The sequence below is a fragment of the Nocardia amikacinitolerans genome (genome assembly GCF_900215415.1).
In the GTDB taxonomy this organism is placed as follows: Bacteria; Actinomycetota; Actinomycetes; order Mycobacteriales; family Mycobacteriaceae; genus Nocardia; species Nocardia amikacinitolerans.
This window is the reverse complement of record NZ_OBEG01000005.1, coordinates 287,746-345,416: the sequence shown is the minus strand read 5'-3', so window position 1 is coordinate 345,416 and position 57,671 is coordinate 287,746. Positions and strand designations below refer to the sequence as shown.

The 57,671-nt window shown below is 68.4% G+C and carries 29 protein-coding genes (1 of these 29 running past the window's edge); 6 read left to right on the top strand and 23 right to left on the bottom strand.

What is annotated here, in order from left to right; genetic code table 11:
• Positions 1 to 42: 42 nt before the first annotated feature.
• The 5 genes from rpsD to infA all read right to left on the bottom strand — a co-directional run bounded on the left by rpsD (position 43) and on the right by infA (position 2,170).
• Positions 43 to 648: a 30S ribosomal protein S4 gene (rpsD, locus tag CRP45_RS23205; protein ID WP_067785061.1), complete on the bottom strand. Its 606-nt coding sequence runs from the start codon at positions 646 to 648 to the stop codon at positions 43 to 45.
• A gap of 22 nt (positions 649 to 670) precedes the next feature.
• Positions 671 to 1,084: a 30S ribosomal protein S11 gene (rpsK, locus tag CRP45_RS23200; RefSeq protein ID WP_011207365.1), complete on the bottom strand. Its 414-nt coding sequence runs from the start codon at positions 1,082 to 1,084 to the stop codon at positions 671 to 673.
• A gap of 9 nt (positions 1,085 to 1,093) precedes the next feature.
• Positions 1,094 to 1,465 (bottom strand): 30S ribosomal protein S13, encoded by a 372-nt coding sequence (gene rpsM, locus CRP45_RS23195; RefSeq protein ID WP_039795645.1) that lies wholly within the window; start codon positions 1,463 to 1,465, stop codon positions 1,094 to 1,096.
• Positions 1,466 to 1,670: 205 nt separating this feature from the next.
• Positions 1,671 to 1,784, bottom strand: coding sequence for a 50S ribosomal protein L36 (rpmJ, locus tag CRP45_RS23190; protein ID WP_011207363.1), 114 nt, complete (start codon positions 1,782 to 1,784; stop codon positions 1,671 to 1,673).
• Positions 1,785 to 1,948: 164 nt separating this feature from the next.
• Entirely contained in the window at positions 1,949 to 2,170 is a 222-nt protein-coding gene (infA, locus tag CRP45_RS23185) for a translation initiation factor IF-1 (protein ID WP_003418601.1), read from the bottom strand.
• A 283-nt stretch (positions 2,171 to 2,453) separates the two neighbouring features.
• On the opposite strand from infA, the gene CRP45_RS34985 reads away from it, so the two are divergent.
• Together CRP45_RS34985 and CRP45_RS35145 are read left to right on the top strand one after the other, a co-directional pair.
• Entirely contained in the window at positions 2,454 to 2,579 is a 126-nt protein-coding gene (locus CRP45_RS34985) for a hypothetical protein (RefSeq protein ID WP_281256211.1), read from the top strand.
• Positions 2,576 to 6,412 (top strand): nucleotide-binding protein, encoded by a 3,837-nt coding sequence (locus tag CRP45_RS35145; RefSeq protein ID WP_342747034.1) that lies wholly within the window; start codon positions 2,576 to 2,578, stop codon positions 6,410 to 6,412. The genes CRP45_RS34985 and CRP45_RS35145 overlap by 4 nt, the downstream gene beginning before the upstream one ends.
• Before the next feature lie 150 nt (positions 6,413 to 6,562).
• Here CRP45_RS35145 and CRP45_RS23170 read toward each other — a convergent pair whose 3' ends face one another.
• Entirely contained in the window at positions 6,563 to 6,940 is a 378-nt protein-coding gene (locus CRP45_RS23170; RefSeq protein ID WP_245910361.1) for a DUF4254 domain-containing protein, read from the bottom strand.
• Between the two features lie 297 nt (positions 6,941 to 7,237).
• Here CRP45_RS23170 and CRP45_RS23165 point away from each other — a divergent pair, with 297 nt between their 5' ends.
• Positions 7,238 to 8,047: a GntR family transcriptional regulator gene (locus CRP45_RS23165; RefSeq protein ID WP_067785067.1), complete on the top strand. Its 810-nt coding sequence runs from the start codon at positions 7,238 to 7,240 to the stop codon at positions 8,045 to 8,047.
• A complete protein-coding gene (locus tag CRP45_RS23160) occupies positions 8,044 to 8,673 on the top strand; it encodes a GNAT family N-acetyltransferase (protein WP_097246921.1) in 630 nt (209 codons plus the stop codon). Before CRP45_RS23165 ends, CRP45_RS23160 begins: the two co-directional genes overlap by 4 nt.
• 24 nt (positions 8,674 to 8,697) lie before the next feature.
• Here the strand turns inward: CRP45_RS23160 and eccCa are convergent, their stop codons facing one another.
• Genes eccCa through eccD form a run of 3 tightly spaced genes read right to left on the bottom strand, consistent with a single transcriptional unit; the run spans position 8,698 to position 15,721 of the window.
• The gene (gene eccCa / locus CRP45_RS23155; protein ID WP_097246919.1) at positions 8,698 to 12,813 is read right to left on the bottom strand and encodes a type VII secretion protein EccCa; all 4,116 of its coding nucleotides are present in this window, start codon (positions 12,811 to 12,813) and stop codon (positions 8,698 to 8,700) included.
• Between the two features lie 3 nt (positions 12,814 to 12,816).
• On the bottom strand, positions 12,817 to 14,241 hold the full coding sequence (mycP, locus tag CRP45_RS23150; protein WP_097246918.1) for a type VII secretion-associated serine protease mycosin: 1,425 nt from the start codon (positions 14,239 to 14,241) through the stop codon (positions 12,817 to 12,819).
• 1 nt (position 14,242) lies between these two features.
• Entirely contained in the window at positions 14,243 to 15,721 is a 1,479-nt protein-coding gene (eccD, locus tag CRP45_RS23145) for a type VII secretion integral membrane protein EccD (protein WP_097246916.1), read from the bottom strand.
• Positions 15,722 to 15,945: 224 nt separating this feature from the next.
• On the opposite strand from eccD, the gene eccA reads away from it, so the two are divergent.
• On the top strand, positions 15,946 to 17,763 hold the full coding sequence (gene eccA / locus CRP45_RS23140; RefSeq protein ID WP_067785078.1) for a type VII secretion AAA-ATPase EccA: 1,818 nt from the start codon (positions 15,946 to 15,948) through the stop codon (positions 17,761 to 17,763).
• 54 nt (positions 17,764 to 17,817) lie between these two features.
• On the opposite strand, the gene eccB is transcribed toward eccA, so the two are convergent.
• The gene (eccB, locus tag CRP45_RS23135; RefSeq protein ID WP_097246915.1) at positions 17,818 to 19,263 is read right to left on the bottom strand and encodes a type VII secretion protein EccB; all 1,446 of its coding nucleotides are present in this window, start codon (positions 19,261 to 19,263) and stop codon (positions 17,818 to 17,820) included.
• A 128-nt stretch (positions 19,264 to 19,391) separates the two neighbouring features.
• Here eccB and eccE point away from each other — a divergent pair, with 128 nt between their 5' ends.
• On the top strand, positions 19,392 to 21,167 hold the full coding sequence (gene eccE, locus CRP45_RS23130) for a type VII secretion protein EccE (protein WP_097246914.1): 1,776 nt from the start codon (positions 19,392 to 19,394) through the stop codon (positions 21,165 to 21,167).
• A gap of 66 nt (positions 21,168 to 21,233) precedes the next feature.
• Here eccE and CRP45_RS23125 read toward each other — a convergent pair whose 3' ends face one another.
• The 13 genes from CRP45_RS23125 to CRP45_RS23065 form a co-directional block, all read right to left on the bottom strand.
• Entirely contained in the window at positions 21,234 to 21,515 is a 282-nt protein-coding gene (locus tag CRP45_RS23125) for a hypothetical protein (RefSeq protein ID WP_067785084.1), read from the bottom strand.
• A 25-nt stretch (positions 21,516 to 21,540) separates the two neighbouring features.
• Positions 21,541 to 21,840, bottom strand: a complete 300-nt coding sequence (locus CRP45_RS23120; protein WP_084482935.1) for a WXG100 family type VII secretion target — start codon at positions 21,838 to 21,840, stop codon at positions 21,541 to 21,543.
• Positions 21,841 to 21,929: 89 nt separating this feature from the next.
• On the bottom strand, positions 21,930 to 22,709 hold the full coding sequence (locus CRP45_RS23115; protein WP_308209501.1) for an ESX secretion-associated protein EspG: 780 nt from the start codon (positions 22,707 to 22,709) through the stop codon (positions 21,930 to 21,932).
• Positions 22,710 to 22,714: 5 nt separating this feature from the next.
• Positions 22,715 to 23,686, bottom strand: coding sequence for a PPE domain-containing protein (locus tag CRP45_RS23110; protein ID WP_097246911.1), 972 nt, complete (start codon positions 23,684 to 23,686; stop codon positions 22,715 to 22,717).
• A 17-nt stretch (positions 23,687 to 23,703) separates the two neighbouring features.
• The gene (locus CRP45_RS23105) at positions 23,704 to 24,000 is read right to left on the bottom strand and encodes a PE domain-containing protein (protein ID WP_067785091.1); all 297 of its coding nucleotides are present in this window, start codon (positions 23,998 to 24,000) and stop codon (positions 23,704 to 23,706) included.
• Positions 24,001 to 24,012: 12 nt separating this feature from the next.
• Positions 24,013 to 25,365 (bottom strand): hypothetical protein, encoded by a 1,353-nt coding sequence (locus tag CRP45_RS23100; protein ID WP_097246909.1) that lies wholly within the window; start codon positions 25,363 to 25,365, stop codon positions 24,013 to 24,015.
• Positions 25,365 to 25,706 (bottom strand): type VII secretion target, encoded by a 342-nt coding sequence (locus CRP45_RS23095; protein ID WP_067785097.1) that lies wholly within the window; start codon positions 25,704 to 25,706, stop codon positions 25,365 to 25,367. Before CRP45_RS23095 ends, CRP45_RS23100 begins: the two co-directional genes overlap by 1 nt.
• A 124-nt stretch (positions 25,707 to 25,830) precedes the next feature.
• Positions 25,831 to 26,139 carry a YbaB/EbfC family nucleoid-associated protein gene (locus CRP45_RS23090; protein ID WP_245910358.1) on the bottom strand — a complete coding sequence of 103 codons (309 nt, stop codon included), beginning with the start codon at positions 26,137 to 26,139 and terminating at the stop codon, positions 25,831 to 25,833.
• A complete protein-coding gene (locus CRP45_RS23085; protein ID WP_067785103.1) occupies positions 26,139 to 26,453 on the bottom strand; it encodes a hypothetical protein in 315 nt (104 codons plus the stop codon). Before CRP45_RS23085 ends, CRP45_RS23090 begins: the two co-directional genes overlap by 1 nt.
• A 60-nt stretch (positions 26,454 to 26,513) precedes the next feature.
• Positions 26,514 to 27,308 (bottom strand): ESX secretion-associated protein EspG, encoded by a 795-nt coding sequence (locus CRP45_RS23080; RefSeq protein WP_097246908.1) that lies wholly within the window; start codon positions 27,306 to 27,308, stop codon positions 26,514 to 26,516.
• Complete coding sequence (locus CRP45_RS33490) at positions 27,305 to 29,371, bottom strand: hypothetical protein (protein ID WP_097246907.1); 2,067 nt, start codon at positions 29,369 to 29,371, stop codon at positions 27,305 to 27,307. The genes CRP45_RS23080 and CRP45_RS33490 overlap by 4 nt, the downstream gene beginning before the upstream one ends.
• A gap of 209 nt (positions 29,372 to 29,580) precedes the next feature.
• Positions 29,581 to 30,243: a hypothetical protein gene (locus CRP45_RS23070; protein WP_097246906.1), complete on the bottom strand. Its 663-nt coding sequence runs from the start codon at positions 30,241 to 30,243 to the stop codon at positions 29,581 to 29,583.
• On the bottom strand, positions 30,243 to 57,671 hold the 3' portion of the coding sequence (locus CRP45_RS23065) for a LuxR C-terminal-related transcriptional regulator (protein ID WP_097246904.1). The gene runs 6,027 nt beyond the window's last position; the window shows 27,429 of its 33,456 coding nt (coding positions 6,028–33,456); its start codon lies beyond the right edge, outside the window; its stop codon occupies positions 30,243 to 30,245. The genes CRP45_RS23070 and CRP45_RS23065 overlap by 1 nt, the downstream gene beginning before the upstream one ends.

Below are 57,671 nucleotides of genomic sequence, written 5' to 3'. Positions count from 1 at the left end.
GGCGGGGGCCGGAGCCTCCGCCGCACCAGCGGCATTCGCTGATTACTTCGAGTAGTACTCGACGATCAGCTGTTCCTGCAGCGGCACATCGATCTGGGCGCGCTCCGGCTCCTGGTGGACCAGGATCCGCAGACGGCCCGGGATCACCTGCAGCCAGCCCGGAACCGGGCGATCGCCGAGGGTCTCCCGCGCGACCTGGAAAGGCAGGGTCGGCAGCGACTTTTCCTTGACATCGATGATGTCGTACTGGCTCACCTTGTAGCTGGGCACGTCGACCTTGACGCCGTTGACCAGGAAGTGGCCGTGGCTGACCAGCTGGCGGGCCTGGCGGCGGGTACGCGCCAGACCGGCGCGGTACACGACGTTGTCGAGACGGGTCTCGAGCAGACGAAGCAGGTTGTCACCGGTCTTGCCCTTGAGGCGGTTGGCCTCTTCGTAGTACCGGCGGAACTGCTTCTCCATGACGCCGTAGGAGAAGCGAGCCTTCTGCTTCTCCTGCAGCTGGAGCAGGTATTCGCTCTCCTTGATCCGCGCGCGGCCGTGCTGGCCGGGCGGGTAAGGACGACGCTCGAACGCCTGATCGCCGCCGACGAGGTCGACGCGCAGACGACGCGACTTGCGGGTGATGGGTCCGGTGTAACGGGCCATTTCGCTCTACCTTCCTTTCCCGCTAGACGCGACGCCGCTTGGGCGGACGGCAGCCGTTGTGCGGCTGCGGGGTGACATCGGAGATCGTGCCCACCTCGAGGCCTGCGGCCTGCAGCGAGCGGATCGCGGTCTCACGGCCCGAACCGGGGCCCTTGACGAACACGTCGACCTTCTTGACGCCGTGCTCCTGCGCCTTGCGGGCAGCGTTCTCGGCGGCCAGCTGCGCGGCGAACGGGGTCGACTTACGCGAACCCTTGAAGCCGACGTGACCCGACGACGCCCAGGAGATGACGTTGCCGTTCGGGTCGGTGATGGACACGATCGTGTTGTTGAACGTGCTCTTGATGTGCGCGTTGCCGTGCGGGACGTTCTTCTTGTCCCTGCGGCGCGACTTCTGGGTCTTCTTGGGGCCGGAGGCCCTGCTCTTAGGAGGCATCCGTATCCCTTACTTCTTCTTGCCTGCGACGGTGCGCTTCGGGCCCTTGCGGGTGCGCGCGTTGGTCTTGGTCCGCTGGCCACGCACGGGCAGGCCACGACGGTGGCGCAGACCCTGGTAGCAGCCGATCTCGATCTTGCGGCGGATGTCGGCCTGCACCTCACGGCGCAGGTCACCCTCGACCTTGAACTCCGAGGCTTCGATGTAGTCGCGGAGCTTGGTCAGGTCGTCGTCGCTGAGGTCCTTCGAACGCAGGTCAGGGCTGACGCCGGTGGCCTCGAGGATCTCCTTGGAGCGGGTACGGCCGATGCCGAAAATGTAGGTCAGCGCGATCTCCATGCGCTTTTCGCGCGGGAGGTCGACGCCCATGAGACGTGCCATGTGGCAGTTTCCTTAATCGTTGCGGAGGTCTGCTCCCTGTCCGTTCCCCCGTCTTGTTTGGGGCACCGGCCTCCGTACCGGTGGTTGGCTCGCACGCCTCGGTCCCTCTCTCGAGAGCCCGAATTTCCACAGCGTGCGGCTGGAGCTGGGAGTTCTTCGCTGTGCCAATCCGAACTGCGTTCGGTGCTTGGCGGTGAAACCTCGATCAGCCCTGGCGCTGCTTGTGGCGCAGGTTGTCGCAGATCACCATGACCCGGCCGTGGCGGCGGATCACCTTGCACTTCTCGCAGATCTTCTTGACGCTCGGCTGAACCTTCACGTCCGTCCAATCTCGTTGCGGTCCACACGGGTGTGAACACAGTTTTTCCCCAGCCTGGCGACTGGGGAAGTCTCTTCATCTCGCATCCTGGCGCGAGTTCCGGATCGCTCCGGCATCCCGGCCCGGACGGTGGTCACGATCACGGCGAGAGCCGGGACCGAGGATCACTTGTAGCGGTAAACGATTCGCCCGCGAGAGAGGTCGTAGGGCGAGAGCTCGACGACCACCCGGTCCTCGGGAAGGATGCGAATGTAGTGCTGCCGCATCTTTCCGCTGATGTGCGCGAGAACCTTGTGCCCGTTCTCGAGCTCGATCCGGAACATCGCATTGGGCAGCGGCTCGACAACTCGACCCTCGACCTCGATGGCCCCGTCCTTCTTCGCCATGTCCTCCGCGATCCCGGTTCGTTGGTCGGCATTGCCGATCGAACCTGGTGTGATTGCCTGGTCTCTGCTTGTATGTACCGGTCGGCGTAAACCGCACCGGCGGCATGCAAACAGGCGGCGCATAGGTGCACCGCCGCTCCAGCTTACCGGGAGGCATCCGATCCGGCAAAAACACCTCGCCGTGCAGTCCCCGGCGTGGCCGCTCCCTGCCCCGCGTCGAGCGACGCCGGTCACGTAAACTGACCGAGTCCAGGAAACGGTCGAGCAGACTTAGGGGGATGCCGTGAGCCAGCGTACCGGGCGTGCCGCAGGCGACGCGCCCCTCGGCCACGGCGGGGCCGAGCGCGAGCGCAGCGGGCGAGCCATCTCGGGCACGATGGAGCCGAGCGACAGTGAGGCGATGCGGTGAGTCGCAACAACGACGGCCTGCCGATGCTGCCGCCGTGGCTGTCCGACAGCGAGGTCAACGGCGGCTACGAGGCACCGGTACAGAATCTTCCGCACGACGACATCATCGACGACGCACTCGACCGCAAACGCACCCGCCGCAAATCGCAGGCGCCGGAGGGCAGGCACGACACGAGCCAGGGCTCCGGCCGCAAGGACAAGAAGCGCAGGTGGCTCGGCCGCGACAAGGATGAGCCGGTCGAGGAACAGCCCGCCCAGCCGCAGCCCCGCGCGGACTCGTGGGGTGTGCCGCAGTCCGGTGACGCCTGGTCGTCCGCTCCCGAGGCCGAGAGTCGCCCGGGGCAGTCGCCGCAGCAGAGCACGCACGGCCAAGGTGACCGCAACGGTTCATGGCAGCCCACCGGTCAGCAGCCGATGGAAGGGCGTGGGCAGGTTCCGCACGGCGGTGGCTACGCGCCCCAGCAGTTCGGGGGCCAGGGCCAGCCGGGCCAAGAGTCGGTCGGCGATGCCGGGCGGTGGAGTGGTCCGGAGCAAGCGCCTCCGGGTGGATTCGGTGGGCCGGGTCAGACCTCCCCGCAGTTCGGCGGACCCGGTCGCGACCCGCAATCGCACGGCGGCCCCCAGCAGGCCTATCAGCCGCCGACCGGCGGGCCTGGATTCCAGCAGCCGGTGGGGCCGGGACAGTCGCCGATCGGCGGCCCCGATCAGCTGCCGCCGCAGCAACACGGCGGGCCCGGGCAGATCCACGGCGCGTCCGCGTACGCGCCGGGTTCGACGGGTGTGCCGGGTTCGACGGGCGTGCCAGGACAGCAACAGCCGACCGGCCACGGGCAGCAGCCGCCGATGGACGGATCGGCCCAGGCCGCGCAACGTCCGGACGCCGGGCCCGAGTCCGCACCGCGGAGCCACTCCGGTCTGCCCACCCGTCAGCCGAGCCAGCCGTCCGCGGCGTTCCAGCCCCTCGGTCAGCGCACGCCCGCGCCGACCACACCGCCGCCCGCACCCGAACCGCCGCCGTCGAACGAGGCGACAACGCGCTACCAGCGCCAACTGCCCGACCTGCCGCCACCGCCGAGCGAGGTCCGGCCGTCCCCGGCCACCGAGGAAAGCTCCGCCCCGCGAGCCCGAGACGACTTCGCTCCGCAAACGGCCGCGGACCAGTTCTCGCCCCAGGGCCACGGCTCCGCTCACGTAGGCGAGGGCAAGGGCGTCACTCCGACGGCCGAACGTCGCACTGCCGCGGAGGCGGGCCAGAGCCACGGCACCGCTCCGTCGGCCGCGGATCACGCTGCGCCGCAAGGGCACAGCTTCAGCCCGTCGATTGCGGATCCCACTCCCGCTCGAGCGGGCGACGGACCCGTCTCCACTCCGCCGGTCGAGAGTCGTACCCCGGCGCAAGCGGGCGAGGGCCACGGCCCCGCTCCGATGACCGCGGATCACACTGCCGCGCAAGCAGGCCAGGGACACGGCTCGACTCCGTCGGCCGAGAGTCGCACCCCCGCGCAGACGGGCCAGAGCCACACTCCCGCGCAGGTCGGCGAGCTCCACGGCTTCACTCCGACGACCCCGGATCACACCGCCGCGCAAGCAGGCCAGGGCCACAGCTCCACCCCTACGACCGCAGGCCACACTCCCGCTCAGGCGAGCCAGGGGCACAGCTCCACCCCGACGCACGCTGCTGAGGGGAGCACCTCGACCGGCTCGGACGCGGATCGGGCGGCGGCCGGATTCGACAGTGCCCCACCGTGGCTCGCGGGCCCGAGCGCGGGTTCGGCGGCTGCGGCGACGGGCTCGGCGGCAACCCCGGGGCCCGTGCAGGAAGGCCGCTCGCCGCACACGCGGGAGGGGTCGACGCCATCGGGCGATGCCCCGCCGTCTTGGCTCGGCGGCCCCGAACAGCGTCAGCCGAGCACGCGCCCCGAGCTGCCGCCGCCCCCGACGGCGTCGGCCGAACAGCCCGGGGTCCAAGCCACTTCGTCGGCCGAACAGCCCGGGGTTCAGACATCGTCGGCCGCGCGGCAGACACCGGCGTCCTCGCCCGAAGCCGGTCGACCGGCCGAGCACTCCCCTGCCACGCACGCTGACGTCCCCGGCGGCACGTCAGCCGCGATCGATCCCGCGACCGGCGCTGAGCGCCCGGCTCCCGCGCCTCGATCGACCGGCGACGAAACGGCTTTCGACGCGACGAGAGGTCCGTCCACCCGCCAGGGTGATCGGACCGAGGGTGAAATCCCGCAGGGCCCCGCCGATTCCACGTATGGTCCGGCAACCGTTGGACGAGGCCAGGGTGGCGAGTTCACGCGCAACGCAGGCGCAGGCGCTGGCACGGCCGAGGACGCCGAGTCCGCGGGCGGCAGGCATCGACTGCCCGCCGAACCCGATACGGGTCAGGGGCAGTGGGGCGCACCGGGTCCGGCGCAGGGCGGGCATCGGGCTCCGGTCAGCGAACCCGCCCCTGGCCAGGTACGTCGCGATCCCGGCGTGTTCGCGCAGCAGGGCGGTCAGGCGCCGGGCGGCGAAATGCCTTGGTCGCAGCCCGGATACGGCCCGCAGGCGCCGAATCCGCAGGACGTTCCCGCGCCCCACGGCTATGCCGACCAGCGCCAGGGCGGTTTCGCGCCGGCTCCCGGTCCCGACGCCTACCACATTCCCGGCGATCGGCGGCCCGGCGAGCCGGGATATCCGCCGTCGCCCGGCCCGGGAACGGTCGCTCCCGCGAACAACGCGCCAGGCTTCGTCCCTCCGCCAGCCGAACAGCAACCACCCGCCCCTCCGGCGTGGAACCAGGCCGCGCAACCTCCCGCGCCCCAGCCGGGTCCCGCTGCCGAGGGTTGGGGGCAGCAGCCGCACCGGCCGACCGCCGGGAGCTGGGGCCACCAGCCACACGGCGGTCCGCACCAGCACGGCCAGCCGTCGCTGGACGATGTGCCGTTGCGCCGCGCCAAGAAGGCGCCGGGAAGCGGGTGGCGAAAAGCCGTGCACCACATGTCCGGTGGCGCGATCAACCCCGGCATGTCCGCCGAGGAACTGCGTCTTCAGGAACTGGTGGCGCGGATCAGGCAGCCGGTCCGCGGCGACTACCGCATCGCGGTGCTCTCGCTGAAGGGCGGCGTGGGCAAGACGACGACCACCATGGGCCTCGGGTCCATCTTCGCCTCCATCCGCGGCGATCGGGTGATCGCCGTCGACGCCAACCCGGACTTCGGCACGCTCTCCCAGCGGGTTCCGTTGCAGACCAGGTCGACGGTGCGCGACCTGCTGCTCGATCCGTCGATCGAGCGCTACTCGGACGTGCGCAGGCACACCTCGCAGGCAACCAGCCGATTGGAAGTGCTCGCCAGCGAACGAGATCCGGCGGCGTCGGAGGCGTTCAACGACGAGGAGTACCGGGCGGTCGCTCGAATCCTGCAGCGCTACTACAACATCATCCTCACCGACTGCGGCACCGGACTGATGCACTCGGCGATGGCGGGCGTGCTGGACCTGGCGCACTCGCTGGTGCTGATCTCCTCGGCGGCGATCGACGGCGCGCGCAGCGCCGCGGCGACGCTGGACTGGCTCTCCCTGCACGGTCACGATCACCTGGTGCGCAACGCCGTCGTGGTGATCAACCTGCCGCGCGAGGGTTCGCCGAACGTGGGCGTGCAGCAGCTGCGCGAGTACTTCCTGTCGCGTTGCCGCGCGGTGCACATCATCCCGTACGACTCGCACCTCTCGGAGGGCGCCGAGATCGACCTGCACCGACTCAGCAAGCAGGCCAAGCGCGCCTACGTGGAACTGGCCGCGACCGTCGCCGACGAGTTCGGCGTCGACCATCGCCGTTTCCACGCCTGAGCGCTGAGTTCACCGAAAACGGGTTCGCCGAAAACGGGTTCGACGACGCCCGCGTTCGCTGGGAACGCGGCGCGACAACCATTGCGCACCAAGAAGGTTCGCCGGTCGGGTGCCGAGGAGGGGGTACGACACCCGACCGAACGAACCACCTCACCACTCGGGCAAGCGCCTCCGACCCGCGAGCACGTCGCGGATCAGGTCGTCGTAGGCGTCCGCCAATTCGGCGAGGTGGTGCCAGGCGCAGTGCAGTAGCTCGTCGTGCGCGTCGAGAGTCATGAGCGCGTGATGTGCACGCACCGAGGACTCCGCGAGCCGATCGATCACCGCGCCTACGGTTTCCGTGTGCAAAGTGGCGCCGAGCCGATGCTGGGGCACGCTGCGCGTCACCCAGTCATCGATGGCAAGCACCAATTCGCTTCGGCGCCGTTCGTTTTCGAGAATATGCGTCGGATCGGTGCTCACCGAGCCGCCGCGGCCGACCAGCCGGCGCTCGTGCAGCACCGCCAAATCACGGGCGAACCAGAGCAACGGGCCACCTACGACCCGATGCCCTCGACACGCCCGAACAAGTAGATCCGAAGTGGGCAGTAGCCCGGTGGTCACGGACTGCACTGCCGTATCGACACACCGGGGTGTGTCGGGGACTGCCATCACAACCGTTGATGAATCCGAACCTGCCACGTTGCCTCGCCGTTCATCGCCGCACAACACCGGATCAGGACGTTCATTACAATAAACCTCTGAAGGCACCTGTCAAGCGTTACCCGCCCGTAGGAATCCACGAAGAGTACACTTCGTTACCTGCACGACCAACCGAGGAGCAAGATGGCGGACGGTCCGACGTATCACCGGATCGCAGACCTCCTCCGCGAGGAGATCCGCTCAGGCAAATGGAATCCGGGCGATCGACTTCCGAGTCACACCGAGCTGGCCGAGCAGATGCAGGTCTCGATCACCACGGCTCGCAATGCCGTTCAGGTTCTCGTCGCCGAAAATCTCGTCTATACAGCTACTTCCCGCGGGACGATCGTTCGAAACCAGGAAGTGCTCGAGTCGGTGATGACCGACCACATCCGTCCGGACCGCCCCAAGACACCGCACGACATCTTCGAGGAGATCGCCCGCCGCGCGGACCGGGTGCCCTCCAAGGAGTTCAGCGCGCGGATGGAGCCCGCGACGGCGCAGGTCGCGCTGTGGCTCGGCGTTCCGGAGGACTCGTGGGTGCTCGCGCGCACCGTCGTGCAGTACCTGGACAACGAGCCGTGGTCGTGGGAGGTCAGCTTCTACCCCCGAGACCTGGCCGAGGCCACCGGAATCGACTCGCCGCACGACATCCCCGAGGGCACCACCCGGAGGATGGCCGACCGCGGGCATCCCGAGACCGCCCACCGCGACACGCTCGTCGCGCGGCCCGCCAGCGCGGAGGAGGCGATCGTGCTCGGCGTCGCGACCGGAACGATCCTGCTAGATCATCTGCGCATCGGCGCGGATCGCACCCGGGTGACCAGGGCGACGCGGCAACGTTCCATCGCCACGCGCAACCGTTTGGCCTACGAACTCGGCGACGCCGAGGGAACCGCCGTCATCCGGCAAACTTTGGGCGATTCGTACCGGCCAGGTATCTCTTTGCTATGACTACCGTTTTCCGCCAGGCCGACCTCGGTGATCTCGGCATGATCTGCCGCCTGCGCGTCCAGCGCACCGCCTGGCTCACCGCCCGCGGTTCCGACCAGTGGACGATCGCCGGTCGCGGACTGCCCATCGAGATCTTCGCCCGCGGGGTCGGCCGTTCGCTGGACGCGGGCGAGACCTGGATCGCCGAGGTCGACGGCGAACCGGCGGCAACCATCACCGTCAACGACCGCGCCGACCCCGGCCTGTGGTCGCAGTGGGAGCTCGCCGACGCGGTCGTCGTGCACTTCATGATCGTCGACCTGCGATTCGCCGGGCAGCGTCTCGGCCACCGCCTGCTCGCGCATGCCGGGCGGCTGGCCAGGGAACGCGACCGCGACTGGGTCCGCCTCGACGCCTGGACGACCAACGCCGACCTGCACGACTACTACCGCAGAGCGGGCTTCCATCTGGCGCGCATCGCGGGACCGATCGCACGCGGGCCCTCTCGCGCCCTCTTCGAACGACGCACGGACAGCTGGGATTTCGAGCAGACGCTCGCCGTCCCCGCCGCGGGTCTGCAATCGGCGTCGCCCAGGCTGGACCCTCCGACGGACACCATCCTCGCTCCCCCGGCGCTGCCCAACTGAGCGGCAGCGCCGGACGAAGACGCCTCACAGCGGCGGCAGGTACGCCACCTGGATCATCTCGTTGCCGCTGCGGGTAACCAGCGTGCCACGACCGGGCGGCAGCTTGGCGGCGCGGATGTCGCCGATGATCTTGCCCTCGTCCTTGGGCGCGCTCATCAGCAGCGCGTCCACACCCATGTCCTTGAGCGTGCCGAGCACCTTGTCGAACATGGCCCGGCTTGCGCCGCCCGCACGGCGGCTGAGCACCACGTGCAGACCGAGGTCGCGTGCCTGCGGCAGGAACTCGATCAGCGGCTCGAGCGGGTTGCGCCCACCGGAGACCACCATCTCGTAATCGTCGACGACGACATAGATCTCGGGCCCGGTCCACCAGCTGCGTTCGCGCAACTGCTGTGGCGTGATGTCATTGCCGGGGATTCGCTTCTGGAGGTAGTTCGCGACTTCCTTGATCATCCCGAAGGACGTCTGCGCGGAGGTCGAGTATCCGGCCAGCTGCGCGCCTTCCAGCACGCCGAGCATGGTGCGCCGGTAGTCGATCAGGATGACGCGGGCTTCCTCGGCGGTGGAGTTCTCGGTGACGCCCGCGACGATATTGCGCAACAGCGTGGTCTTGCCGCACTCCACATCGCAGAAGCTGTAGAAGTGCGGCTGCACCGCGAAATCCATGGCGATCGGTTGCAGGTCGGTCTCGCCGACGCCGATGACGGCCAGCGTCTTGCTCTGCTGGATGCCCTGCCGCGCCGCCTCCGCGACCACGGCCTCGCGCGAGACCTCCATCGGCAGCATCCGGACCTCGGGCGCGTTGCGGCCGGGGTAGAGCTCGTTGAGCTGCTGCTTGGCGATGGTGATTCCCTCGGAAAGGGTGCGTGGATCGGAGTCGGAGTCCAAGCGCGGCAACGCGACGAGCATGTGCAGCTTCTGCGCGGTGAGACCACGGCCAGGACGCCCGGTGGGCACGAGCACCGCGGTACGCCGGTCCATCTCGGAGTCGGACGGGTCACCGAGGCGGAGCTCGATGCGGGTACCGATGAGGTCCTTGATCTGCGAGCGGATCTCCGGCCACCGGGTGGCGGAGACGATCAGGTGGACGCCATACGAAAGACCCTGTGCCGCGATGGCATTGAGCTGCGGTTCCAGCGTGTCGTAATCGGCGCGGATGGTCGGCCAGCCGTCGATGACCAGAAAGACGTCACCGTGCGGATCCTGCGCGAGCGGGTCGGCTTGCCGCTCGGCGGGCGACTTCTCCGCAAGCAGCGCTTTGCGCCTGCGGAATTCGACGATGGAGTCGATACCCAGCTCGCGGAACAGCTCCTCACGGCGGCGCAGGATGCCGGTCACCTCCGCGATGGTGCGGCGGATCCGATCGACTTCCATGCGACCCGCGACGGAACCGACATGCGGTATCCCCGCCAGACCGGACAGCGTGCCACCACCGAAGTCGAGACAGTAGAACTGCACCTGCTCGGGTGTGTGCGTGGCGGCCGCGGCCATGATGATGGTGCGCAGGGTGGTCGACTTACCCGACTGCGGACCACCGACGACCGCGACATTGCCTTGCGCCGCGGACAGATCCACGATCAGCACGTCGCGGCGCTGCTCGTAGGGCTTGTCGATGACGCCGAGCGGCAACCACAGCTGACCGTGCCGGTTGACCGGCGAGCGCCAGTCCGGGTCGGGCAGCAACATATCGACCGAGGGCGACTCGTCCAGCGGCGGCAGCCACACCTCGTGTGCCGGGCGGCCGTGGCCGCGCAGGCGATCGACGACGGTGCTCAGCAGCGTCGCGGGAACGGCCTCGGCAACCGGCACCGGACCCTGCTCCTCGTCCTCGTCGTCCACGAGTTGCCCTGGCGGCGGCGGCAATTCGGGCAGCTCGAGCCGTCCGGGCGGCGGCGGCAGCTCGGGTCTGCCACTCGGCGCGGCTGTCCGCTCGGGCTCGACGATCTCCGGCATCGGCACCGGCGCCGCGGTGAACACCGCGGGCGACTGGCCGCCGACGGTCTTGCCGTCGACCTTCCTGGTACCGCGCGGCGAAACATACGGCCCTGACACGTAACTGGCGTTGAAGCGCAGCGGATCGTCGGCGTCGCTCTTGAGGTAGCCGGAGCCCGGCACGCTGGGCAGATGGTAGGCATCGGTGATGCCGAGCACCGCCCGAGACTCGTTGGCGGAGAAGGTACGCAGGCCGATCCGGTAGGACAGATGCGAGTCCAGACCGCGCAGCTTGTTCTCCTCGAGGCGCTGGGAAGCCAGCAGCAGATGCACGCGCAGCGAGCGGCCGAGGCGGCCGATCATCACGAACAGATCGGCGAAATCCGGTTTCTGCGAGAGCAGTTCGGAGAACTCGTCGACCACCACGAACAGCGCGGGCAGCGGATCCAGGTCGGCGCCCGCGGCGCGAGCCTTCTCGTATTCGGTGACATTGGCGAAGTTGCCCGCCGCGCGCAGCAGCTCCTGGCGGCGGGTCATCTCGCCGGAGAGGGCGTCCTTCATACGGTCGACGAGGGCGAGTTCCTCCTCGAGGTTGGTGATGACCGCGGAGACGTGCGGCAGCGAGTCCAGGCCGAGGAAGGTCGCGCCGCCCTTGAAGTCGACGAGGACCAGGTTCAGCAGATCGGGCGAGTGCGTGGTCACCATGGAAAGCACCAGCGTGCGCAGGAACTCCGACTTACCCGAACCCGTCGCGCCGATGCACAATCCGTGCGGGCCCATGCCGTTCTCGGCGGACTCCTTGATGTCGATCTCGACCGGCGTACCGTCCGGGGTGACACCGATCGGCACCCGCAGGCGTTCCCGGTCGCTGCGCGGGCGCCACACCACCGCGGGATCGATCTGGGCGGCGTCGGGAATCTTCAGCAGCGCCATCAGGCCGGGATCGGCCCTGGTCTCGTCACCCAGGCTCACCATCTGGGCGGCGGTCGCGATGCGGTAGCGCGCCAGATCACGGGCGAGCGCGGTCGCCTCGGCGCGGGTCACCTGGTCCGCGGTGGCGAACTTCTCCACGCCCGCAGCGGATTTCGCGGCCACCATGCCGTCGTCGGTGACGACCAGTTGCAGGCCGCGGCGCACCGCGAGACCGCTCTGCGGTGCCGTCAGGTCGAGCACGGTCACCGAGTCGAGGCCCGCGTCGCTGACGACACGTTCGGAACCGCTGACGTAGCCGTCGTCGATGATCACCAGCAGGTGGATCCGGCCCGCGGTCGGCTGCGCGTTGCGCATGAAGCGACTGCGCTCGACCAGCTCGGCGGTCATGGAGGTCTCCAGTTCGGCCAGCGAGCGGTACATCATCCTGGCCGAGCCCATGCCGTCGCGGTCCACCGGATGTTGCAGGTGCGGTAGCCATTTCGCCCAGGACCAAGCAGGGCCGTCCGGGTCGGCACAGATGATGGCGACCGCGGTGTGGTCGGGGCCGTGGAAGGTGGTGAACTCCATCAACATCGAGCGCACCAGCGTGAGCGCGGCCTCGCGGTCGCCTTCGATATTGATGGCGGGAAACGCACGCAGCGAGATGGCGGTGGGCAGGCCGTGCACCACCGAGTGGGTGCGCACGAATCGGCGCAAGGCGACGGTGGACACCGGTTCCAGGTCTTCCAGCGGACCGGTCTCGGGCCTGGCCAGCTTGGTGGCGAGGCGGTGGCTGCCAACGCCGACCCGCACGTGCCCGAAATCCGGGTCGTTGGGACGGCGTTCCCACATCCGGCGGCTGCCGACCACCGATTGCAGGTCGCTGGGCTCGGGGTGACTCCACCGCAGCGCCGCCAGCTGCTGGATGCCCGTTTTGCGCACATCCTTGCGGACCTGATCGAGGTAGCGGAAGTAGTCCTTGCGTTCCTCGTTGAGCTCGGCGGCCTTCTTCGGCCCGCCGCCGCCGCGCATGCCCGCCATCATGCCGAACATCGACATCAGCATCATGATCGGGAACATCATCATGAACGGGTTTGCCAGCAGGTTGCGGCCGAGCATGACCATCATCGCGATCATGCCGACCACGGCGACCACCATCACCACCGGCATCAGCTTCATCAGCAGATTGCCGACGACGGGACGATCGAGTTCCGGTGGCGCGGACAACGCGACCTCACCACCCGGCGGACGCGGCGGCGCAATCCGCGGGCGGCGCACGAAACCTTCGGTTGCCATGTCCTACAACCCCTCTCGGGTTTGTTGCTCCGCGCCCGGATCCACACTCACCTGCTCACCCCGCCGGAACGGGATCGAGGCGGCATAGCCGAGCCCGAGCAGCGCGAGCAGCGTGATCGAGCCGATCGTGGCGACCAGGCGCGGGGCCGGGTCGACGTAGGGCGGCGGGGACGGCCCGGCGATCTTGCGCGGTATATCGGAGCCGACGGTGACCGGCTTCTGCGGCAGTTGCGCGGTGAGCGCGGCCAGCGGATCGATCAGGCCGTGCCCGACCTTGTCGTTGCGTCCGTTGTCCGGTGCCTGCGCGGTCAGCTTGATCCGATCGATGACCTCGGCTGCGGTCAGCTCCGGGAAGCGCGACCGGACCAGCGCGGCCAGTCCGGAGACGTAGGCGCTGGAGAAGCTGGTGCCGTCGATGGTGGAGTAGCCCTCGTCGGTCTGAGTGGCATTGACCAGGCCCGCGCCACCCGGCTTGCTGTCCAGCGAGACGATCTCGCGCCCCGGCGCTGCGACGCCGACCCACGGGCCGTGCAGCGAGAACGGCGAGACCGCGCCCGTGGGATCCACCGAGGCGACCGACAGCACATAGGGCGTGAACCAGGCGGGGGTGACGACGGTGCCCACCGCCGACCAGCCCGAGCGCTCGTTCTGCTTCTCACAGGCGGTGCCCTGCATGGTGTTTCCCGCCGCGGTGACCACCACAACATTGCGGTCGTAGGCGTATTTGACGGCGGCGCCCAAAGCGCCGTCGGCGGCGGCGGTGCCCGCGGCCATGCACGCCACCTCGGAGACGTTGATCACCGTGGCGCCCATGTCGACCGCGCGGACGATACCGGCGGCCAGGGTGTTGACCGTGCCGTAGCCTTCGCGCGTGATGACGCCGGGCTCCTCACGGCGATTGCGGTCCTTGGCCTCGTAGGCCGAGCTGAGCTGGCGGATGGTCAGGATCTCGGCTTCCGGTGCGACACCGGAGAATCCGTCCTCCAGGCTGGGCTGAGCGGCGATGATCCCGGCCACGAAGGTGCCGTGACCGTCGCAGTCGACGGTGCCGTCGGTGGTGGAGACGTAGTCGCCGCCCGCTTGGAGCGCGGGCAGGCGCCAGTGCCGGTTCACTCCGGTATCGATGACTGCGACCTTCTGACCAGCGCCGCGGCTGAACTGCCACGCCTCGGCCAAATCGAGAATCCGCTGCGCCAGTGGGGGATCGCGGGGCACTCCGCCCTGGAGGGTTGGTTCGGCGCAGACCTTGGCCTGTTCGGTCTCGTCCGGTGGCCGAGCGCTGGCGGCCAGGCCGAGCACGGCGCCGAGCGCGCCGTCGTCGATCTGGGGCGGCGCGATTCCCAGTGCGGGCGTGGGTGTTCCGGTGGCGAGCGCGAGCACCGCCAGCACCGTCACCGCCCGCAGCAGCCGCCGTAGGAGCGGTGCCATGTCAGATGTTCCGTGCGGCCGAGTAGATGTCCATGATCCACAGCACCAGCGGAATGATGGTGCAGATCAAGAGGTATTCGAAGATCTCACCGGTGCGGCGCATCGGAGGCGACATCTCGGTGTGCGGCCCGATCACACCGAAGGCCACCGCGGCCGTCGCGACGACGAGCAGCATGCCCGCGATCGGCAGCAGCCAGTTCTCCTCGCCGAGCGCGGCACCGATGCCGAGCGCGATCAACGCGAGCGTGCCACCGGCGATCAGCGTGCACGCCTGCACCAGGTCGGCGAAGGCGCGCCCGCGCAGGCACAGGATGATCGAGACCACCACGCCGAGGGTGATGCCCTGCCAGCGGGCCGCGCCGAGCGGATCCGCGGCAAGTACCACGCCGATCACGGCGGCGACGGTGCAGCCGATGATCATGCCGGTCTGGTATTCGTTGGCCGCGCGGGCTCGATGCTCGAGGCCGGCGGCCGAGGGTAGCGCGGTGGCGCCGATGGCGCCGATGTCCTTGACGGTGGGACGGGGTTCATGGTCGGCGGGGTCGATGGCGGCGCCCGCGGTCGGCACCGGCGGCACCGGCAGCCGTGCGGCCGCCACGGCCAGGCGCGGCACCAGGGTGATCACGATGAGCGCACCGACAAGCACGCCCGCGGCGATCTTGGCCAGCGCGGGGTCCCAGATCATCCGCACCATCGCGGCAACGCCGCCGAACAGCGCGAGGGTGATGACCGTGGTGAACATGGTCGCCCCGACCCTGGCCAGGCTGTAGAGGACCGCGGCGACGGTCAGCGTCGCGACGCAGGCGAACATCGCATGCGGACTGCCGAACGCGTTGGGCACGAACAGCGCGGTGCCGGCGAAGATCAGCAGCAGCGCGTACAGCGACAGCATGATCGCGGGCAAGGACGCTTCGGCCTGATACCTGCGGGCGACGAGCACGGCCGCGCCACCGGCGATCAGTCCGGTGCCGAGGCCGATGAAACCCACTGCGGCACCGACACCGTCGAGCTTGGCCACCGCGAGCAGGTAGATCCCGGCCAGCACCGCGATCAGACCCATGGACAGACCGAGCCAGCGCGCCGACAGCGGCGACCAGTGCCGGAACGAGGTCGCGGTCAGCTTGGCGACGGCGTCGATCACGTCGTCGAAGAGCGCAGGCGGCTCCTTCGCGGTCACCGAGCGCAATACCAGCAACTCACCGTCGAAAACCTCGGCCTCGGTGAGCGATTGGTTTGCCGGGATGGGGTCGCGGCCGATCCTGGCCAGCGTCCAATGCTGCGTTTGCAGCGGTGCCCCGTCCTCGTGCTCGGTGAGATCGGGGTTGCGCGATTCGATCAGCTCCACCACATCGGTGATGAACGCCGCGATCGGAACTGTGGCAGGCAAACCCAAGTCCAGCTGGGTATTGCCGCCGATCACCGAGACTCGGCACAACTCCGGATCAACGGCAGCCACAGAGCTGCTAGACGGATCGGTCACAGCTCGGATGACTCCTTACCTAGAACACACTTCAACGCCGTGCAACGTACTCAACTTAACGGAGAAGTCCCTCCCTCGCAGTGCCCTTCCCACCCCGCCGACTCCGTCTGCTAGCCATCCCCCAGTGCTCTTCCCGCCCCGCCGACTCCGTCGGCTTTCCATCCCCCCGGTGGCTATGCTTGACGCAGAACAGCACATCCGTTCGTTTTTAGGGGCAAACCCACATGACCGGCAACCGCCAGGCACAACGCGCATTCGACGCTGGTGTCTTGTCCTTGGGCATTGTGATCGACGGACAGGAATCTGCCCGCGATCTGGAATACGCTCGGCTGGCCTTCCAGCGCGCCACCGAATGGGATCCCGGTATGTGCGACGCGTGGCTCGGGCGCGCGGCCGCGGGTGAGCACACCCGCGAGGTGATCTTCAACCTCTTCAAGACCAGCACCTCGACGCTGTTTCGCGAGCAGCGCAGGCTCGGCCTGCAACCGCGGGTGCTCGCCGGCCGCTTCACCGTGGGGCAGTACATCGATTACCCGCTGGCCAGCTATACCGAGATCTGGCTGGCGCAGGCCGCGCAACTGATCGCCGATGGCGACTACGACGAAGCCGAGAAGGTCCTCGACGAACTGGCCAAACACCGCTCCGCGCAGGTCTCCTCGGCGGATCGCGAGATCGACGACCGGATCTGCGCCTACGTCCGCGGCGTGCTGCACTTCACCACGCAGCGCTGGCCCGATGTGATGACCGTGCTGGCCGGTTCGGCGGAATGGGACGATCCCTACCTGGCCGCGGGCGCCCACGTCATGGTCGGCACCGCCTGTGCCCAGCTGGGTTTGTTCGGCGAGGCCATCCGCCGCATGGAAGCGGCTGAGCAGGGCCCGATTCCGGCCGCGGCCACCACCGCCCGCTTCTGTCGCGGTCTCGCGCTGCGCGAGACCGGCGAGGAGGAGAAGGCGCAGGCGCTGTTCGAGAAGGTGTTCTCCGAGGCACCGGGCTTCGAAGCCAACACCATGGCCATGCGCGACCGCAAGTACCGGATCACGGTGACCACCAAGGAGGTCATCGACGCGCGCACCAACAAGTGGGATCCGGCCTCGGCGCCGACGCTGGAACAGATGGGCCAAGAGGAGCGCGACGACAAGGCCAAGCTGATCCTGGAGAAGGCGCGCGCCGAACTCGACGAGCAGATCGGTCTGGCCGGCGTCAAAATGCAGGTAGCGAAGTTGCAGGCAACCGCTCAGCTAGCGCGGATCCGTGCCGAAAAAGGAATGGCGAGCGGATCCCGTGGCCAACATCTGGCATTCACCGGACCGCCGGGTACCGGTAAGACCACCGTTGCCCGCGTGGTGGCAAAAATTTACTGTGGCTTAGGAATTCTCAAGACCGACAAGTTGATCGAAGCCAAACGTTCCGATTTCGTCGGCCAGCATTTGGGCAGTACTGCGATCAAGACCAACAAGTTGATCGATAGCGCGATGGACGGCGTGCTGTTCATCGACGAGGCCTACACGCTGATTCAAACCGGCCTGTCCGGGGGTGACGCATTCGGTCGCGAAGCCGTCGACACACTGCTCGCGCGAATGGAGAACGACCGTGATCGCCTGGTGGTGATCATCGCCGGATACGACGGCGAGATCGACCGTTTCCTGGCCTCCAACGACGGTCTGGCGTCCCGCTTCGCCAAGCGGGTGAAGTTCGATTCCTACTCGCCGGAGGAGCTCGGCGAGATCGGTCGTTTCATTGCGCGGAAACGGGATTCGGAACTGTCCGACGACGCACAGGCGCTGCTGGTCGCCGCCTGCGGTGACCTCTACCGCAAGGAAGCGACGGATCAGAGCGGTGAGATCCGGCGCGGCATCGACATGGCCGGTAACGGCCGGTTCATCCGCAATGTGATCGAGGCGGCCGAGGAGGAGCGCGAGTTCCGGCTGGCCAACGACATCAACCTGGATCTGAGCGCGGTGGACGAATCGGTGCTGATGCGGATCGAGGCGGACGATATGCGTAACGCGCTGGACAACGTGCTGGCCACGCTGCGCTGACATCCGGACACAGCGGTACGGCCGCGAATCGGCCGTACCGCTGTGCGGGGCAGGTCAGTTGGTTGTCGGCAGGATGTCGTAGCTGACGAGCGCTTCCTCGCGCGAGAGCGTCGGCCCCGGCACCAGCTGGCCGATGATCGGCCAGGGCGCGGGCCGCGGCTTGTCGGCGAGGCCGAGCAGGGTGGCCGTCTCCTGATCCGGGATGCCGTAGCGAATCCCGTTGTCGGAGATGTAGAACAAGCTGCCCATGCGGACGCTGTCCGGCGACATGCCGGTCACCTGGAGGTACTCCCCCGAGTTCGGCGGGATGTAGGCATGGTCGATGCGGTCGCCGGTGCCGTCGCCGGTCGCCAGATCCACCACCTTGGCCGACTTCGGCAGCGGCAGTTCACGTCCGGCCAACAGCGTGATCGTGGCGACCGGATCGGAGGCCTTCTTGGCCCACTGCATGCAGCTGACCTTGTTCTCCTCGGGAGTGAGGATGGTCGGGACCGGCCCGGGAAACTTGTCCACCGGCAGCGGGCTCACCACTGGCACGCCGACCACCCGGTCCGGCGGCACCGAGATGATCTCGTTCATCTCCTGGGAGTTCGCGTTGCGGATCACCTCGGCGGCGAACGGCGTCAGCCGCTGCACGCCGTCGGCGAGCACCACGTACAGCTCTTCGGAGTCGACCCGCTGCACGCGGATCACGCCGCCGATCGGCACGCCCTGCAAGCGACCTGGGCCGGGTTCGCCGAGCCGATCGATCTTCGGTGGGACGATCGCGGGGACCTGGGTGGCGGAATTGAGCATGCCCGCGCTGACCGGACGCGGGTTGTACTCCCGCAGGCCGAGCGAGCGCGAGATCACCGAATCGTTCGGATCCACTTCGGCGCGCTTGCCGTCGAACATCAGGAACGTCTTGCCGCCGCGGGTCACCAGCAGCGCCTCGTCGTCGCGCAGCGGCCGCGCGGTGTTCGGCTCGCTCGAGTCGAGCGCGCCCGCGATGACCGTGGACTGGGCTCCGGGGGAGCGCGCGGCGCTGCCCGCAGCGGACAGTTCCACCGCATCGCACAGGCTCCAGATGGAGTCCGGCGAGGCCGCGCCGGGCAGGGTGGCCGGAACGCCGGGTATGCCCACCATCGGGCCGCGCGGCATCGTCAGCTTGGATTCCTTGACGGAGGTGGGTTTTTCGTTGCTCGCCGTGATCAGCCGGGCGGAAGCCAGGTTCAGCGCCGGATGCAGCGTGCCGTCCACGATCACGTAGAGCGCGCCCGTCTCCTTGCCCATCACGATGGTCGCGTCGCCGATCGAGCCCACCGGGCGCAGGAACGCCAGGATCGCGGCGCCTGCGACCACCAGGATGCCGAGCACAGCGCCGACCACCAGCGAGCGGAACTGCGAGCGCATCGGATCGTGCAGCATCCGGACATCGCGCCGAATCAGCGCGTGCTCGTACCTTTTCAGCAGAAATCGGTAACCGTTGACTTGTGCCTTGGTAGTCAACTGTGCGGGCACGAAACGCCTCCGAACTGACCCGGGTACAACGGACCGGGCATTTCACCCGGCACGCTTACAGTACCCATCAACACCGCCTGCTGCCTTCCCGGTAGCGAAGCCGAACGAGTTCGGTCCATTATGTCCGCATGGGTTCCACCACAACCGACGGCGGAAATCGCGACACCGCGCCGCGGAGTTCCCCTGCCCCGTCGGCTGAATCTGCCCCGACTCCCCTGCACTCCTCGTACTTCTGGCTGTTCCGAATTCTGCCGCTGCGCTGGGTGATTCCGGTGGCGCTCGTCGCGGTCGCCGCCTCGCTGGTCGCGGTGATCTTCGATGCCTCGGTGTGGGTCGTGGCCGGCGTATGTGCCGGTGTGCTCGTGCTCGGGCTGACACCACTGCCGCGCCGCAAGTCGCCGGCGGCCTGGCTGGACGAGGAAATCACCTTCCGTTGGCGCGCGTTTCGCAATCGTTCGGCAACTGTCGATCAGGCGCCGTTCGACGTACCGCTCCCCGAGGGCGGCACCTATGGAATGCGCTGGGACGGCTCGCGATTGCTCGTCATGCTGCGGGTGGAGGCGCATCCGCGCACGGTGACGCTGCTGAGCCCGCAGTCGCTGATCTCCGACGACATGATGCCGCTGCCCGAGATCGCGCACTGCCTGGACCAGTTCGACATCGAGCTGGCCTCCATCGACGTGATCAGCACCGGAGCACGCACCGCGGGGCCCGGCCGCGTCTCGCAGCTCTACGAGCAGATTCTGGGCAGGCTGCCCGCGGTGGCGCACCGCACGGTGTGGGTGGTGCTGCGGCTGGATCCGCTGGCCAATGCCCCCGCGGTGGCGCGGCGCGGCGGCGGCGCCACCGGCACGCTGCGCACGGCCATCATCGCGACCCAGCGGGTGGCGAACCGACTTGCCGCCCAAGGCATCTCCACGGTTGTGCTGTCGGCGGCCGAGATCACCGCCGCGATCAACCAGCTCACCAGGCACACGCCACTGGAGGAGTTCACCGAGACGCCGCACAGCGTGGAACGCGACGGCATTCACTACACCACCTACCGGATGGCGCCGGAAGCTCTCGGGCCGCAGGGCTTCGCCGCGGTGTGGTCGACGCCGACGCTGGCGACCACCGTCACCATCCGTCTGCAGCGCGCCGCGGCACAGTCACCGCGCGACCTTGCCGCCAAACCAGGTGCCGCGGGCATCGAAGTGACCGCGTTGGTGCGCTTCGACACCAGGGACAAACCCGCCGTGGTCAAAGCCGACGGCCTGGTTCCCTTGCCGGGCAGCCAGTTCCGCGCCCTGCTGTACACGCTGCCGATCGCCCGCCGCGGCCGCCAGTTCAGCCCGGAAACCTATCTGGGCAAGCCGGATTCGCTGCTCACACTGCCGATGCCGATCGCAGGGTGCGGGCAGCTGATCGGCGCCGACACCTCCGGGCAAGGCGTGGCGCTGCCCCTGGTCGGGCACCAGGTCCGGCGGGTGGAGGTGATCGGATCGCTGCTGGTCGCCCAGCAGATGATCCTGCGCGCCATCGCGCTCGGCGCCTCGGTCGTGGTGCACACCAACCGTCACGACGCGTGGCGGCAGATGGCCGCCGACGTGGGTGTGCCCCAGTCCCTGACCATCGCGGCCTGGTCCGCGGCCGGGCAGCAGGCCAGCGCGCACCGCTCCGCCACCGTGATCGTCTACGACGGCATTCCGCCGACGGGGCACCACTCCGACGCCACCACCGTCCTGCTCCGCAATGCCCCGGCGACCATGGACGACCACTTCGACCCCGACGTCACCCTCGCCGAGGACCCGGAGACCGCCAACCTCGTCACGGTGCGCACGGCAGGTGTGACCACGCGCGTGCACATGGTGGCGACACCGGACGAAATGCAGTACCTGCACACGGCTTTGGCCCTCGCACGCTAGCCGAGCACACCGGAAAGCCCCGGCCATCCGCGAGGGTGACCGGGGCTTTCTCGTTGCGAACCCGGATCAGAAGGAGTTGTAGACCTTCTTGTCAGCGGCGAACGCGTTGTTGAACGCGCCGTCGATGGCGTTGCGCAGGGCCTGCATCTTGGTGTGGGTGTCGTTGAGTTCCTCGAGCAGGGAGTTGGCCTTCACGGTGAAGGACTCCAGCGCCTCGTTCTCTTCCCAAGCCCTGGAGACCAGCTTGTCCCTCGCGGCGACGAAGGCGTCCTTGTAGCCGTCGAGATCCGTGTAGTACTGGTCCATTTCGCTGATCAGCTGGTCGTGTACCTGCTTGGTGTACTTCATGGCGCTCTCCTTTCGAGCGGTGGTGTCAGATCAGGTTGGTGAGGGCGTCCACGTTCTCCGGATCGACGTTCCCGAGGGTCGTGTTGCCCTCGGAGATGGTCTGGTTCAGCTCGTCGATCTTGGTGTTGATGCGGGTGGTCTCCTCCTGCCAAGCCGTGGAGGCCTTCTGGCCGGCGACGGCGGCGTCACCCTCCCAGCCCGAGCGGGCCGCGTCGAAGGTTTCCTGCACGGCCGAGATGGTCTTCTTGATGCCCTCGACGGCCTGCATGTATTCATCGACGACCGCAGCAGCTTCGGCCTCGGTAAAACTTGTCTGTCCGGACATTGTTCACCTCATCATGTCGGTGTGATTTTTGTGTTCCGCTGCGCAGAGGCCGCGGTAGTTCGGTCGGTTCGTGAGTTCCGATGCGTTGACTAGGGCATCCACCTTCCTCCGGGCAGGGTTTCGATCAGCGCCGAGATCGCCTGGGCGATCCGGTGATCGGTTCCCGGGGTGAAGGTCGACCAGACCCGCAGGTCCGGCGCAGCGCCGGGGCTGGCGGCGATCCGACCACGCGAGGTGTCGTACACCGCCACCGCTCCGGACGTTCTGGTGGTCACGCCGTCGTCGTAGGCATAGGCGACGATCTCGGCGTGCGCGTGGCAGCTGGACATGGCCAGCCCGAACTCGATGGCATCGCGTTCGGCCACGCCGCGGGCGTAGAAGATATCGGAGTAATCGCTGGATCTCGTTGCTTCGTCGAGTCTTTCGCGCAGTTCGTCGACCGGGGCGCTGATGCTCGGGATGTCGGCGGCCGGTGCGCGGCCGAGCGCTTCGAGCACCGGCCGGGCCAGCGCTTGGCCGCCGCCGTCGCACCAGATGGTGCGCACGTCGAAGGTGTCGCCGGTGCGGGTGGCCAGCGCGTGCTGAGCTCCCTTGCGCGCCACGCAGACCTGTCGGGTCCCCGACTCGGTGTAGATCCGGGCCGCGAGCTCGCGATCCGGGTTGGCAAGGACGAACAGCGCGTCGGTCAGGTCGGCGTCGACATCGTCGTAGGTGTCGACCAAGCCGGCAGCGCGCAGGTCGGCGATCGCCTGGTCGCGCGCGGCCTGCCAGGCATCGACCGAATCCTGCTGCGGTCCGACCCCCAGCACCAGCGGCAGGGTCTGCACACCGAGCAGGTCGGACACCGCGAGCAGCCCATCGTTGGTCATCGTCGTCATGCCGCCCCCGATGCCGTGGTCTTCGGCGCGGGTTCGGCGGCGCCGCCGATCACCGCTGGGGCAGCGGCGAATCCGGCGTCGACCTCGAACGGCTTGTCCGGCTGCGCGGAAGCCGCGCCTGCCCGCAGCGTACGGTCGTCGTCCTGCATGGCCGCGGCGGGCGCCATCGCGGCCGGGACGCCCATGCGGCTCGCCGACGACGAATCGCCCGCCACCGGAGCCGTTTCCACGGGCAGCGGCGTCGGCTCGGCGGTGGCGGCCACGGCCTGCGTGGTGTACGCCGCCTTCGCCCGCGGCGGCGGTGTTGCCTTGGCGAACGCCGCGGCGAACGAGGCAGGCAAGGCGGTCGCGGGCACGGCCGTTGGACGCGCCTCGGCCACGGCCTGCTCGGCTTCCAGCGCGGCACTGTTGGCGATGACCGGTGGCGTGGTCTGCGTCCACGGCGTCTCCAGCGGCTTGGTCGCCTCTTCGTAGACGCGCATGACCCTGGCCGCGTTGACCTTGGCCAGATCCTGTTCGGCGTCGATATCGGCGGCCGCGCCGACCAGGGGCGCACCCAGCCCGGCGCCGATCGCCTCCACCGACTTCTTCGCCTCTTCCAGTGCGGCGATCTCGGCGACGTGCGGCATGGCCAGCCGGGCCACCTCGTAGGCCAGCGCTTGCGAGCCGGTCTTGGCGGCGTTCTGGGCCGCGGAACCGGCCGCCTCCAGCAGCCACTCCCGCAATTTGGTGATCCGGTCCAGGATCTCCGGGCTCGTCTCCGAACGCCAGGATTCGCCGATGGCCTTGACGATCTGATCGTATTCGGGCACCGCGGCGCCGAAACTCACGCCGAGGCGAGTCCAGGCCTGGGCCGCTTCGGCCATCGGCACCGTGCCGGGACCGGTAGTCAGATCCTTGGCGAGTTTCTCCGTTGGCCTGGCCTCCCAGACCACGCCGGTGAAACCAGGGATCGGCGGTTCGACCATCTGTCCCCCGCTTCGCGTCAGGCCGACGCCCCGAGACCAGCGGCGTTCTCGGTATCCATCACCACGAGCGACTGCGACTGCGAGCGCAGCGCGGCGGCCAGTTTGCGTAGTTCGAGAACGCCGGCGGTCGCGGCTTCGTCGTAGGAGGCGGCAACACCGCGCAGCGTCTGCGCGGCACGCTGTGAAACTTCGTCCAGCCCAGCGGCTTCCACGGCCAGTGCCGGCGTATTGGCCTTCAGATCGGCTTCCAGCCGGTCCGCGAGGGCGTCCAGCGCGGTGGCGGACTTGATAGCCCCGGCGCGATCGAATTCCATGACGTCCTCCTATCAGAGGGTGAGTGCCTGGTCCGGCGGTTCGTTGAGTCCATCGGCGGTGGCCGCGCCGACCACCGGCAGCGAGGCGCCTTCGATATCGCCGACCACCTCGTTGCCGTGCGAGGCGGACACCAGTTCGCCGCGCAAGCCGTTCGTGGCGTCCTCCGCGCCGCGGGCCATGCCTGCGGCCGCCATCGGCGACATCGGCATCATGCCGCCAGGCGAGCTCGCCGCCGTGGTGCTGCTGCGGGCCGCCGAACTGGCGCCCGCCTGCATCGCCGAGGCCGGGTTGCCGACGCCGTTGGCGCCCGCCGCGCCCAGATTGCCTGCCGTGCGGCCGTCGACCCAGGGGCTGAGCTGGCGCGCCGCGGCGGCCACTGCACCGCCGCCACCACCGAGACCGCCGATTCCGCCGCCGCCGGACTTGGCATCGCTCTTGTTCAGCGCCGCATGCTCGGCCTTGTCCTTTTCCAGCGCCGGGTTGGTGGAGGCCGCCGGGTTCAACGTCTTGTGCAGCGAGACAGCCGATTCCACGCCGGACTTCACCGTGTTGGTCAGCGTGGGGATCATCTGCATCAGCATGCTCAGCATCTGCATCTGGTCCATGCCCTTGGGGGCATCGGTGACCGGCACCTTCTGGCCCGTTGCCGTCATCTCCGCGCTGTGCACGGTCATCTCGGCGCGCGTCTTCGCCACCGTCGCCGTGGCCTCTGCCATCGTCTCGACGGTGGCGGCGACCAGGAAGGCCTGGCCACCGGGGGTCGAGAGGAACGGCGCGGAGGCAGCGAGCTGCGCCATGTACTTGGCGATGATGGCCGCCATCGTCGCGCCGCCGATGAAGACCGAGGTCGCGGCGGAGGCGACACCCGCCGACTCCTGCGCGGCCTGGGTGGCGATCTTGGCGCCGTCCTTCTGCGCCTCTTTGCCCTTTTCCTCTGCGGCGGCCGCGGCCTGGCTCTGCCACAGCTGCATCGCCATCGTGAGCGCCGTGCTGCCCAGCTGCACCACCGTCGAGACGACGCTGGAGACCTGATTCAGCACCTCGGTCGGATCGACGACGGGCGCGGCAGTCGCGGCGGCCTGCGCGGCCGGGTCACCGTCGGCAGCGGGCGCGACGGCCGGTGTGGGAGCGGGGAATTGGCCGGTGCCGAAGGTGGCGGCCAGATCGGTCAGCGGCTTGGCCAGCAGGGAGAGGTCGATCACCGGCAGCGGCGGCAGTCCGGGAATCGGTGGCAGCAGCGGGATTTCGGGCAGCTGCGGCAGGCCCATGTCCTTCAGGACATCGTTCACCGGCCGGTCCAACATCGGACCTACCGCGCTCTGGCGCAGCATGTCCAACACCGACTGATCGACCAGCTCCGCCATCAGGCTCGACCGACCGCGTCGATATCGGAGCCCGAGAGCCCGTCCGTTACTTGGTATTCGGTGGCGGCCTGCTGACAGGTCAGCGCCGTCATGCCGTGCACATAGGCCAGCTCGGCGACCGAGGTGAGATGGTTGGCCTGCGCCACCGCGAAGGAGGCGAGGAAGTCCTGGCCGATCAAACCGAACACCGGGATGGCCGCGGCCATGGTGGCCGCCTGGTTCACCGAACCGGCGCTCGCCACGCTGGCGGCCATCGCCGCGGCCGTGTCCGCGTAGGCCCGAATCGCGTCAGGTTCGGCGGCCACATGTGGCCAGGGATTGATGTCAAGACCGTTAGGCATCGGAAACACCCTCTGCGCGAAAATGATTGGAACGTCCAGGCCAAATGTACCGGATCACCGGAGGGGTCACGCAGTAAATATTCGGGTGGAACATCTTAAGGGAAAGTAAATCTTTGGTGCCGCACTAGGTTTGAGCTGCGGACTCTTCATTGAACTCGGTGATGAGGGCACCCATCCTCGCCATGGCTTCGGCCGCCGCGCGGTGGGCCGTGGAAACCACCACCTGCTCGAATTCGCCGGGTGACATTCGCGACACCGCACTGGTGAATCGCAAGTCCCGCAGAGCTCCACTGCCGTCGACCTCGACGGTGACCGCGCCGTCCTCCGACGACTCCCGCGCGCGCACCTTCGCCATCTCGTCGCCGAGATCGCGCAACCGGTTCAGCGCCCGCCGCGCCCGCGCCTCGATCTCGTCCATCACCGGGTTACTCATCAGACTTCCCTCAACCAGCTCTGCGGCTCTTCGTCGTACTCTTCTTCCTCGACCCACTCCTGCGCCGCGACATCCTCCGGCTTGGGCAGCCCGGTCAACGCGAGCTCTTGGTTGGTCAGCCCGGCCGCCTGCAACTCCTCCCGGCGCGCCAGCCCGGCCCGGTTCGCCGCCTGCTTGCACAACCGCATGATCTGATTCGCCAGCTCGTCCGGATTCCGCCGCAGCTCGTCCGCTTCCACCGAAATGGCAAGCGGCAAGCCCTGTTCGGTGGTCCGCACCGAAATGGTGCCACTTATGTTCGCCGCTGTGGACATCGCATCAACCCCTCGTCGCTTGCCGCTCAGTGTATGTCCCCGCACTCGGGATACCCCGAATCAGTTACGGAGCGAGAGTCTCTCGTCCTTGATGGTCTGGACGATCTTCGCGATCTCCTTGTTGATCATGATCGCGAACTTCTTCTCGTCGACGGGCTGCGCGACCGGCGGCAGATCCGGAGCGATCACATATCTGCCGTCATCGGGCAGATCTCGCCATTTGAGCTCGAGGGTGAGCCGTCCGCGCGGACCGTACACCGAATAACCCTGACTCACGCGCACCACCCCGCGCGACGCCGCGGCCGTCTTTTCGAACCGTTCCCCGGACATCGAGGTGGAGCCGCCGTAGGGGTCGTCCCACAGGCCGGAGCTACTCGTATCGACCATCTCTTCGCTCTTGGGCACCGGCAATTCGATACTGCCCTGTTTTCCCGGTCCGACTTTCGGCAGTTCGGCCACCACCGCGTCGGCGAGCGCCAGCGGCTCGCATTCGGTGACGGTGAAGCCGGCGGCGTGCTCGAAGGTCTTGCCGGTCACCTGCTTCAGCACGTACCCGCGGTCGCCACGCCGGACCGCGAGCATCCGGATCCAGCCTTCCGCGCGCTCGTACTCCCGCTCGTCGAATCCGCGCACTTCCAAAGCGATATCCGGTTGCAACACAGCTTCGGAAATCTCGTCGAGCACCCGATCGTCCGTGCCCCGCCACCGATCCCGAACAAGGTACAACGCGCGTTCGTATTCGTCGGTGGTCCGCATTTCACAGATGTAGGTGAACGGACGCGGGAGAATGGTGCCCTCGGACCGGGACCACAGGGCCATGAACTCGGTGTCGGTGAATTTCCAAGTGCGACTCACTGTTCGACCACCGGCCTGACCACCTTCGGCGCCTCACCGAGCAGCTCGTCCATATGCGAGTCGGACTCGAGGTAGGCGGGGCGCTTGTAGTTCTGCTGGCCTTGACCGGCGCCCTGTCCGGCCGCACCGGCGGGGCCGGGGGAACCGGGCATCGCCTGCGGGGCCGCCCCGGCTCGGCCGAGCGCGCCGAGACCCGTTCCCGCGGCGGTCACCGCCGTGGCGGCGCCCGCGCGGGGGAACAGCTTCGCGGCTTCGGTCAGACCCATTCCCTTGGCCATGGCGCCGGGGCCAGGCCCGGGGCCGCCGCCAAGTTTCGCTGCCAAGTCGCCCGGCTTCGGCATGCCGTTGGTCAACGCGGTCTGTGCGGCTTGCTGCGCCGCCGCCAGCGCCTCGCTCGCACCCTTCTGGCCACTCTGGAGTGCTTGCTGCGCAGCTTGCTGCGCGGCCTGCAACCCTTGCTGGGCGGCTTGCTGTGCGGCCGACGCGGCTTCCCGCGCAGCGGCTTGCGTCTGCTGCTGCTTCTGGTAGGCCGCTTGCTGCGCGGCCGCGTCCTTGGCGCGCTGCTCGGCCTCGGCCTGCCTGCGCTCGTTCTGGGCCCGCTGCGCCTGCTCGTAGGCCTCTTGTTCCCTCGCGCGCCGGGCCGCGTCTCTGCGCTGTTGCTCGGCGAACTCCGCGGCCTTCCGCTGCTCGTTCGCCGCGTTCGCCTGCGCCTTCTTCTGCTCCGCGCTCAAACCGGGACCGGGGCCGGGGCCCGCCTTGAGGTTGGCGGGACCGGGGCCTGGGCCGGGGCCCGGACCGGGACCTGCGGTCTGGCGCGCCAGCGCCTGCCTTTCTTCCTCGGAGAGTTTGCCGTCGTTGTTCGTGTCCCCCGGGATCTTTTCCTTGTCGTCGATCTTGCCGTCTTTGTTCTTGTCCCGGGGGTCGTAGATCGGCGGGACGCCCTCGAACGCTTGGGTCGGGTATACGAGTTTCGGAATGCTCCTGGCCGTGAACTCGACACCCCGCACGTAGGACTCGCCGAACATCTGCTGCCGGTCGGTCAGGTAGTACGTGGGGTCTTCCTCTTCCGTCGCGTAGGGCGGAGCCCAATAGTGGGTATCCACCAAAAACTGCGAGGTGTATTCGAGGAGCGCGTTGTGCTGCATGGCGGTCGTGGCCAGCGGCTCGAGAGAGAGCCGATAGTTGTCGAGGGCTTTTCTCATTGCCTCGGCGCCTTCGCCCTGCCAGACTGTCTCGTCCCCCGCGGCCGGGTTCAGGTATTGCGCAACCTTGTTGCCGAAGGCCGTACCCCACTCGGTGATTTTCTCGCCGATATGTTTCCAATTCGCGGCGTCATCGGCAACCATATCGGCGACGACGCCGCCCTCCAGGTAGTTCCGGTTCGCATGAAGGGTCGCCCACGATTTACCTTGGGTTTCCCCGATACCCGTGGTGATGGGCGTCGAGCCCTTCATGTCCGGCTGCTTCCGGTTGTCCTTGATATGAAAATCACTCGTGTAGTCGCTGGGCGCTTTTTCACCGTAACGACATTCACCATCGTGATGGCCCGTGCAACCTTTGCGATGTCCATGATCGCCCTCGCGCTGGGTCAGCGCCCCCGGCGCATTTCCATTGGCGTAGTGCGTTTCTTGGAGATCGGTATGGATCGCGTCCAGCTGACGGGTGAGGCTCTCGACGTTGTCGCCCTCGGCCTTGGCCATGTTCTTACCCGCCGCGACGACAGAATCGAGCATGTCGTCGAGGATCTTGTGGTGCGCGCCGAGGATGCGATACATCTCCTGGCCCTGCTTACCGAATTCCCTGGCGAGCGCCGGACCCGAGGATATGGCGGGCGTGGACAAGTCGACCATGGAGGAAAGCGAGGTGGCGTTGCCCCGCAGGGAGAAGAACTTCCACTGCAAATCCGAGATCGCCTGCCCCACCTCGAGCGCCGCCTGCGGATCGAACTTGATCCAACCCGCGTCGCCAGAACGGTTCTTGATGTCCGGCCAGGGGTTGTTGGGCAGCGGCAGCTCCGGGATCGCAGGCCCTGTGCTCCCGCCGTCGTCTTCCCTAGGTGGCATGCCTCGTACTCCTCGACTATCTCCGAAACTCCGGGACCGTCACGTGCGTCCGTGTGCCGTCTGGCATCCATCTTGTCACGGAAACGCCGTCGAAACATCTCCGCACGACCGTAAGACCCAGTGACGCAAGGCGTCCGGATGTTCGCACATTATCGCTTGCCCGTTGTTATCCGAACATGGTGGCGGGCAAGGAAAGTCCTAAGGAACGGTTAGGAAATATGCGGGTAGTGGACGCGGTCGTCGTCGGACAACTCGGTGATGCGGAGTTCGCCCGCTCCCCCGCAGATCGGGCAGGCCCGTGAACCCTGGCAGGTGGGACAGCGATGGCGGCCGGAGGCGGTGGGCGCCTTGGTCCAGCCGGTGCCGTGGCAGGTGGGGCACACGCCGTGGCCGTCGCATTCGTAGCAGAGGACGGCACCCGCGCTGACGGTGTCCGGGGTGACGGCCGGGGCTGGGCGGGCGGGCGGTGGATCCGGTTGGTAGAGCTGGATATTGGGGGTTTCACCGAGCAGGACAATTCCGCCGAAGCCGTCCTCGATGCGGGCTTGCAGTCGGTAGCCCTCGCGATCGCCGCGGACGACGACGACGGTCGGGGCCTGCGGATCGCGCTGGACCTGGACGGCCCAGCCCGCGGTGTGCAGCACCTGGGCGGCGCGGTCGGCGCGAGACGGATCCGGTGGGCCGGACAGGTTGGCGACGGCCTCGAATCGGTGGCGGGGCGGATCGGCCCAGTCCACCTGGCTCGGATGCTTCGGGATGACCACGTACGGCGCCGACCCGGGCAGGATCTGAGCGGCGAACCAGCGTATCTGGCCGCGGAGGAACTCGGCGGAGCGGTCCAGCCACTCGCGCACGCCCTCGATCTCCGCCATCACCGTGCACCACCTTCGAAGTTCGCCGTTGCCGAACGGTAACCGGCGGGCCTGTACACGATCACCATACGGTCGGTCGGCTGCGGCGGCGAGTACTTGGCCATGGCGTCCGGGTTGAGCACGTTGCTTGCGCCGGTGTCGATGGTGAACAGGTATTCGTCGCTGCCGTCGCCCGCGAACTCGGTGTGCTCGACTACCTCGAAGGCGGCCGCGAGCGAGGGCGGCAGCACGCGGCTGATGGCGAGCATGAGCTTGTCGCCCTGGATATGCCCGCGGTCGCCGGGTTCGCCGCCCTCCACCAGTTCCGACTTCATGTCCCACTGGATTTCGACATGCGCGCCGGGCACCAGGGTGTGCGGCAATTGCCGGGCGAGGGTGTCGTAGTCGGCGTCGCCGTAGTGGGCGCTGACGTTGTTGATGTAGTAGCGCGCCACGCCGCCGTTGCCGCCGACATTGAGCACCGCGCCGTGCAGCAGGAAGTCGGCCCACACCATGAGCGAACCGGGGCGGGTCAGCGGACCGGCGTCCAGGATGCCGAGGTTGCGGCGGCGCTGGCCCGCGTCGGCGTAATCCATGGGCAGTTCGGTTTGCAGGATGAGGCCGCGACCGGAGGTGTCCTGCGCGGGCGTCAGTTCGACCGCGAACCCGCCGCGCCCGACACCCACGTCCACAGTGTGGCCGCCCTCGACCGCCGCGGGCACCGACGGGCGCGGCACGAACCGCACCGGGTGGCTCTGCTGGGCGGGCAGTCGATATTGCGCGCGCGGACGCGAGAGCACGTCGACCGAGGACCGGCCGTTGGCCTCGTCATGGATCACCACGACGTACTCGATGTCCAGGCCGGCCGCTTCGGCGCCACGGTTGGCTCGGTCCATGGCGTGGAAGAAGTCGAGCATGGACATGGTCGCCCCGTTCGGGCTGGTGGCCAGGGTCGGGAACTGCACAAGCCCGGTCGTCCGATCCAGCACGCCGCCGACCCGGTCCGGCATCTGGGTGTAGGCGCGGGCCGCCTGCCGCATCCGCTCGAAATCGATGAACCGGTTGATCTGCTGCATGTGGCCCGGGGTGTTCTGCACCTCGGTGATCGCGGCCTCCAGCGCCGACCGTCGCCACTCCGGGGGCATCGGATCGTTGAAAGCGCGCTTGATCGGAGCCAGGGCGGCGACCAGGTCGTCGGCGCTGAACAGTTCGGCCGCTTCGAGCTGTTTGCGAATGGCGCTGACATCGGGGTTGGCGAAGATCGGCTCGAACAGGCGGCGGCAATACTCCTCGCGCATCCGGGCGTGGAGCGAAAGCCCCTCCGCCATCAGCACTTCGGAGGCGTGCTCGCCGGTCAGGAAGCGGGCGAGGCTGCCGAGGTGGGTGAGCGCGGCCTCGTGGAACGCCGGGTCGGTCAGTGTCTTCCCGAAGACGGGCCGGGAGGCGACGGCCCCACCGTATTCCATCCCGATCCGGCGCGAGAGCTCAGGATCGTGCGCGGCGAGCGCTTCCGCCGCCGGACCGACCGGGTCCACGTCCATGCCCAAATGTGCGATCAGGTCGTCGAAGTCGGCCCGGATCTCCGGGGTCAGCTTGCCGCGCGCGGGATCGAAGATCGACTGATCCAGCTGGGTGGCAAGCACTTTCAGTTCCGCGAAGCGCGGACCGGGGTGCCGGAATTCGGGGTCGGTCAGCTGCCGGATCCGAGTGAGCATGTGCGCGACGGCCCGTGGCACGTCCCTGGTCCGCAGTCCGTCGGACAGGATGATGTCGAACGCGGCGCCGCCGGGACGCAACTGGAAACTACCGACCTCGTCGCCGATGGTGCTGTCGACCCGCACGTAAATGGTGCGGCCGTCGGGCAGCATGAAGTGGCCGTCGCGGTGCCAGCCGATCTCGGGGAGCACGATCGCGCGGAGCATGTTCTGCACCGCCTGGCGGGCCAGCTTGGTGGTCAGCGCGCCGTCGTCGGCGGTGCGGCCGTTGCCGTCGAAGTTGCCTACGCCCTCGATGATTTCGCCGAAACCGTCCGGCAGGACGACGGTCTCCGGTTGCGACGGCTCCAGGTACTCCGGGCCGTCGTCATCGGGCTCGGAATCGAGGTACTCCGGACCCTCGACCTCCCCGCCCGGCACGACCGCTTCCGGCATCGACGGATCCGAACCGAGGTACTCCGGCCCCTCGGTACTCGCCGCGCTGGGCAGGATCTGGGTCGGCGGCACCGGATTCGAGCCGCCGAAACTCGATTCGCTCGACTCGGTGGACGGGCCGGACACCTGCTGAGAGGAGGGTTCGGGCTCGACGGTGCCCGGCAGCTCGACACCGGGCATGGTCTGCGCCTGATCGCGCCGCTCGGCGGGGGCGACGCTGGTGTCGATCATTGTCGGTGGGTGTGGCACCGCCGGGGTGGCCGGGGAGGGAATCGCGGTGATCGTCTCGGCGCCCGCCATCAGCTCGGCGGCCGGGTCGATGCCGAGCTTGTGCGCGATCCTGGCCACATAGGTGGCCACGGTGTGCTCGGAAATTCCCAGCGCCTCGGCGATTTCGGCGTTCGATCGGCCGGCGAGGCGCTGGGTGCGCACCTCGGTTTCCCGTTGGCTCAACCCACCGTGCCCCTCGCCGGACGACGGCCGGAGGGCGACCTCGGCATCCATCGACAGGATGCCCGCCCGCAGCGCCGTCGCCACCATGCCGGCCCGGCTGCTGATGCCCAGGATGCGGCCGATCCGGACCAGGTGGTTCTTCACCACGGATTCGGTGGTGTCCATGGCCAGCCCGACTTCTTTGTTCGACCAGCCGTCGGCGACCAGCGCCAGCACCTCGAGTTGGATGGCATCCAGCGCGTCCGGCCCGAGCCCGCCTTCGATCTTCGCGGCGACATCCGGCTCGGAGAACGGCACCAGGCCTCGGCGCACGCCGATGGCCGCCAGCGCGGCCCGATCGCCGGTGCCGAGCTTGTTGGCGATGCCGGTCAGGTGGGTGTGCACGGTGGCGTCGGCCATCGCAAGCCGCTGCGCGATCTGCTTGTTGGTCAGGCCCTCGGCCACCAGCACCAGCACTTCGGTTTCCCTGGCGGTGAGGTCGATGTGGGTGATCAGCTGATCCGGGTGGGCCGCCGGGTCGGCGGCGTGCTCGGTGCTCGACAGCAGCGCTTTTCCATTGGCGCCGTATGCGATCGCGGCGAGCTTGCGGGAGCCGGGGGTCACGGTGCCCGGCACGTACTCGTGCCACGCGCCGTTGTCGATATTGGGATCGCTGACCATGACCTTGTCGTTGTCCAGCCGCATCATGGACAGGTGCGCGACCTTCATGCCGCCGATCGAGTACTCCTCGGCCAGCAGCATCGCGGTCGCCGGATCGTCGGGGTCGGTCAGCCGGGCAAAGGCCGCGTCCCTGGAATCGATCGGCCGCATCCGGCCGTGCGCGTAGTCCTCCTCCACCTCGAGCGCTGTCCAGCCGGACAGCTTCGACTCGGCGGGGACGGTGACATCGAGCCCGACCTCGGCGGCGGTGCGCATGGTCTGACGGACGCAATCCTCCGCAGGCGCTTCCGGCTCCGGTTGTGGCGCAGCCGGTTGCGTGCTGGTGAAGGCATCCGGATCACCGAACACGTGCCCGCCGTCGGACAGCGGCTTCTCGGCCGGAACCGCCGCGCCATCGATCGGCTTCGCGGTCACCCGCGGATCGTGTGCGGCGCCATCCCAGCCGCGAAGTCCCTTGGCGACCTGCGCCATCCCCTCGCCCGTGAAAGCCGCCGGCGCGGTGGCACCGACGACGCCGCCGGTCGCCGCGGCGGCCGCGGCCTTCCAGTCGACGGCACGCCCTCGGAGATTCGCAGCCGTCGCGGCACCGGCAACCGCGCCAGCCCCAGCGGCAGCCGCGGCATCCCAGTCGACGCCAGCGGTGCGCGTGAGGTCCAAGCGGATCGGCGGCACCTTGCCTGCGCCCTTCGCCAGGTCGTCGTCATAGTGGACAGGCTGGTCGGACAGCGCGTCGGTGGGCGTGTGCGCCGGTAGGGGCAGGTTCGACAGGACATCGGCCACGGCGCGCAAGGTCCGCGCCGACTCGGGGTGCGGCATCAGTTCGGCGAGGGCACGCAGGCGTTCCGGCGCGACCAGGCCTGCGATTCGTCCGGTATCGGCCGCCGCGTCGAACGGCGAACCGCAGGCTTGCCACAGGGTGTGCTCGTGCAGGGTCAGTTCCAGGGTGCCCGCGTGATCGCCCTCGTTGGGCACCCGGACCGGCAGCAGGATCTCCGCGTGTTCGCCCTGCGGCAGCATCAGCCGGAAGGCCTCCCACAGGGTCCGCAGGTTCGCGTCCGCCGCGAAGGCTTGCGGATTGGTCTGCGCCCAGTCGGTCAGCATGGTGGTGACGATCTGGTTGATGCCCGACGGCGGCGAAAGCTCGACGATGCCGTGTGCGTCGAAGCCGCGCGCCATGATCAGCCACTTGAGCGCGTAGGCGGCTTCGGCGTAGGCGGCGCGGGCCTTGGTCGGATCGACAGCAGGCGCGGATTCGGGACCGACGGCCTCGGCGACAGGAGCTTCGGCCGGAACCAGCACCGCGGTGAGAATCGTGTTGCCGCGCACCGCGAATCGACCGTGCATCTCCGTCAGCGGCAGTCCGTCCTTGCCGGTGGCCTCGACCATCACCCGCACGTGGAAGGTGCCCGCCTCGATATCGAAGCTGACGAGCGAGTTCGTGAAAACGTGGCGCAGGCGCAGGCTTTGGTCCCCGGTCAGGGTGTACCAGGCCTTGAAGATGCTCTCCTTGGCGGAGAAGAGCACCTTGTCCCAGGCCACACCGGAATCCGGCAGGCAGTCCAATTGCTCTTGCACCCAGAGCAATTCCTCGACGCGGCCCGCCCTGAACATCGTCTCCCGGACCGATCGATTGTTCTCGGCGTCGATGCCCACCGACCGGAACCGCGCCGAATCGCCGACGACCGCGGCGTAATAGGTGTGCTTGGTGGCCTGGTCGATCGTCTTGTTGGTGAGGCTGCCCACCAGGCCGTCCGGGAACACCGGCTCGCCGAGCGGTCCGCGCCCCACCGGCACATCGTGGTGACCACGGTCTGCCATCGCGCGCCGGGCCGCGGTCCGCGTGTTGGCTTTCTCTCGCACCAAGAACGGCGGCGACTTCTCGTCGAGGAGGATGGCGGCTTCCTCCGGCAGCAAGGTCGCGGTCGGATCGTCGCCGACGATCTCGCTGGTGGACAGCTCCGGCAGCAACCCACCGATGAGCGAGCCCACGGATTCCCCGTCGACGAGCACACCCGCGACAGGCGCGGGGCCGGTCGCGTGGGCGCGGTTCTTGCTGGCGTCGACGCCGAGGTCGGCGGCGTCGAAGATCTCCTTGGGGGTCGGGCCGGGCACGATCTCGGTGTCGGTGTCGAACTCGGTGACCGCGTCCCGCCCGACCCGCTCGTACAGCGCCTCGGCCACCGCCTCCGGCGAGGAGAGGTCCGTTTCGCGAACCTTCTGTTCGAATTCGGCGCGGTGCACGTCGTCCGGAGAGGGGTAGTCCGGTGCGGGATCGGTATAGGTGGCGCCGGACTCTCGCAGCCACGGGACAACGATCGAATTGTGCAGCTGTCGCCAGGCTTTGGTCACCCGATCCGCGTCCGGCCCCAGGTCGGGATCGGTGTAGCGCAGGGTGACGCCGTCGCCGTCGCGGGTGAGTTCCAGGGTGACCCGGCCGAGTTCGCCGCCGACCGGGTGCAGTGACACGGTCACCGTCGCGCGGTCGCCGGTGATGGCGATGTCGGTGACGTCCAGCCAGAAGTCCGGGCCCCAGCCTCGAAACACCATGGCCGCGAGCTGATCCCCGCGGGCCATCAGTTCCGTGACGGTCGCGAAAGGCAGTGCCGGGCGCCAGATTCCGTTCTGCTCCTGCACGCCGTCGACAATGGTGCCTGTGGTGTCGACACCGGCTTCGCTCAGCACTGCGCGCAGCTGGGCGGTGAACAGTGCATGTCGCTCCGGGTCGAGGAAGGCGCCGCTCATCGGGATCAGCTCGGTGAGCTTGCCGTTCTCGATCACCCAGTGGCCGAAGGCGATCGGGCCGTCGGCGGGGTCGGCATAGCTGCTGTAGAGCAGCTGGTGCAGTTGCACGTCCCGCCGATCCAGTTTGCCTTCGACATCGGCGACGGCGATACAGCGGATATCGCTCGGGTCGGCGCCGATGAGGAAAGCCACGCCCTTAGGGCCCGAACTGTAGGGCTGGTTGTTCTCGTCGTAGAAGACACCGTCGCGCAGTTGGAGTTTGCCGATATCGATGCCCTCGATGAGCTCGGGCCGGTAGGAGTTCGGCGACTTCGGCTCGGCGACCTGGTAGCCGGTGCCGGGTCCGGGCGTGGCGTCATCGGTATCCGGGGACGCGGGTGTATCACCCTGGGGCGCAGTGGTATCGGTCGGTCCAGCCGGGTCGGTGCCGGGGTCCGGGTCGGTACCGGGATCGGGGTCGCTGTCGGGGCCTGGGTCACTGTCGGGACCGGGGTCGCTGTCGGCCATCGAGCGGATGAACCAGATCGACTTGCCGCGGCCGTTCGCGAGCGGCGCGTAGTCCCAGGCGTCGGTCTGAGTGTGCAGGATCTGGATGCCGCGACCGCGTTCGTCGTAGGCCGCGGCGTCCTGCTTCTCGGCTTCGGTCCGCTCGGGCGCCGCCGGTGCTTCGTTGTCGCCGGCTTCGGCGGCGGCCAGCGCGTCCAGATCGAGATTCGCGATGGCGTCCTCGTCCACACCATCCAAAAACGCGTCGAGGTCATCACCCTGCAACAGCTCCGGCTTCGCGCCGCCCTCCCCGGCCTCCAGCGCATCCAAATCCAGATTCGCGATGGCATCCTCGTCGACACCATCCAAGAACGCGTCGAGATCGTCACCCTGCAACAGCTCCGCCCCGGCGGCCCGCTTCGCGGCGGCCTCCTCCGCCAGGCGGCGCTCCTCCGCCGCCGCCACCCGTTCCTCCATCAGGTTGGCATTCTCGCGGATCGGGCCACTCGGCGGGTGGCTCACGACATTGTCGATGCTTTGCACCACGAGTTGACCGGCGCCGGGCAGCACGCGCAGCGTGACCCGCACCGGGCCGGTGCTGTGCTCCAGGGAGTTCGCGACCGCCTCGCTCGTCGCCACCCACACCATCTGGAGGTGCACGGGCGCGCCTGCGCTCCAACCGATGGCCGCGAGCTGATCCCGCAGCCAGCGCCTCGCGATTCCGGCAGGACGGACGCGCTCGCTCTTGGCGTGGTCGTGTTCGTAGAGATCGTCGGGACGTTCGGTATCCGTAACCTCCTCGCCCACGGTCGTTTCCGCGTAGTGCCCTGGGTGCCCCTCGAACACCGCACCGGACTGGGCGAGCCACGGCAGGATCACCGATTCGTGCATCTCGACGAACGCGTCGGCGAGCCGGATCGGGTCCGAACCCGGTTGGAAGGCCGGGTCTTTGGTGTCGACACCGGCGTAACCGAGATCGAGGTCCCGGTACCGCATCGTGGTGCCGCTGGCGTCACGGGTGAACTCCAGGGTGACCCGGCCCGAGCCGCCGCGCGCGAGATCGAGCGCCAGCGTCACCGACAGCGTGTCGACCGGCCCGGCCGCGGTCTCCAGGTGCTGCATGTTCACGCTCTCGACCCGCGTCGCGAAACGCGTTCCGGATCCGGCCAACTGGGCCGCGTCCCCGCCCTCGCCGTCGAGGAGGTCGCCGACAGAGATGGTCGGGGTGCCGGCTGCCGGCTCCGGATCCATCTGGGCGATGAGCGCGCCGGTCCGGGTTTGCGGATCGACGGCGTGGTCGGCGTTGGGCTGCAACGGTTTTCCGTCGACGCCGTAGCCGATCGCGGTCGTCGACACTACATCCGGAGTGACTTCGTTCCAGCGGTACGGGCGCCATGCGCCGTTGTCGACGTTCGGGTCGCTCATCATGAGCCTGCCGCCTTCGCGGACCATGTTCCCGTTCTCGTCGACATTGGCCACCAGGACCATGTGAGCGACGTTGTCGTGCCCGTAGGTGACGACGACCAGCGACGCGGTCATCGGATTCGCCGGATCGGCGAGCTGGTGGGCGATCGAGTCCCGGTCCGGGTGCACCCGCAGTCGGCCGCGCCCGTAGAACTCCGCCTCGTCGGCGCTGCGCCCGGCCAATCCAGCGTTGTCGTCGGGTGGGTCGACATCCAGGCCCAGGTCGTCGTGGCCGGTGCGCAGCGCCACGTCGACACAGTTGCCTATATGCCCGTCGTACCAGGTGCCGCCCCACGGCTGGGCCGGTGACGGGTCCAGGCGGTACAGCTCCTGCGGGTTCAGCTCGGTCGAGATCAGCTCCGCGTTGCCTAGGCCGAGATCCTCCTCGAGCTCGACGATCCGGCCGCTCGCCGGATCGAGTGGCATCCGCACGTTCGTGGAGTCCTGCGCCGTCGGGTCCGACAGACCGGGCCGGTGCTCGTCGAAGGTGACCTCGTCGATCCGGCCCGCGGCGATCCGGCCGAAGTTGCGCAGCGCCTCGGTCGGATGTCCGGTGCGGGGGTCGTAGTCGAAGTAGCTGCTGAGCACCGCCGACTCGTGGAGACGGTAATCCTCGGCGGAGGAGATCTCCGCGGCCACCCGTTTGGCGCCGAAGGCCGCCGTCGCCGGGTCCATGCCAGTGCCGTATCCGGTGTACCGGCCCTTGGCGCCGGGTACGTCGGCGCCGAGCCAGGTCTCCTTGTCCCGGGAAGTTGCCGCGACATAGACGTTTTCGGGATTGATGCCGGTTTCGGCGGCATGCGTGAGCGGGAGGCCCGAGGAGCCTACGATCACCAGATCGGTGACCTGGGCATCCGCGCCCGGCAGCGTCGACCACGCGGTGGCGGCAATGAGCGAGCCCGCGCTGTCCAGGGCGAAGACGTGCATGTCCGGTGCCGGCGTGCTGCCCTGCGCGCGAACGGCGTTGATCGCCGCGAGATCCCGGGCGAGCAGCTGTCCGTCGGCGGTCACCGAGTCGCCGTAGCCGCGCCAGGCGATGACCGCGTACTCGCGGTCGGCGTCCGCGAGGACAGCGGAGTCGAACAGCTGCGTCGCGTGAATCAGATTGTCCGGCACCGTGGTAGCCGTCACGTGCACGGTGTCCGGAGCCGAGACCATGGTGGACACCGAATCGGCGGTCTCGAGGTCGCCGAAGGTGACGACGCTGCGCACCTGTCCGTCCAGCGACGGCGCGTATGTCCGCAGGTTCACCGCGGGCCAGCCGGGGATGTCCGCGCTGTTCGCCTCCATCTCCAGCAGGTCGAAACGCAGCTCCGACAGCGCCTTCCGCAGTTTCGCGGCGCCAGGCGACAGGTTCTCGCCCAAGGCCAACAGCACGCGTCGGTCGTTGTCCAGCAGGTCCCGGTTGACCTGAGCCCGCACCGGCTCGGGTATGCCATCGGCCTGGCCGATCTCGCGTGGCGCCAGTTCGATCAGCGCCGCCTGCTCGGCTGGATCCAGCGCGTCCCACCACTGCCGATTGCGGTTTGCGAGATCGCCGGATTCGCCGAGCAGATCGGTGTAGTGGTCGGCGTGCAGCAGGATGCTCGCGTCGGCGTCGGAACCCAAGCGGGACAGTGCGTTTCGGACCAGCGCCTGCTGGTCGGATGTGCCCTCGGGCGGTGTCCACAGGGTGGGCGGAGCGCGGTCACCGTTCGCGTCCGGGTCGGTCACGCCGATCGCGAACTCCGGGTGCGCGGCCGGGTCGGCCGGGAATTCGCTGATGGGGCGCAACGGATTTCCGGCCCGGTCGAAGGCGATGCCCGACATCGCCACCGCGTCCGCCCCTGCCTCACCCCGCACGAACGGCCGCCAGGCGCCGTTGTCGTCGTTCAGGTCCCGCACCATGATCTGGCCGCCCCGGTTGGCCATCACGTAGGCGTGCGCGCCGACACCGTTCGCGTCGGCGGCGGCATAGTGATCGACCATGATCGCGATCGACAGCGGATCGTCCGGATCCGCAAGGCGCGCGGCCACCTCGTTCCGGCTGCCGAACGGCTGCAACCGCCCCTTCGTCTGCGCTTCCAGCTGCGTACCGGTGCGCCCACCCAGCCCGGGCTCATCGGTGAACGATTGCGCGACAGCGCTGCCGGTTTCCGAGATCACCGTGTCGACAGCGTCATCCGCGCACACCTGCTGTGGTGCGGTCGACTGAGGTTGCACCAAGGGTGCCCGAACGTCCTGCGGTGCAGCGGTTTCCTGCTCCGCGAAACCATGCGCACCGTCGGTGACCGACGGATCCGCAGCGCCACGCGGGACACCCATCGCGGCAGGCCGTGGCGGCTCCGAAGCCGGGCGTACGGACTCGGCCGGAAGAGCAGTGTCTGCCGAGGCGGGCGCGAACTCGCTGTCCGCGAAGGCTTCCCGCAACAGCGCACCGGCAACCGCCGCGGTGTCCTCGACGACCGAGCTGGAAACACCTAGCTGGGCACTCACCGCGTCGACGTCGAGCCCGCCCAGGAAATGCAGGCGCACAATATTCTGTGCCAGCTCCGGATCGGGCAACGCCGAGAGAGCGTCTTCCAAGGTCAGTCGGAAATCCACGTCGGCGAACGGTGACCCGGTCGGATCCGCGATGTCACGCTGCTCCGTGCGGGCGTCCGGCGGTCGCATGGCGCCGATCGAGGTGGATCGCCGCCCCAAGGTGACCCGAGCGTCGACGACCTCGGACACCTCGAGGTTCAGCGCCTGAGCGATGTCGGCGTCGGACGGATCCCGACCGGTCTCGGCGACAACGCTGTCCATGTAGCTGTCGACCGAATACAGCCGCCACCGCGTCGCCTTGTCCACGTTGGGATACTTCTGCGCAAAGTAGGCATCGCGGATGGTGGCGCGTGCGGTTACCCAGGCAAACCTCGTGAAGCTGCCGCCGGACGGCACGAAATTCAGTACTGCCTTGAGTATCGCCTCGCTCACCGCCTGCGACAGATCCTCGAACTCGCCGGCCTGCGGCCAACCGCGGGGCGCGAGCTCCGCGATCCACTGGTACCGTTCGGCGATCCGCTGTTTCAAGGCGGTTTCGGCATTCGACCCGGGTGCGGTATCGATGAGCTCCCAGAACATTTCGTACTCGGCCGGGTCGATCGAATCGCTCCCGGTACGCGCATAGAACTCGCGAATCACCGCACGGAAGACATCGCTGGGAATCTCGAGTGCGTCGCGAATCCGTCGCATGCGGCGGATCTGCGGCAGGTGATCCTCCTCGGTCACCCGGTTCGAGCGCGTACCGTCGCCGACCTGAGCGACGAACTCCTCCACGGTCAGGCGCTTGTACAGTCGTACCGCCTGCATCCATTGGTGCAGGGAGTCGAAATCGGCTGCGGCGGGCCATGTTTCGCCCGACGGATCCATCCGGTAGTGGTATCCGTGCTCGGACGCCGGCCCCCATGCCTCGGCGAACTCGTTCCACGGACCAGCGTGGTGCAGCGCGAGGTCATAGACCTTCAGCAGGGCGAGTTCGATCGGCGCGGCGGCACGACCCTCCTCATGCGCTCGGATACTCGCAACGGTCATTCCGAAGATCCGGGCTTTGTCCAACCGGCTGAGGTTGTTCCTGCTGCCGAATTCGATCAAGAATTCACCGAAGGACGCGCACTCCCGCGGACCTGGATAGTCCAGATCGGCACCGCGCAGTCTCGCGGCTACCGAGTGCAGAACGTCCGCATCGACGTCCACATCGGCCGCGACAGCGCTATCGGCCACTTGCCGAACCGCCTGAGCTTGGGCCTTGGTCAGCTTCCGCTCGCGGCTCAGGCCGGCAAGCGCGCGCTGTAGCTCGGCCGGCGCGGTGCGCTGGGTATGACGGACCAGCATGAGATCCGGGTCCGCGTGTCCACTGCCGTCCCTGTCGAGCAGATCCGCCAGTTTCTGGACTGCCTTCCAGAGGTGCTTGCGCACCTTGGCCGCCTCGATGCCGAGCTCATCGGCGATCTCGTTGTCCGACAAGCCCTCGATCTGCCGCAGGTGGGCGACTTGCCGCTGAATCGGGTTCGACAGCTCACGGATCAGGGGTTCCAGCTTGGCCTTGCCATCAGCGGTCTCCAGCAGGGACCGGATGCGTTCGGCAGGTGTCGGCGGCGACGCCGGTTCCGACAGCAAAGTCGCCAGCTTCTGCAACGCCTTGGGCAGATTGGCGTGCAGCCGCTTGCTTGTCCAGCCCAGCGCCGCCGTCGCCGCCTTGTTCGACAGCCCATCGAGCACACAGGCCTGCACAACCGCACGCTGTGTGGGGGTCAACCGGGGCAGCAGTGCTTCGACCGATGCCTTGTCGTTCCGCACGGCTCGGTCGACGATCGTCCGCGGATCATCCAGATCTGTCGCAGCTGGGACCGGGGTGGTGCCGTCCTGGACCGCAGGCGCCGATGGCGCCGACTCCGCCCGGCCAGGAGCACGGAACGCCCGCATTTCGTGGGGGCCGTCGGGATCGTAGGCGAAGAACGTGCTCGGGTCGCGGCCGTTCCCCGGCTTGCGTACCGGACGGTCCAGTGCCTCGGTGTCGGTGACCGGCTGGGCTGCCGCTTCCGAATGCGGTAGTGGCGCGGGCGAGGTCGGAGCCTCCCGCACCAGGCCAGGCAGACCGCCACGGTACGGCCAGTTGTCGCCGGTGATCTTGCCGTTGTCCTTGATCTCGGTGAACCTGTCCACCGCACCCTGAATGGCTTCGGGTTCGAGGCCGTCCAGGATCGCTCGCAGGTCCGCCTCGGTGGCGGCGGCGACCAGCGCCATCGCATCGGGGTGCAGGTCTCGGCCCAGCACGTCGGCCACGAAGACCGACTGGGGCTCGAACTGGGCGAAGGAGTTCTCGTCGACCGGGAAGGTGGCTTCGTTGTCGGTCGATACGACGCGACCGGACGGGGTGGTGATGATATCGCCCACGTGGCGGTCGCGGTTGCCCGCGATGTAGTCGACGATCGCGATCATGTCGCGGACCAGCCGGTCGTAGCCGCGTACCGCACGTCCGCTCGCCGCGCCAGGCACGTACTCCTGGAGGATTCCCGTGCCCTTGCTGCCTTCCCACAGATAGGTGGGCGGCTCGAGGTGGAACTTCAGCAGCCGGTCGAGCAGGTAGGTCTTGACTTCGCGCAGTGCGCGGCCCGAAGGCGGGATACCCGCGGTGTCGGCATCGCCGTGGAACGGCTTGTACACCCAGACGGTGTCGCTGCCCTCGAACGTCACGCGAATGAGTCCGTGCGAGCTGAGTTCGGCATCGGTGAAAGCGGATTCGCGAGCCGGTCCCAGGGTTCGCGGGTCGATGGTCTCGAAATCGGCCTGGTCGGAATCGGTTTCGACTTCCACGTCCGTTTCGGAGTCGGCGTCGCCGACGTGGTCGCCGTGAATGCGTCCGTTGGTGCGAATCTCGTCCAGCCGGTTCAGTACACCGTCGATCTGGGTCGCGGTGAGCCCACCCTGCTCGAGCAACTGCCGCAACCGCTGCGGCTCGATCGCCACGACCTGCTCCAACACACCGGCATCGATAGGCCGGAACAGCGATGACGCGACGAAGTCCGAGCTCTCCCAGAAGCCCGCGAGGTAGTCCACCACGCCGTGCGCGGCGCGCTGGGTTCGGGTGGCGCCGTCGAAGTCGCGGCCCGGTTCGAAATCCGGGACGAACGCGCGCAGCACGTCACGCACGATATTGCCTGCGCCCCTCGGTTTTCCGCCGCCGTCCGACGCCCTGCCGTCCGCGTCCGAGGCCCGCGGATCGAGTGGGCCGGGACGGCGCCGATCCAGCGGGTCGTACTGCGCGAAATCCTCGGCGACCCGCATGCCTTGGTCGACGAGGACGCGCAACGCGTCGTCGTTGACCGCTGCCGCGGGTTGGTAATGCCCGCTGCTGTCGGTCATGGCGGCCAGGCGGCCCGCGTCGACCCGGATCCCGCCGACACCGGCGGCCGGGCGCCCGGACAGGAACGACGACTGGCGCATCGGCTTGTCGATCAGCCCTGTCTCGGCGTAGAGATTGCCCGCCGGGTCGAGAGCGAACATCACCGTGCGGCCGCCGGTGTCGAAGAGCTGGCCGTCGTGGGCGCGGTAGAGCCTGCCGTCCGGTCCGATGACGATGCGCTGGGTCGCCAGCTCCGCCTCGGACAGGTAGTGCACGACGGGATCGCCCCACTGGTTGCGGCGCAGCTCCTCACCCACATAGCCGCGCTTCAGCTCGACGGTGGGCAGGTTGTCACCGGTCAGCGGGGCCGGAATCTCGTCCGCCGCAAGCACATCGCCGGCGGCGTCGTTCGATGGCTGTGCCGCTTGCCCCGGAGCCCTGTGTGCCTGCACTTCGTGCGGGCCTTCCGGATCGAAGGCGAAGAACGTCCCCGGGTCGCGGCGGTTCCGCGACTTCCGTGCCGGACTGTCCGTTACGTCGGCGTCGCTCATCGGCGTCGCCGATTGCTGTTGCGGTGCAGCGGCATTCTGAGCTTGGTCCGCCACGGCCGCGAGGTTCTCGTGGGCGCTGCCCTCCTGTGCCGGGGTCGTGGTCTCGGCGTTCCCGAGCAGGCCGTTGTAGAGGTCGGCGGCTTCCAGGACCCCGGCGTGGGTCAGCCAGTCGGTGTACAGCTCGAGCGTCTCGGGGGCGGTGTCCGGGTCGCCGGACAGGTCCCGTTGCTCCAGAACGGTTTCCAGCTCAGCGACCGGGGTGTCCAGCGCTCGCGCCAGCGCGTCGGCGAGGCGAGCGCATTCGGCGCGCAGCTCGGCCAGTCGTGGCGCGCCCGCGGTCAGCGCGGCCGGATCGAGGGAGAGCAGACCGGCCATCTCGGCCAGATTCTCGCGGGCCGCCGCCAGTGTGGTGTCCGGGTCCGGCTCTGTCCGCGGCGTCGGCGGCAGGACCTCGACACACAGGTCCACGAACGCGGCCAGTTCGGGCGAGCCGATCGCCGCCGCGACGCGGCGCAACTCGGCGACCGGGTCCGCGTCGCTGGGTGCGGAATAGCCGCTCAGTTCGTCCACCGCGAGCAGGTCGGCCAGCTCCTGCCGCAACGCGTCATTGGTGTCCCGCAGGCGCTGCGCGACGGCCGCGTCGACCTCTCCGGTCCGAAGTTCCTGGACCTGAAGCACCTGGGTGGCGTCGTCCCAGGTCATGCGCCGACCGATCCACTGCCGCAACTCCGGCAACCGACCGGCGTCCACCGCCCGCTGCCACGCCTCGCCATCCAGGGCGCGCAACTGCCCCTGCACGACATCGACGGCTTGGCGAAGCAGGCCGGGCCGCTGCATCAGCTCCGGGTCGACCCCCAAGGCTTCGGCCAGATCCCGCTGTGCGGGCGACAGATCGATAGCGGCCGGGTCCGGCTCGCTCCCCGGGTCAGAGGAGCCGGTTTCGGGCTGCTCGACAGCGGCTGGGGTCTCGGCGCCGATGGTGTCCCGGGAGATCTCCGCGAGTCGCTCGACGAGATTCGCACCCGACCGGTCCACGCCACGGCGAGTCTTCTCCACCCACTGAACGGCGTTGTTGGCGGCGGGGCCGTCGATCATCTTCCGCCCGGCCTTGGTTCGCAGGAAGGCGTCGACTTCCGGACCGGCCAGCCGCTCGGCGTCGGCCCGTGGCATGCCGAGCCGGGTGAATTCCTCGATCTTCGCGGCAAGGGCATCGCGTCGGACACTTGCCGAGGGCGTTTCCTGATATTCGCGGTATTTCTGTAGGACAAGCGCTTTCGCCTGCTCGGCGACAACCGGATCGCCGTGCTGGGCGATTTCGTCCAGCAGTTTGCGCAGGGCCTTCGGCAACTCGAGCTCTGGCGGAGTCGTCTGCGAATCGGCGAGGAATTGGGCGAGTTCCTTCTCGACCCACTGCTTGGTCCGGTCCGCGGCGTCCCGGCCGATACGGTCCAGCGACCGCTCGCCGACGAGCTGCTCGTCGGCAAACCGCCGAGCCTCCGACTCCACCTCGGCTTCCGGGTTCTTCGCCTGGAGCTGGTTCGTCTTGTTGTTCACGAACTCTCGATGGGCGCGTACCGCCCGCTCCTGCCGGAACTCCCGATAGCGCTCGACCACAGCGTCTTTCACACTGTCGGCGAAGTCCAGGTCAGCGGCGGCACCGTCGATCCGATCCAGGATCGCGTACAGCGCGTCGGGCAGTTCGGTATCCGGCAGCGGCGGAATCGCGGGCTGCTCGGCGCTGCTCGAATCCGGCCCGATCTGGGTGTTCGCGTGATCGACGACCTCGACGCGATGGTCATCGAGCACGCGACCGTTCTCGTCCTCGATGCGAACGGCTTCGATTCCTGCCTTCTCGGTCGGCGCGATGCCGTCCAGGAAATGCCACACCACCCTGGGGGGCTTCCCGTCGACCCACAGGGCCCGATTCAGGTACGCGATCTGCAATTGCCTGCGCACCTGCGCTTCGGTATCGGGCTTCATCCGCCGGTCCTGAGTGACCGATCGCTGACGCGTCTTCACCTCGTTCCAGGTGGCGCCGCCGTCGGTGACGATATCGACCTCGCCATCGATCGCACCGCCCGTCGGCAGGTTCGCGTCGATCAGCATTCCGACCCGGGCCACCCCGTCCAGTCGCGACGCCATCGTGAATTCACCGAGGAGCCCGCGCACCACGACGTCGAATCCGTGCAGGAACGACGAGTCGTCCGTACGAGTGACCAGTCGGCCGGCCGGCGTCTTGCCCTCGAAGTAGTCGCCAGCCCACTCGGCCAGCTGGTTGCGCATCCCCGTGATGGTTGTCTGCCAGTGGTCGGCACCCTTGTCCCGCAGGTCGGGTTTGGCTGCCAGCAGCGCGTCGAGGGCTTGTTGCGCCTGGGCAACGCGGTCGAGCAGGGCTTCGATCCGGTCGATGAACACGCGCTGCTCGGCGGGCAACTCCGGATCGATATCGGAATCGATCCCTCGCAGTGCCAGGTCGATCCGGATGAGCCGCGCGCAGAAGTCGCCGCCCGCTCGTTGCGCGCGCGCTCGGATCTGGTCGACCCAGTGGGCAGTGTTGTTCGCGGCTTGCCGACTGATGCCCCGCTCCGCTCGCGCGCCCGCCACAGGCTCGCCCGCCTGCCGCGTGGCCTCCTCGACTTGCCGGCGGAGCACCTGGTATTGCCGGCGGACGAAATCCTTGGCTCGTTCGGCGGTTCGGGGATCCGTTGCGGTGGCATCGATCTGCGCCAGCACATTCCGCAGCGGCGTTGGCAGCTGCGCGTCTGCCCGTCCGGCCGCGGCATCGCCTTCGGGGGACGGTGTGTTCGCGCCGAAGTAGACGTCGTCGGCGGGCGGTGCGGCGTTCGGGTCCGCGAACCGCGGGGACAGCAGGATGGCCTGGCCGCCCTTGTACACCGTGGCCCAGAGGGCGACGGTGTGGTCGGTGCTGCCGCCGGTGAGGTGGGCCAGCGATACCTCGGTGGTGGTGGAGGCGCCGCTGGTGAGCTGGAGGGTGCCGGCGGGGGCCGGTGCTTGGAACCATTCGCGGCCGTCGGGGTCGACCCGGTTCAGGATGACGGGTTGCCCGTTGAGTTCGAAAGTATGTGTGCCGTCGGCGTTCTCACCGATGTAGGTGAGGGCGGCGGCGTGGCCCATGGCGCCGTGGCGGGCGGCGGTGGCGCGCTGTTCGAAGAGGTAGGCGGTGGTGCCGGGGCCGGAGTCGAGCAGGCCGCGCACGAGGCGGGCGTGGGCGGTGGAGTCGGCGTCGGCGACGAAGCCCTGCACCGGTGCGCCGTCGAGCTCGGGGACGATATCGCTCCACAGCACACCCGCCAGTGACGGCTCGAGCAGATCGGCGTCGGTGACGGTGGTGCCCTGCGCCTGGTTGACGAAACGCGCGGCGACCGGCACGCAGTCGTTGTCGTGTTGGTCGAGGTCGTACCGGGTACGCGGGAAGGCGCCGTCGCCGTCGACTTCGACGGTGACCGACAGCACCTGTTCGCCTGCCCTGCCGGTGACGCGCGCCGAGACGTGCACGCCGCCGCGGGCCAGATCGTGGTCGTTGGTGGTGAAAGACCGGGTGGCGCGGTGGACGATGTCCTTCACCTCGGCCAGCGCCTGGTCGACCTTGGCCGCGGGCCAGCCGCCCATGATGGCGCGCAGCCGGCTGTCCACCCCGTCCAAGCCCTGCACGCCGTAGTAGAGCGGGAGCGAGAACTGGCGGGTGCGCGCCGGATCGTTGACGTTCGGGTCCAGCCCGGAGGTGAAGTCGAGCGGGTCGGCGCGGCGGCCGGTGAGGCGCTGCCAGAGCGTGCGCTTGCCGGGCAGATGCGGACGGTTGGCGTCCCAGTCGTATCCCGCCGCCTTGGCGGCCGCGTGGGCCTGATGCCCGGTCGCCTTCGGATTGCGCGCCAGGAACTCCGCTTCGAACAGCGCGCCCTCGAGGGCGATGATGTCCTCGCGCACCGGGTGTCCATCGATCAACCGGTTCCACATGCGGACGACGTCGGCGATCCGGTTGACCTCGGAATTGCGCAGCAGGTAGTCGCGTGCCCGGTTCAGGTTCCGCACCACCTCGTCGGGGGTGCGGGTGGTGCCCGCGTGATCACGCAGCCAGGTCGAGCCGTCGGACCGCTTGGGCATGTGCGTGCCCTTGGGGTCGCGCACCCACGCCTTGCCAGGACCGCGCACCCAGCGCTTGGGGTCGCCGCCGGAGTAGGCGTCGGGGTTCGAGAGCGCGTTGTTGGCGATCCGCGCGAGCAGGCTGTCGTGCTCGTGCACGCGATTGTGTTCGAAGTCCGCGTAGGCGGCGTCGGTCTCCTGCTGAATCCGCTGGCGCGCGAGGTCGTTTGCGCGCCAGTCGGCGGCCAGGCTTTCCGGGATGTCGACGCTCTCGCCGGTGAACGGATAGACCACCGTGCCGTCCAGCCGCCGCTGCTCGGAGTTCAGCGCGACCGGCGCCAGGTCGTCGCGGTGCAGCGACTGCGGGTCGGGCTGGCCGTCGTTGAACCAGGCGTAGGTGCGGGTGCCGCGCACCACCGGGACCAGGTGGATCCACTTGCCGTCGCGCACGGCCGGAATCCATTGCGTCACATCGGCCATGGCCTGAGCGACATGCGGATGCCGGTTCACGAAGTCCACCGACAGCGGCAGTTGGATCGACTGTCCGTGCGCGGTGTTGGCGGGCAGCCACTGGGTGGTGCGCAGGATGGTCTGGCCGATCCACGGACGGTTCTGGATGAAGTTCTTCGCCCACGGATGGGTCGGAATCCGTTGGAGGATGCCGATGATCAGGATGCGGGCGTGGAACAGGTTGAGGCCGACGTCCGAACTCCACGCGTTCACGCCCTCGGGGACGTTGTAGATCGTCGGCGAGAACGGCGGATTCTGCGGGAACAGGAACCCTGGAACCTCACCGGCCTCGAACTCGTGCAGCCCGGCCATGATCTTGTCGAAGGTCGGCACCATCGACACCTTGAACAGGAACGGCGGCTGCGGGTCGGTCCACTTCTCCTTCTCCCACTTACGCGGGTGCTTGGCCGGATCCCAGGAACCGGCACGCGCGGTGAGTTCGGCGTCGGTGGACGGCAAGGACACCGACTGCTGGTAGGCGCCGTCGGCGTCGACTTCGATCCGACGGAACTGCACGTTCACCGGGATGACCGACGAATTCGCCATGCCGAGTAGCAGATTCAGTTCGGTCTGCGGCGGCAGCGCCGCGTGCAGGGCTTGGCGGTAGCTGTTGACATCGGTGTCGGTGCCGACGACCACCGTCTCGGTGTCGATCGCCTTCGGGCTGAGCGACGGCCGGACACCGACGCGCTCGGAGACCGGCAGCAGCCCGAGGTCGTTCAGCGCGTCGAGCGCGGCCCGCCGCTCGGCGATCTGCTTGTCGAGGTATTCGGTGAGCTGGTTCTGTTCGGCTTCCAGCTGCCGGATCTGGTCGATCAGTGCGCGCAGCTGCTGGACCTGCTGGGCGCCCGGCTCCAGCGGACCCTGGTAGTCCGGGTTCAGCTGGTTGTCGTCGCCGATCTGGAAGACCTCGGCCAGGGCGTTGCGCGACCTGGTGCCCGCCAGGATCTCCTGGGTGAGCGCGGCGCGCAGCTCGATCAGCGGACCCGGTGGGGTCTTCTCGTGCAGCACCGCCTGCGTGGCTTCCAGCTGCGTGAGCGCGTGCACCGCGTCCCGCAGCTTCAGCCGCAGCACGGCCAGATCAGCCTGCTTGGCACGCGAGGACGCGCGCGTGTCGACGGGTTCCGCTTCGAGATCGCGGATGGCCTGGCGGAGCGTCCGCACGGCGCCTTGGCCGCGGGTGATCTGCTCTTCGAGAGTGCGGTCGAGCTGCTGGGCGTGGTCGACCCGATCGCGGAGCTCGAACGCCGCGGTGAGGTTGTCGACCAGCTCGAGATCCGCACGGAACTGGGCACTTTCGGTCTCGCCGCCCAGTTCTCCGTCCAGCTGTGCCTGCAAGGCGGCGACCTGTGTCCCCAGCTCCGCCAGCCGCGCCCGCGTCTGCGCCTCGGTCTGGTTCAGCGCGTCCTCGTGCGCCCGCACCGCGGCGACGCGGGCCGCTTCGGCCTCCGCCTTGGCGAGTTCCGCTGTCTCGGTGAACTGTTCGGCTTGCGTGGACAGAACCTGCGCGTCCCCTGGACGACCAGCCTCGATCGCCTCCCGCGCCTGCGCGACCAACCGCATGGATTCCGCGCGTGCCGCGGTCTCGCGGGCCATGGCGTCGGACATCTCGGCACGCAACGCGGCGATCCGTGCGGGCGGCGGCGCGTGCGCGGGCGGCTGCCGGTGCACGGGGACCGGCGAGTTCTGGTCCGGCGTCTGGCCGATTCGCAGCTCGGCGTCGGGCTGCGCGGCGGTGCGATCGCCGACGTTCTCGACGACTTCGCCGTCGCGCCAGACCACCGCCCAAGTGCTCCCGGTTTCCTCGGGTGTGCCATTGGTCAGGTCGAGCAGCGTGACGGTGTCACCGGCCGGAGTGGTGAACCAGGCCACGCCGTGATCGTCGGTGTACTGGTAGGTGACCGGAACGCCGTCGACCTCGAAGTTGTTCCCGTCCAGGTACTTCACTGTGAAGGAGTGCGCGCCCACGCCGTGGCGATCCTCGGTCGTGCGCTGAACGAGCACCCAGGCGATCGAGCCGGGCCCGGCGCGATGCATCAGACCGTCGATCAGGTTGGCGGGCGCCGACATGCCGGGGTGATCGAAGCCCTCGGCCACGGCGCCGTGCAAGCTCGGCTGCGCATCGGACCACGAGGTGCCCGACAGGTTGCGGGTATCCAGGGCGGGCACGGTGACGACGTTCGGCCGCTCCGGGGTGTTCTGGTCGTCGGCCACCCGCGTCATCGAATCCACGAAGCAGGTGTTGATGCCGGTGTTGTACTCGCTGAGCGCCGGGTTCACGAGCACCCGCAGCGCGGGGTAGTCCCTGCCGAGCAGCGGCAGCAGGAAACCGCCCAGGCGCATGGCGATATTGGAGCCCGAGCTGTGGCCCTTCGTCGGAATCTCGCGCTCGTCGAAGGACTGCTGGAGCTGCTCGATCGGTTCGACGGCCTGGCCGTCCGGCTTGATCCCGACGAAGCCGGGGCACACGCCGTTGCGGGTGTCGCGGCGAATCTCCATGGTTTCGCCGGTAATTCGCACCTTGGTGATCTTCTGGTTCGGGATATCGAACTCGATGGCGAACTGCGGTGGGTTCCGCGGCGCGGTGAACTTGCCCAGAGTGCTGAAGGTGACACCGGCCATCACGCTGAACTGGCTGGTGAACTGGAACAAGGCGTGCTGAATGCTCGCCCACGACCAGCCCGCGATCACGTCCGCGTGCTCGGACAGGCTCGTCAGGAACCCGCGCAACACCAGCGCGATGCTCTCCATGTTGGTCGCCGCGCTGAGCACCGTCTTGTCGCCCTGCGCGTTGTACACACCGACCGAATGCGCGGGCAGATCCAGCTCTTCGCGCCGATTCGGCGGGATCGCCTCCAGCAGCGGTTTGCGGTCGGCGGACCGTTCCTCCTTGATCGCGGCGAGCTCCGCCCACACCGGGTCGGACATCAGCGGCCAGGTCGCGGTCAGATGCTCGACCGCGGCCTGCATGAACGCGTGCATTCCGGAATCGCGCGGGTAGCCGTCCTGGCCGACCATCACGTAGTCGTCGCGCAGGGTGGAGGCGTAGTAGTCCGGCTCGGTGGTCGTGTAGTCGCCACGCACCGCGACGGCGATTCGCTCCGGATGCGCCATCATCTGCTGCAACGCGGTCTGGGTCAGCTTGTATTGCAGCACACCGGAGGCGATCGACCGCTCCAGCGAATACCGCAGGTACGCGAGCTCTTGCGGTGGGAAGATGTCCCGGATGAGTCGCTGCGGCCCGTTCACCTTCTCCGGCGCGTTCGACACCAGGAACCGCTCGCCGATCTCGGCGATGATCTCCCGCGCCCGGCTCGGATCCGCCAGCACCGCCGACTGTCCCTCGACCATCAGCTCACGGATCACCGACACCGCGGTACGCGGCATCTCCGAGGACAGGATCCACCCTTCCGGTGGCGCCTGCTGCTCGGGTTCAGCCGTGGCCTCGTCGCTGTCCTGCTCGGTGAACTCGGCCCACGCCACCTTGCCCGCGCCCCCGGCGAGAACAGCGACGCCGGCTCGCTCGCCGTGCACAGCATCGCCCGGCTGAGTGTCGAGCACCTGCAGCAGCACCTGCCGCGCGCCCGGCGCGCCGACGAGACGCAAACCGACCCGCACCGGGGCGCTGCCCGCCCGTGACACCAGATCCGCGGCCGCGTCCTGCACCGAACGCCGTTGTCCGGCATCACCCCAATCCGCCGCGGTCAGTTGCTCGCCGACCCAGTCCACGACCCCGGCCATGTCCGCGTCCGATGCCATCGTCGTGTCGACCGCGCTGCCGGCGTCCCCGAGGAAGGTGGCGCCCGTTTGGCCAAGCCACGTCCCGATCTTGGCGTGCACCTGGTCCAGTGCGGCGGCGACCCGGACCGCGTCCGGACCGAGCCGGACATCGGTGTAGTGGGCGGTGGGTGCGCCCGCGGTGTTCTCCAGCACCAGCGTGACCTGCCCGGGCACACCGCGCACCGGGGCCAGGCTCAAGGTGATCGACAGCCGGTCACCGGTGGCTTCGATATCGGTCACATCGACCGAGAAATCGGCGCCGAAACCGCGCAGACCCTTGGTGATCAAGTCCCGCGTCGTGGAATCGACCGCGGCCTGCTCGATCAGCACCCGGGGCGACGCCAGCACCCTCGGTCCCTTCCAGATCCCTTCCTGGTTGTAGGCGCGGAAGTCGACTTGGGCGAGGTCCACGCCCGCGGCGACCAGCAGATGCTGGAGCTGCGCGGCGAACTTCGGGTCCAGTGAACCCGCCCAGAACGCCTCCGCCGACGAGGCCCACACCCCCGTGATCCGACCGTTCTCGATGATCCACACACCGAATGCGATCGGGCCTGCCTCCGGATCGCCGAACGAGCTGAACAACTCGGCGTGCGAGGTCACATCTGTCGGCGCGCTGCGGATCTCCTCGGGGAAGATGACGAAGACCTCGCCGAGCTCGCCGGTGTTGTGCAGGTTGCCGTGCTGGTCGTAGACCCGGCCATCCTGGACGGTCAGCGTGCCGAACTGGGCGAGCGCGCCCAGATCGCGCCGATAGGTATCCGGCCGGTTGGGTTCGGCGACATCGTATTCCGGCACACTCGGCTCGACACGTGCGTTCACCGGGGGCGCGGCGACCTGCTGGGAACCGGGGCCCGCGGCCGGTTCGGCTCCGGGATCGGCGTCCGACTCCGCGCCGAACTCCAACTCCGCGGCATTGCGCGAGATCATGGCGAGGATGTCGTTGATCTGGCTCTGCAGCACCGCGATCTGGTCGGGGTATCCCGGCCGCTGTTCCCGGCGGATCTGCTCCAGCCGCGCCTGCGCGCTCGCCAGGGCGTCGGTCAGCACACGCTCGCGTTCCTCGGCGATTTCGGCACGCTCGGCCGGGGTGACGAAGGACAGCACGGGCGGCTGTCCCGGCCGGAACAGCACCAGCGGCTCGCCACCTTCGGAGTGGTCCTCCATCATGCCGACATAGGCGTCCCAGTCCTCCAGCTTGTCCGGGTTCCAGTAGGCCAGCGGCGGATGCTGCACACCCATATCGGCGGCCAGCGCCACCTCCAGGAGCAGGAAGTTCTCGGTCGGCGACAAGCGGCGGCCGTCGGGGTGGCGCAGGTCGAACAGATCGTGGTCACCGGTCAGCGGTTTCAGGACACCGCGCCTGGTGAAGCCCTTGACCACGCCGTTCTCCACGGCGAACCGGCCCTGCGCGATGAAGGCGTCCATCCTCGTGCGCAGTTTGATGTACTCACGCACGCGCTGTTCGTAACGCGCTTCGAGAGCTGCCCAGTCCGCGTCGGATTCCGTGGTGCGCGGCGGCATCCGCAGGTCGTGCCGCCCGCCTTCCGGGAATCGAAAGAAGCCCACCAAGCCGATCGACTTCGCGGGCGCACCCAGCATCACGTCGTATTTGTTGATGGTCTTGGCCTTCATCAACTCCGGCTTGTCCGCGGCATCGTCGTAGATCCACGGCACCGAGTCGGGGTTGGTCGGGCGCACCCAGAGGTGGAGGTCGTGTTCCTCCACGAAGTTCTGTAGCTGTTCCTGGCGATGGAGCGGGATCCCGTGCTCGGCTTCGAGTTGCGCTGGCGTAACCGGTGTTTCGGCGGACTGGCCAGCGGGGTTCGAGCCGATGAAGGCGTCGTCGCCGGGGCGTGGGGCGTCGACATCGCCGGTGTCCAGGACGATCGCCTGCTGGTTCCGGTAGGCGGTGGCCCACAGCGCGACCGTGCCCTCGCGGGTGCCGCCCGCGAGATCGGCCAGGGAGACCTGCTGGAGCGGGCCGCCGGGCAGGGCCGCCACCGGCGCGTCGAAGTATTCGCGGCCGTTCTCGACCCGGTTCAGCGTGACCCGCTCACCGTTGAGTTCGAAGACATGCCTGCCGTTTTCCTCGCCGACGTAGTGCAGCGACAAGGCGTGGCCGATGGCGCCGTGCCGGTCCGGGGTGCCGCGCTGTTCGATGACGTAGGCGGTGGTGCCGGGACCCGCGTTGATCAAGCCTTGGACCAAGCGGGCGTAGCCGCTGACCTGGGCGGTGGTGGCGAAACCCTGGAGCGGCGCGCCGTTGAGCGCCGGGACCAGGTCGCCGAACCGCACACCGGCCAGCGTCGAGGGCGCAAGCAGATCCGCATCGGTGACGACACCGCCCTGGGCGGCGTTGACGTGCTCGCCCGCCAGCTGCACGCAGTTGTTGTCGTGCTCGTCGAGCAGATAGCGCTGCGGGCCGAGGGTGCCGTCGCCGTCGGAGACGATCCTCACCTCGAGCACGCCGAGGCCGGGTTCGCCGATCACCCGCGCCGAGACGTGCACGCCGCCGCGGGCGATGCCGTGATCACCGTGGTGGGACTGCGTCGCCAAGGCGACGAGATCGGTCACCTCGTCCAGTGCCGTCTCGACCTTCGCGGCGGGCCAACCGGACATGATGGCGGACAACTGATCTCGGATATGGCCGAGCCCCTGCACGCCGTAGTACAGCGTGCTGCCGAACCGGCGGGTGCGCGCCGGATCGTTGGCCATCGGGTCGATCTCGGAGGTGAACCCGAGCGGTGTCGGGCGCGCACCGGTCAAGCGTTGCCAGACGGTGCGCTTGCGCGGGTGCCTCGGGCGCTGATCCCAGTCGTAGCCAGCGGCTTTCGCCGCCGCCGTCGCCTGCTGCACGGTGGCGCCGGGGTTTTGCGCGAGGAACTCGATCGAGGCGAGCGCGGCCTCGATCCCGACGATGTCCTCGCGCACCGCCTGGTTGAACATCAGCCGCAGCCACATGGTGGCGATGTCGATGTTCTGCGGGATCTCGGTGTTGCGCAGCAGGTAGTCGCGCACCTGGCGCAGCGTCTCGATGACGTCGTCGCGGGAACGCGGGTTGCCCGCGTGGTCTTTGAGCCACGTCGAGCCGTCGCCGTGCTTGGCCATGGTCGAACCGTCGGGGTCGCGCACCCAGGCATTGCCCTTGCCGCGCACCCAGCGCTTCGGGTCGCCGCCGGAGTAGCGGTCCGGATCGGCGAGGGCGTGATCGGCGATCCGCGCCAGGTTGCTGTCCGCCTCGAAGATCCGGTTGTGCTCGAATCCCTCGTAGGCGGCCTCGGTCCGTTCCCTGAGCTCGGCCCGCTCGGCTTCGTTGTCGGCCCAGCGCTGCCGCAGCGCCTCGGGAATCTCGACGCTCTCGCCGGTGTAGGGCAGCGCGTGCGAGCCATCGAGGCGCGCCTGCTCCGAATTTCGTTGCGGCGTGGCGAGTTCCGGGTTGGACAGCGGCTGCGGATCGGGCTGGCTGGTGTCCAGCCAACCGTAGGTGCGGGTGCCGCGCACCATCGGAACCAGCTGGATCCAACGCCCGTCGCGCACCGCGGGAATCCATTGCGCCACATCGGCCATGGCCCAGGCCAACGCCGGATGCCGCTTGGCGAAGTCGGCCGAGAGCGGCAGTTCGATCGACTTGCCGTGCGCGGTGTTCGCGGGCAGCCACCGGGTTGCCGACAGGACGAACTTGCCGATCCATGGCCGGTTCTGTATCAGGTTCTTCGTCCACGGATGGCCCGGAATCCGGTCCAGGACGCCCAGCGCGAGGATGCGCAGGTGGAACAGGTTGAGGCCGACATCCGAGGTCCACGCGTTCACGCCCTCGGGCACGGCGTAGATCGTCTTCGAGAACGGCAATGTCTGCGGGAACAGGAACCCTGGAACCTCACCGGCCTCGAACTCGTGCAGCCCGGCCATGATCTTGTCGAAGGTCGGCACCATCGACACCTTGAACAGGAACGGCGGCTGCGGCTCGGTCCACTTCTCCTTCTCCCACTTACGCGGGTGCTTGCGCGGGTCCCAGGCGCCCGCGCGCTGGGTCAGCTCGGCATCGGTGGACGGCAGATCGACGGTGCTCGCGTAGTGGCCGTGCGCGTCGAGCTCTACCCGAGTGAACCGCACGGTCAGCGGCGTGGTGTCCGACTTCGCCATGCCAAGCAGCAGGTTCAGATCGGTTCGCGCCGACAGTGTCGCTTGCAGCGCCTGCCGGTAGCCGTTGACGTCGGTGTCGGCGCCGACGACCACGATCTCGCTGTCCCCGAACAGTCCGGTGGGCTGCGCGGCGGGCCGCACGCCGACCCGCTCCGAGATCGGCAGCAGGCCGAGGTCGTTCATCGCGTCCAGCGCGGCCTGCCGCTCGGCCAGCTTGCTCCGTTGCGTCTCCGCGTCGGCGAGCTGCTTGGCGACCTCGCGCAACTGCTGCACCAGCTCGGCCCCGGGCTCCCGCGGTCCCAGGTACCGCGGGTTGAGGTGGTCGATATCGCTGATCTGGAAGACCTGGGCGAGCGCGGCCCGCGCGTTGGTCGCGGAGATGATCTCCGTGGTCAGCGCGGACTTCAGCAGGGTCAGATCGCCCGGCGGCAGCTTTTGCCGCAGCAGTTCCAGCGAGCTCTCCACCTCGCTGAGCGCATGTGTGGTCTGCCGCAGTTTCGCGCGGGCGGCGGCCAGATCCTGGTTCCTGGCCTGCTCCGCTTCCGG

What these genes read in the sequence shown, in the direction of transcription:
- rpsD (WP_067785061.1), bottom strand. Translation starts at nt 648, where the DNA reads ATGGCCCGTTACACCGGACCCATCACCCGCAAGTCGCGTCGTCTGCGC.
- rpsK (WP_011207365.1), bottom strand. Translation starts at nt 1,084, where the DNA reads ATGCCTCCTAAGAGCAGGGCCTCCGGCCCCAAGAAGACCCAGAAGTCG.
- rpsM (WP_039795645.1), bottom strand. Translation starts at nt 1,465, where the DNA reads ATGGCACGTCTCATGGGCGTCGACCTCCCGCGCGAAAAGCGCATGGAG.
- infA (WP_003418601.1), bottom strand. Translation starts at nt 2,170, where the DNA reads ATGGCGAAGAAGGACGGGGCCATCGAGGTCGAGGGTCGAGTTGTCGAG.
- CRP45_RS23165 (WP_067785067.1), top strand. Translation starts at nt 7,238, where the DNA reads ATGGCGGACGGTCCGACGTATCACCGGATCGCAGACCTCCTCCGCGAG.
- CRP45_RS23160 (WP_097246921.1), top strand. Translation starts at nt 8,044, where the DNA reads ATGACTACCGTTTTCCGCCAGGCCGACCTCGGTGATCTCGGCATGATC.
- eccCa (WP_097246919.1), bottom strand. Translation starts at nt 12,813, where the DNA reads ATGGCAACCGAAGGTTTCGTGCGCCGCCCGCGGATTGCGCCGCCGCGT.
- mycP (WP_097246918.1), bottom strand. Translation starts at nt 14,241, where the DNA reads ATGGCACCGCTCCTACGGCGGCTGCTGCGGGCGGTGACGGTGCTGGCG.
- eccA (WP_067785078.1), top strand. Translation starts at nt 15,946, where the DNA reads ATGACCGGCAACCGCCAGGCACAACGCGCATTCGACGCTGGTGTCTTG.
- eccE (WP_097246914.1), top strand. Translation starts at nt 19,392, where the DNA reads ATGGGTTCCACCACAACCGACGGCGGAAATCGCGACACCGCGCCGCGG.
- CRP45_RS23125 (WP_067785084.1), bottom strand. Translation starts at nt 21,515, where the DNA reads ATGAAGTACACCAAGCAGGTACACGACCAGCTGATCAGCGAAATGGAC.
- CRP45_RS23120 (WP_084482935.1), bottom strand. Translation starts at nt 21,840, where the DNA reads ATGTCCGGACAGACAAGTTTTACCGAGGCCGAAGCTGCTGCGGTCGTC.
- CRP45_RS23115 (WP_308209501.1), bottom strand. Translation starts at nt 22,709, where the DNA reads ATGACCAACGATGGGCTGCTCGCGGTGTCCGACCTGCTCGGTGTGCAG.
- CRP45_RS23110 (WP_097246911.1), bottom strand. Translation starts at nt 23,686, where the DNA reads ATGGTCGAACCGCCGATCCCTGGTTTCACCGGCGTGGTCTGGGAGGCC.
- CRP45_RS23105 (WP_067785091.1), bottom strand. Translation starts at nt 24,000, where the DNA reads ATGGAATTCGATCGCGCCGGGGCTATCAAGTCCGCCACCGCGCTGGAC.
- CRP45_RS23100 (WP_097246909.1), bottom strand. Translation starts at nt 25,365, where the DNA reads ATGGCGGAGCTGGTCGATCAGTCGGTGTTGGACATGCTGCGCCAGAGC.
- CRP45_RS23095 (WP_067785097.1), bottom strand. Translation starts at nt 25,706, where the DNA reads ATGCCTAACGGTCTTGACATCAATCCCTGGCCACATGTGGCCGCCGAA.
- CRP45_RS23090 (WP_245910358.1), bottom strand. Translation starts at nt 26,139, where the DNA reads ATGAGTAACCCGGTGATGGACGAGATCGAGGCGCGGGCGCGGCGGGCG.
- CRP45_RS23085 (WP_067785103.1), bottom strand. Translation starts at nt 26,453, where the DNA reads ATGTCCACAGCGGCGAACATAAGTGGCACCATTTCGGTGCGGACCACC.
- CRP45_RS33490 (WP_097246907.1), bottom strand. Translation starts at nt 29,371, where the DNA reads ATGCCACCTAGGGAAGACGACGGCGGGAGCACAGGGCCTGCGATCCCG.
- CRP45_RS23070 (WP_097246906.1), bottom strand. Translation starts at nt 30,243, where the DNA reads ATGGCGGAGATCGAGGGCGTGCGCGAGTGGCTGGACCGCTCCGCCGAG.